This window comes from Glaesserella parasuis (assembly GCF_002015085.1).
In the GTDB taxonomy this organism is placed as follows: domain Bacteria; phylum Pseudomonadota; class Gammaproteobacteria; order Enterobacterales; family Pasteurellaceae; genus Glaesserella; species Glaesserella parasuis.
Genome location: NZ_MUXW01000005.1, coordinates 1 through 57,671, shown reverse-complemented (window position 1 = coordinate 57,671; position 57,671 = coordinate 1). Strand labels below are relative to the sequence as shown.

The 57,671-nt window shown below is 38.0% G+C and carries 49 protein-coding genes and 5 pseudogenes (1 of these 54 running past the window's edge); 30 read left to right on the top strand and 24 right to left on the bottom strand.

Annotated features, from left to right (window positions below; all coding sequences use genetic code 11):
• Positions 1-446, bottom strand: partial view of an acylneuraminate cytidylyltransferase family protein gene (locus tag B0183_RS02940; RefSeq protein ID WP_021111739.1) — the 5' portion only. The gene continues 232 nt to the left of window position 1, outside the view; only the first 446 of its 678 coding nucleotides appear in the window; it begins with the start codon at positions 444-446; its stop codon lies off the left edge, out of view.
• A 135-nt stretch (positions 447-581) separates the two neighbouring features.
• Between B0183_RS02940 and B0183_RS02935 the strand changes: the two genes are divergently transcribed.
• Positions 582-1,325, top strand: a complete 744-nt coding sequence (locus tag B0183_RS02935; RefSeq protein ID WP_078208302.1) for a YdcF family protein — start codon at positions 582-584, stop codon at positions 1,323-1,325.
• Between the two features lie 23 nt (positions 1,326-1,348).
• Here the strand turns inward: B0183_RS02935 and B0183_RS02930 are convergent, their stop codons facing one another.
• The 5 genes from B0183_RS02930 to B0183_RS02910 all read right to left on the bottom strand — a co-directional run bounded on the left by B0183_RS02930 (position 1,349) and on the right by B0183_RS02910 (position 4,878).
• A complete protein-coding gene (locus B0183_RS02930; RefSeq protein WP_035496305.1) occupies positions 1,349-2,056 on the bottom strand; it encodes a YwiC-like family protein in 708 nt (235 codons plus the stop codon).
• A gap of 72 nt (positions 2,057-2,128) precedes the next feature.
• Positions 2,129-3,241: an N-acetylmuramoyl-L-alanine amidase gene (locus B0183_RS02925; RefSeq protein WP_078208301.1), complete on the bottom strand. Its 1,113-nt coding sequence runs from the start codon at positions 3,239-3,241 to the stop codon at positions 2,129-2,131.
• 9 nt (positions 3,242-3,250) lie between these two features.
• Positions 3,251-3,742 carry a tRNA (adenosine(37)-N6)-threonylcarbamoyltransferase complex ATPase subunit type 1 TsaE gene (tsaE, locus tag B0183_RS02920; protein WP_021111735.1) on the bottom strand — a complete coding sequence of 164 codons (492 nt, stop codon included), beginning with the start codon at positions 3,740-3,742 and terminating at the stop codon, positions 3,251-3,253.
• A 5-nt stretch (positions 3,743-3,747) separates the two neighbouring features.
• Entirely contained in the window at positions 3,748-4,299 is a 552-nt protein-coding gene (gene orn, locus B0183_RS02915; protein WP_005710506.1) for an oligoribonuclease, read from the bottom strand.
• Between the two features lie 39 nt (positions 4,300-4,338).
• Positions 4,339-4,878 carry a KdsC family phosphatase gene (locus tag B0183_RS02910; RefSeq protein ID WP_005710504.1) on the bottom strand — a complete coding sequence of 180 codons (540 nt, stop codon included), beginning with the start codon at positions 4,876-4,878 and terminating at the stop codon, positions 4,339-4,341.
• 67 nt (positions 4,879-4,945) lie between these two features.
• Between B0183_RS02910 and B0183_RS02905 the strand changes: the two genes are divergently transcribed.
• The 6 genes from B0183_RS02905 (at position 4,946) to B0183_RS02880 (ending at position 11,527) form a co-directional block, all read left to right on the top strand.
• Complete coding sequence (locus B0183_RS02905) at positions 4,946-5,629, top strand: YggS family pyridoxal phosphate-dependent enzyme (protein WP_021111733.1); 684 nt, start codon at positions 4,946-4,948, stop codon at positions 5,627-5,629.
• A 66-nt stretch (positions 5,630-5,695) separates the two neighbouring features.
• Positions 5,696-8,305 carry an aminopeptidase N gene (gene pepN / locus B0183_RS02900; protein WP_071610802.1) on the top strand — a complete coding sequence of 870 codons (2,610 nt, stop codon included), beginning with the start codon at positions 5,696-5,698 and terminating at the stop codon, positions 8,303-8,305.
• Positions 8,305-8,721, top strand: a complete 417-nt coding sequence (locus B0183_RS02895) for a DUF805 domain-containing protein (RefSeq protein ID WP_021111731.1) — start codon at positions 8,305-8,307, stop codon at positions 8,719-8,721. Before pepN ends, B0183_RS02895 begins: the two co-directional genes overlap by 1 nt.
• A gap of 153 nt (positions 8,722-8,874) precedes the next feature.
• Positions 8,875-9,504 carry a ribosome biogenesis GTP-binding protein YihA/YsxC gene (yihA, locus tag B0183_RS02890; protein ID WP_016528300.1) on the top strand — a complete coding sequence of 210 codons (630 nt, stop codon included), beginning with the start codon at positions 8,875-8,877 and terminating at the stop codon, positions 9,502-9,504.
• A 3-nt stretch (positions 9,505-9,507) separates the two neighbouring features.
• On the top strand, positions 9,508-9,933 hold the full coding sequence (rraB, locus tag B0183_RS02885) for a ribonuclease E inhibitor RraB (RefSeq protein ID WP_021111730.1): 426 nt from the start codon (positions 9,508-9,510) through the stop codon (positions 9,931-9,933).
• Between the two features lie 67 nt (positions 9,934-10,000).
• Entirely contained in the window at positions 10,001-11,527 is a 1,527-nt protein-coding gene (locus B0183_RS02880; RefSeq protein WP_078208300.1) for a class I SAM-dependent methyltransferase, read from the top strand.
• A 26-nt stretch (positions 11,528-11,553) separates the two neighbouring features.
• On the opposite strand, the gene tusA is transcribed toward B0183_RS02880, so the two are convergent.
• Positions 11,554-11,796 (bottom strand): sulfurtransferase TusA, encoded by a 243-nt coding sequence (tusA, locus tag B0183_RS02875; protein ID WP_021117882.1) that lies wholly within the window; start codon positions 11,794-11,796, stop codon positions 11,554-11,556.
• 75 nt (positions 11,797-11,871) lie between these two features.
• Between tusA and pepQ the strand changes: the two genes are divergently transcribed.
• Positions 11,872-13,194 (top strand): Xaa-Pro dipeptidase, encoded by a 1,323-nt coding sequence (gene pepQ, locus B0183_RS02870; protein ID WP_078208299.1) that lies wholly within the window; start codon positions 11,872-11,874, stop codon positions 13,192-13,194.
• A 70-nt stretch (positions 13,195-13,264) separates the two neighbouring features.
• On the opposite strand, the gene B0183_RS02865 is transcribed toward pepQ, so the two are convergent.
• Positions 13,265-14,191 (bottom strand): LysR family transcriptional regulator, encoded by a 927-nt coding sequence (locus B0183_RS02865; protein ID WP_015940109.1) that lies wholly within the window; start codon positions 14,189-14,191, stop codon positions 13,265-13,267.
• Between the two features lie 188 nt (positions 14,192-14,379).
• Between B0183_RS02865 and B0183_RS02860 the strand changes: the two genes are divergently transcribed.
• The 3 genes from B0183_RS02860 (at position 14,380) to pfkA (ending at position 17,349) form a co-directional block, all read left to right on the top strand.
• Positions 14,380-15,069, top strand: a complete 690-nt coding sequence (locus B0183_RS02860) for a thermonuclease family protein (protein ID WP_021117880.1) — start codon at positions 14,380-14,382, stop codon at positions 15,067-15,069.
• Positions 15,066-16,262: an aminotransferase class V-fold PLP-dependent enzyme gene (locus tag B0183_RS02855; protein ID WP_078208298.1), complete on the top strand. Its 1,197-nt coding sequence runs from the start codon at positions 15,066-15,068 to the stop codon at positions 16,260-16,262. Before B0183_RS02860 ends, B0183_RS02855 begins: the two co-directional genes overlap by 4 nt.
• A 121-nt stretch (positions 16,263-16,383) precedes the next feature.
• Complete coding sequence (pfkA, locus tag B0183_RS02850) at positions 16,384-17,349, top strand: 6-phosphofructokinase (protein WP_010786020.1); 966 nt, start codon at positions 16,384-16,386, stop codon at positions 17,347-17,349.
• A 123-nt stretch (positions 17,350-17,472) separates the two neighbouring features.
• On the opposite strand, the gene uhpC is transcribed toward pfkA, so the two are convergent.
• The 5 genes from uhpC to sixA form a co-directional block, all read right to left on the bottom strand.
• Positions 17,473-18,735, bottom strand: coding sequence for an MFS transporter family glucose-6-phosphate receptor UhpC (uhpC, locus tag B0183_RS02845; RefSeq protein WP_021111724.1), 1,263 nt, complete (start codon positions 18,733-18,735; stop codon positions 17,473-17,475).
• Positions 18,736-18,740: 5 nt separating this feature from the next.
• Positions 18,741-20,234, bottom strand: a complete 1,494-nt coding sequence (gene uhpB / locus B0183_RS02840) for a signal transduction histidine-protein kinase/phosphatase UhpB (RefSeq protein WP_078208297.1) — start codon at positions 20,232-20,234, stop codon at positions 18,741-18,743.
• Entirely contained in the window at positions 20,231-20,836 is a 606-nt protein-coding gene (locus B0183_RS02835) for a response regulator (protein WP_078208296.1), read from the bottom strand. Before B0183_RS02835 ends, uhpB begins: the two co-directional genes overlap by 4 nt.
• Before the next feature lie 82 nt (positions 20,837-20,918).
• Positions 20,919-22,283, bottom strand: a complete 1,365-nt coding sequence (gene uhpT, locus B0183_RS02830; protein ID WP_021114564.1) for a hexose-6-phosphate:phosphate antiporter — start codon at positions 22,281-22,283, stop codon at positions 20,919-20,921.
• Between the two features lie 147 nt (positions 22,284-22,430).
• A complete protein-coding gene (gene sixA / locus B0183_RS02825; protein WP_038514462.1) occupies positions 22,431-22,922 on the bottom strand; it encodes a phosphohistidine phosphatase SixA in 492 nt (163 codons plus the stop codon).
• 127 nt (positions 22,923-23,049) lie between these two features.
• Here sixA and pyk point away from each other — a divergent pair, with 127 nt between their 5' ends.
• The gene (gene pyk, locus B0183_RS02820) at positions 23,050-24,489 is read left to right on the top strand and encodes a pyruvate kinase (RefSeq protein ID WP_021113250.1); all 1,440 of its coding nucleotides are present in this window, start codon (positions 23,050-23,052) and stop codon (positions 24,487-24,489) included.
• Positions 24,490-24,550: 61 nt separating this feature from the next.
• Here the strand turns inward: pyk and B0183_RS02815 are convergent, their stop codons facing one another.
• A complete protein-coding gene (locus tag B0183_RS02815; protein WP_078208295.1) occupies positions 24,551-27,472 on the bottom strand; it encodes a two-partner secretion domain-containing protein in 2,922 nt (973 codons plus the stop codon).
• A 15-nt stretch (positions 27,473-27,487) separates the two neighbouring features.
• Positions 27,488-29,182, bottom strand: coding sequence for a ShlB/FhaC/HecB family hemolysin secretion/activation protein (locus B0183_RS02810; RefSeq protein ID WP_078208294.1), 1,695 nt, complete (start codon positions 29,180-29,182; stop codon positions 27,488-27,490).
• Positions 29,183-29,330: 148 nt separating this feature from the next.
• On the opposite strand from B0183_RS02810, the gene B0183_RS02805 reads away from it, so the two are divergent.
• From B0183_RS02805 to B0183_RS02790, 4 genes are all read left to right on the top strand, one after another.
• On the top strand, positions 29,331-31,457 hold the full coding sequence (locus B0183_RS02805; RefSeq protein ID WP_078208293.1) for a TonB-dependent hemoglobin/transferrin/lactoferrin family receptor: 2,127 nt from the start codon (positions 29,331-29,333) through the stop codon (positions 31,455-31,457).
• An 89-nt stretch (positions 31,458-31,546) separates the two neighbouring features.
• Positions 31,547-33,508 (top strand): exodeoxyribonuclease V subunit alpha, encoded by a 1,962-nt coding sequence (recD, locus tag B0183_RS02800; RefSeq protein ID WP_078208325.1) that lies wholly within the window; start codon positions 31,547-31,549, stop codon positions 33,506-33,508.
• Positions 33,509-33,628: 120 nt separating this feature from the next.
• Positions 33,629-33,955, top strand: coding sequence for a Grx4 family monothiol glutaredoxin (gene grxD / locus B0183_RS02795; RefSeq protein ID WP_010786031.1), 327 nt, complete (start codon positions 33,629-33,631; stop codon positions 33,953-33,955).
• Between the two features lie 289 nt (positions 33,956-34,244).
• Positions 34,245-36,512 carry an NADP-dependent malic enzyme gene (locus B0183_RS02790; protein ID WP_010786032.1) on the top strand — a complete coding sequence of 756 codons (2,268 nt, stop codon included), beginning with the start codon at positions 34,245-34,247 and terminating at the stop codon, positions 36,510-36,512.
• A 79-nt stretch (positions 36,513-36,591) separates the two neighbouring features.
• On the opposite strand, the gene B0183_RS02785 is transcribed toward B0183_RS02790, so the two are convergent.
• A complete protein-coding gene (locus tag B0183_RS02785) occupies positions 36,592-36,774 on the bottom strand; it encodes a YnbE family lipoprotein (protein WP_035520889.1) in 183 nt (60 codons plus the stop codon).
• A gap of 36 nt (positions 36,775-36,810) precedes the next feature.
• A complete protein-coding gene (locus B0183_RS02780) occupies positions 36,811-37,200 on the bottom strand; it encodes a helix-turn-helix domain-containing protein (protein ID WP_021118680.1) in 390 nt (129 codons plus the stop codon).
• Positions 37,201-37,347: 147 nt separating this feature from the next.
• Here B0183_RS02780 and B0183_RS02775 point away from each other — a divergent pair, with 147 nt between their 5' ends.
• Entirely contained in the window at positions 37,348-38,505 is a 1,158-nt protein-coding gene (locus B0183_RS02775) for a factor H binding protein domain-containing protein (RefSeq protein WP_042905745.1), read from the top strand.
• A gap of 36 nt (positions 38,506-38,541) precedes the next feature.
• Here the strand turns inward: B0183_RS02775 and B0183_RS02770 are convergent, their stop codons facing one another.
• Positions 38,542-38,856: a helix-turn-helix domain-containing protein gene (locus B0183_RS02770; protein WP_026916793.1), complete on the bottom strand. Its 315-nt coding sequence runs from the start codon at positions 38,854-38,856 to the stop codon at positions 38,542-38,544.
• Entirely contained in the window at positions 38,804-39,040 is a 237-nt protein-coding gene (locus B0183_RS02765) for a type II toxin-antitoxin system RelE/ParE family toxin (protein WP_021119428.1), read from the bottom strand. The genes B0183_RS02770 and B0183_RS02765 overlap by 53 nt, the downstream gene beginning before the upstream one ends.
• A 70-nt stretch (positions 39,041-39,110) precedes the next feature.
• Here B0183_RS02765 and B0183_RS02760 point away from each other — a divergent pair, with 70 nt between their 5' ends.
• Complete coding sequence (locus tag B0183_RS02760; protein WP_043896754.1) at positions 39,111-40,511, top strand: surface lipoprotein assembly modifier; 1,401 nt, start codon at positions 39,111-39,113, stop codon at positions 40,509-40,511.
• Positions 40,512-40,561: 50 nt separating this feature from the next.
• On the opposite strand, the gene B0183_RS02755 is transcribed toward B0183_RS02760, so the two are convergent.
• On the bottom strand, positions 40,562-43,279 hold the full coding sequence (locus B0183_RS02755; protein ID WP_078208292.1) for a YdbH family protein: 2,718 nt from the start codon (positions 43,277-43,279) through the stop codon (positions 40,562-40,564).
• Positions 43,280-44,104, bottom strand: coding sequence for a hypothetical protein (locus B0183_RS02750; protein WP_021118675.1), 825 nt, complete (start codon positions 44,102-44,104; stop codon positions 43,280-43,282).
• Between the two features lie 80 nt (positions 44,105-44,184).
• On the opposite strand from B0183_RS02750, the pseudogene gloA reads away from it, so the two are divergent.
• Together gloA and rnt are read left to right on the top strand one after the other, a co-directional pair.
• A pseudogene (gene gloA / locus B0183_RS02745) lies at positions 44,185-44,589 on the top strand (lactoylglutathione lyase).
• The gene (gene rnt / locus B0183_RS02740) at positions 44,589-45,239 is read left to right on the top strand and encodes a ribonuclease T (protein ID WP_016528323.1); all 651 of its coding nucleotides are present in this window, start codon (positions 44,589-44,591) and stop codon (positions 45,237-45,239) included. The pseudogene gloA and the gene rnt overlap by 1 nt, the downstream one beginning before the upstream one ends.
• A gap of 59 nt (positions 45,240-45,298) precedes the next feature.
• Here rnt and tdeA read toward each other — a convergent pair whose 3' ends face one another.
• On the bottom strand, positions 45,299-46,687 hold the full coding sequence (gene tdeA / locus B0183_RS02735) for a toxin/drug exporter TdeA (RefSeq protein ID WP_078208291.1): 1,389 nt from the start codon (positions 46,685-46,687) through the stop codon (positions 45,299-45,301).
• A 186-nt stretch (positions 46,688-46,873) separates the two neighbouring features.
• Here tdeA and B0183_RS02730 point away from each other — a divergent pair, with 186 nt between their 5' ends.
• From B0183_RS02730 to B0183_RS02715, 4 genes and pseudogenes are all read left to right on the top strand, one after another.
• Positions 46,874-47,881, top strand: coding sequence for an iron ABC transporter substrate-binding protein (locus B0183_RS02730; RefSeq protein ID WP_078208290.1), 1,008 nt, complete (start codon positions 46,874-46,876; stop codon positions 47,879-47,881).
• A gap of 13 nt (positions 47,882-47,894) precedes the next feature.
• Positions 47,895-48,299: pseudogene (locus B0183_RS13160) on the top strand (iron chelate uptake ABC transporter family permease subunit); the annotation flags it as partial.
• Positions 48,294-49,051 (top strand): annotated as a pseudogene (locus tag B0183_RS12465) (ABC transporter ATP-binding protein). The pseudogenes B0183_RS13160 and B0183_RS12465, both read left to right, overlap by 6 nt.
• Position 49,052: 1 nt before the next feature.
• Positions 49,053-49,539 (top strand): annotated as a pseudogene (locus B0183_RS02715) (hypothetical protein).
• A 145-nt stretch (positions 49,540-49,684) separates the two neighbouring features.
• Here B0183_RS02715 and rffA read toward each other — a convergent pair.
• Both rffA and rffC read right to left on the bottom strand, forming a co-directional pair.
• Complete coding sequence (gene rffA / locus B0183_RS02710) at positions 49,685-50,824, bottom strand: dTDP-4-amino-4,6-dideoxygalactose transaminase (RefSeq protein ID WP_412459325.1); 1,140 nt, start codon at positions 50,822-50,824, stop codon at positions 49,685-49,687.
• Positions 50,821-51,492: a dTDP-4-amino-4,6-dideoxy-D-galactose acyltransferase gene (gene rffC / locus B0183_RS02705; RefSeq protein ID WP_005710432.1), complete on the bottom strand. Its 672-nt coding sequence runs from the start codon at positions 51,490-51,492 to the stop codon at positions 50,821-50,823. Before rffC ends, rffA begins: the two co-directional genes overlap by 4 nt.
• Positions 51,493-51,737: 245 nt before the next feature.
• Here rffC and hflK point away from each other — a divergent pair, with 245 nt between their 5' ends.
• The 6 genes and pseudogenes from hflK to B0183_RS02675 form a co-directional block, all read left to right on the top strand.
• Complete coding sequence (hflK, locus tag B0183_RS02700) at positions 51,738-52,952, top strand: FtsH protease activity modulator HflK (protein ID WP_021118670.1); 1,215 nt, start codon at positions 51,738-51,740, stop codon at positions 52,950-52,952.
• A gap of 2 nt (positions 52,953-52,954) precedes the next feature.
• Complete coding sequence (hflC, locus tag B0183_RS02695) at positions 52,955-53,842, top strand: protease modulator HflC (RefSeq protein ID WP_021111697.1); 888 nt, start codon at positions 52,955-52,957, stop codon at positions 53,840-53,842.
• Positions 53,843-54,125: 283 nt separating this feature from the next.
• Positions 54,126-55,424, top strand: coding sequence for an adenylosuccinate synthase (purA, locus tag B0183_RS02690; protein WP_021114545.1), 1,299 nt, complete (start codon positions 54,126-54,128; stop codon positions 55,422-55,424).
• Between the two features lie 164 nt (positions 55,425-55,588).
• Positions 55,589-56,806 (top strand): beta-ketoacyl-ACP synthase I, encoded by a 1,218-nt coding sequence (gene fabB, locus B0183_RS02685; protein ID WP_021114544.1) that lies wholly within the window; start codon positions 55,589-55,591, stop codon positions 56,804-56,806.
• 76 nt (positions 56,807-56,882) lie between these two features.
• Positions 56,883-57,257 (top strand): cytochrome b562, encoded by a 375-nt coding sequence (locus B0183_RS02680; RefSeq protein WP_021111694.1) that lies wholly within the window; start codon positions 56,883-56,885, stop codon positions 57,255-57,257.
• A gap of 120 nt (positions 57,258-57,377) precedes the next feature.
• Positions 57,378-57,671, top strand: a pseudogene (locus B0183_RS02675) (transposase); the annotation flags it as partial.

Sequence of the window (57,671 nt, the reverse complement as noted above, 5' to 3'; positions counted from 1 at the left end):
ATATCATCTCCATTTAAAACAAATGATTTATACGGGTGGTGTTCACATTCACAAGCGGATACCACAGACTTACTTTTTCCACCTAAAAAGATTTCCATCGCATTGCGAATATCTAACGCATTGCGGAGTGGGCTAGTTGGTTGGAACAGTGCTACAACGCCTTCACGGATATTTAAGGTTTCTAAACAGTGTACAACGGCATCAATCGTACGAGTATTACTCTGTGCAAGTTCTACAGGACGATGAACGGCAGTTGCGCCATATTTTTCACCTTCCTGTAAAATACGATCACCATCAGATGTCACAACGATTAAGTCAAACATTCCAGACTCTTTTGCTGCAAGAACTGCACGCCCTACGAGCGAAACTCCGCCAACTAATTGTAAGTTTTTATCTTTAATCCCTTTTGAGCCTGCTCTGGCTGGAATAATTGCAATTTTTTTCATAAATCTAACCGCTAGTAATATGGCTAATAAGAATCGCTATTCTAATTTTAAAGGGCGAGTGAAACAATAGACAAGGAAAAGGGAATAAGGAATAATAAATCTCTTTTACTTACTTGACAAAATTGCCTACTTATTATGTTTGCTATCACGAAATTTATTACTACTGTCATTCTTCCACCATTTAACATTCTGATTTTATGGTTGTTTTCCTTAATTTGTTTCCGTTTGAAATGGAAAAAATTAGGTTATCTCTCAACCTTTTTAGGCATAGCAATTCTCTATATTTTCAGTATTCCCTATACTTCACAAAAATTGCACGATTCTTTGGTAACTGAAGATAATCTGAGCATTGAAGATTATAAATCAGCTCAAGCTATCGTTTTACTTGGGGGTGGCTTACGCGATAGTAAAGAGCTATTTGGTAAATTAGCGATCAGCGAAATAGCATTAGAGCGGGTACGTTATGCAGCGTTTTTACAAAAAGAAACTGGTTTGCCTTTATTGATTACGGGAAGTAGCCCAAACGGGACTTCAGAAGCTGGCGTAATGAAAAAAGAGCTAGCACAATTTTTCCATATTCCAACACAATGGTTGGAAGAAAAAGCCAAAACGACGGCTGAAAATGCGAAGTTTTCTAAACCTATTTTAGAAAAAGAAGGTATTAATAAGATCGTGTTAGTGACAAATCAGTGGCATATGCAACGAGCAAGAATGTTATTTGAACGAGAAGGTTTTGAGATATTACCTGCAAGTGTTGGCGCGGGGAAAATGCCTGAAACCTATGGATTAAATGTATTTTACTTTATCCCACAATCAGGGGCATTACATAGCAATATGCACGCCCTGAAAGAATGGATTGGATATTGGAAAGAGAAATAACGGACATTATTAGGTTAATACATTTAGTAGATCAGCCCTAGTGTAAAAACAAATATCACTAAAAATTCAAATAGACCGACTTGTTTAATTTTCCAGTTTCTTTTTGGCACAATAACCGCTCTAATTAACCCAATGAAATAGGCAAAGCTAATGCCATAATCGCCTAAGGCGAGATAAACAAAGATAAATATACAATGAAGTCCTATACTGAACTTACAGTAAAGAGGATTTTTCCGCTCTCGAGCAACGCTTTTTACATAAATTGTTGTCCCAATAAAAAATAACGTAGGGTGGAGTAAAATCTCAAAATTATATTGGTTTGTTGCTAAATAGAAACTTGCCATTCCAATTATGCCGAAGGTTAAAATACCTGCAATATCATTGATTAAGTTTCGTTCATCTTTTTGTTTTGCATAGTAAATTTGGAACCCTGCAAGCGGCAGGATTGGGATTATAAATTGCAAAATAGAAAAATGACTTAAGAGTACGGGAAATATAAATATGCCGCTAAATACGGCATAAATAATCATCCAGCGTTTATATTTTTCATTTTGTTTTTTGCTAACGACGGAGAAAAAAGGATAGGAAAAGAGATAAGTAAAAAACCAGCTAAGCCCAAGCCAAAAATGATTCATTACAAAATGGCTAGCAGAAATACCATAAATAAATGGTACAAATGCCATCACTAACGCTCCGTACTGATTAGAAATAATCGGCTTTTCTTTAAATATCATGCTTATTTCTCTACTATTTTGTCTTGGTTCCCATATCCAGTTTTAAATTTGATACTCTACTATATTGATTTACTTTACTTGCAGCTTATTCCCTACAAAGATTTTATTTTGTTTTAAACCATTTAGCTGGCTCAATTTTTCAGGTGTTGTTTTATACATGCGAGCAATAGAATAAAGTGTTTCATCTTTCTGAACAACATGATATTTCGCATTGAAATCAACCGTTTTTTCTGACGCTTTAGACGATTGTTTTTGCTTAGTTTCCGTCGTTATTTTTGCTTTCTCTTTAGTTTTTTCCTTAGGCGAAGTCACCGCTGCTTTAGCTTTTTTATCTTCCTTAGAGCGATTTTCTACCTTTTTTTCAGCTTTCGATTTCTTGGTTAATTTTTCATCATTAACTGCTATTTGATTTTGCTGTTTTGGTAATCTATTTTTATATGCAATTAACCCTTGATAAATCGCCTTTGCAATCTGACGGCGATACGCTTTTGTGGCTAAACGTTGTTCTTCCGTTGCATTAGATAAAAAGCCCGTTTCCACTAGAATTGAAGGAATATCAGGGGAACGTAATACGCTAAGGCTGGCGTGTTGTGGCGAACTTTTTGCTAATTGCGTAACATTTCTCAGTTTGTCTAAGACTGTTTTACCTAACTCATAGCCTGAACGTTGTGCGTGAGAAAACTGCAGATCAAGCACTGTCTGGTTCAAGTAACGTTCATTATTATTTGCTAAAACCGAACCTGCCCCACCTAATAATTCCGATTGCTTTTCGTGATCTTCCAACCATTTTCCTAATTCATCATTTGCACGACGATTAGATAAAACCCAAACCGAAGCCCCTTTCAGATTATCTGAACTTGGTGAAGAATCAGCGTGGATTGACACTAGATAATGTGCCTTATTTTTACGAGCAATTTCAGTTCGATTAGGTAGTTGGATAAAATAGTCACCATTGCGTGTCATTACTGCCTTGAAATTAGGATCTGCATCTAACAACGCCTTTAATTCTCTAGCAATTGCTAAAGTCACCTCTTTTTCTTTGACCCCTAAATTTTTACCGATAGCCCCTGGATCTTTGCCCCCGTGTCCAGCATCAATGGCAATGGTTAATTTTGCTTGTGCGGAAAGAGCAAGAAATAAACTCATTACCGTAAAGCAAACATAATGTCGTAATTTCTGCATAGTATTACCCTAAGCGGTCTGATATTCTAAATAATTTTCCAAAATCTGTTTTGCTAAGTCGTTTTGAGGCATAAGAGCTAGATTTCGCCCTGTTTCTGCATAGTCAATTTGAATAATAAAGTCCGCAGATGGGATCATTCCTTCCCCTCGACTTGCCCATTCTAGTAAGCAAACCGTTTGTGGACGGAAGTAGTCCCTAATTCCCATAAATTCTAACTCTTCAGGATCACTCAAACGATATAAATCAAAATGATATAAAGCATAAGGGGGAAGCTGATACTCTTCCACTAAAGTATAAGTTGGACTTTTTACATTCCCATTATGCCCAAAAGCACGAACAATGCTCCGAGTGAGCGTCGTTTTTCCAGCCCCTAATTCTCCATTCAGATAAATCACAATCGCTTTTTCACTATGATTTTCTAAATAGCGTTGAAGTTGTTGGGCAAAACGCTGACCGAAATTGAGCATTTCTTCTTCAGTTGCAAAATAAAATGATTGCATTATTGTTAATCTAAATTAATAAAATGGTGACGATAAAACTTCAGTTCTTCGATAGACTCTTTAATATCATCTAAAGCTAAGTGGCTGTTTTTCTTACTAAATTGTTTAAGCATTTCAGGCTTCCAACGGCTCGCAAGCTCTTTTAATGTACTCACATCTAAATGGCGATAGTGGAAGTAGTCCGCCAAATCTGGCATATATTTATAAAGGAAACGCTTATCTTGTGCAATACTGTTACCACAAATCGGCGAAGCCCCTTTCGGCACCCATTTCTTCAGGAAATCTAATGTCTGTAATTCGGCAGCACGTTCAGTTAATTTACTCTGCTTCACACGCTCAACCAACCCATTTGCAGTATGGGTTTTCACACACCATTCGCTCATTTTATTTAATAATTCATCGGGTTGATGTACGGCAAGCACAGGGCCTTCAGCCAAAATATTCAGATCTTTATCGGTGATAATGGTAGCAATCTCAATAATTCGCTCTTTTTCAGGATCAAGCCCTGTCATTTCGAGATCGATCCAAATTAAATTTTGTTTGTCTTGTTGGCTCATCTTTTTCAATTAATTATCTAAAATTCCACAGGATATTATTTATTGTAGCATTTCATGCACCACTTTCATAAACCCATCAGCAGTAGCATAAACTTCTTCTTTGCCTTGAGCTTTTAAAATCATATCGGAAAGCTCACGGAATGCGGAATGTCCGCCTTTACGCGTTAAGACTAAATCTGCCTGATTTTTAACATAATCAAAAGCATCGCCCACGGCAACTGCTAATCCACAGACTTCAAATGCGGGTAAGTCCAGTGTATCGTCGCCTAAAAATGCAGTTTCTTCGGCTGAAACCCCCGCTTGTTGCATTAACTCAAAACAGGCATCACGCTTAGACATTTTGCCAAGTTGGAAAAGGGGAATGCCTAAATCTTTGATGCGACGGCGTAAAATCGGGGTGTCACCGCCCGATAGCACTGCAACTTGAATGCCGCAAGCAAGAAGCATTTTGATCCCTAAACCGTCTTTCACATTGAAGTATTTTAATGCTTCGCCATTTTCGGTGTAATAAAGGCTACCATCAGTGAGTACACCGTCCACATCGGTAATCACAAGTTTAATTTTTGTCAGTCTTTGCATAAGTATCCTTGATTTCAGTTAAGTGGAGTTTTATGATCTTGCCCATTATAGCCTTTTGGAGTAGCCAATGTCGATTTCTCAAAATTTAGCGACAATTTCTCAACAAATTCAACAATATTGTCAGCAAGCTAATCGCCCTGAACAGAGTGTTAAACTGCTTGCTGTGAGCAAAACTAAACCCATTTCAGCCATTGCCGAAGCCATTGAAGCAGGGCAACGTGCCTTTGGCGAAAATTATGTGCAAGAAGGTATTGAAAAAATTCAGCATTTTGCGGAGAACGACACATTAGAATGGCACTTTATCGGTTTATTACAATCGAATAAAACGCGTGTAGTGGCTGAGCATTTTGACTGGGTACAAACGATAGATAGGCTCAAAATTGCACAACGTTTAAGCGAGCAACGTCCTGAACACCTGCCTGCACTGAATGTTTTAATTCAAATTAATATCAGTGATGAAGCATCTAAATCGGGTATTTCTGCGAAAGAAATGCTAGAATTAGCCACTCAAATTAGCCAACTGCCACGTTTGAAATTGCGTGGTTTAATGGCAATTCCGAAGCCTGAAAGTGAGCCTGAACAACAGAAAATCGCCTTAGCTCAAATGAATGAACTGTTTCTTCAATTACAATCTCAATTTGAAGGGATTGATACGCTATCAATGGGAATGTCTGATGATATGCCAAGTGCAATTGAATGCGGTTCGACAATGGTGCGTATTGGTACGGCGATTTTTGGGGCAAGATCTTAAATTTGATTGCACTTAAAGACAAATATTCTTATCCTTTCCGCATTTGAAAGTTCTAAGGGAGAAGCTATGCGACCTAAAGCAAAATTTAGAAAAGATTACCGTCAGCCTGATTTTACTATTCATCAAATTTATCTTGATGTTCAGCTTGATCCTGAGCAGACGATTGTCACATCGACGTTGTCGGTCATGCGTAAGAATGCAGAAGCGACTACGTTACGTTTAGATGGGCATAGCTTTGAATTTTTATCGATTAAATTTAATGGCGAGCCATTCAAAGAATATCAAAAAGATGATGAGGCTTTGACTTTAAATTTAGCCGATTTCCCTGCGGATCAATTCGAGCTGGAAATTCAGACAAAACTCAATCCATCAACGAATACGTCACTACAAGGGTTATATCAATCAGGCGAAGGGATCTGCACGCAATGTGAAGCGGAAGGTTTCCGTCAGATTACTTATATGCTTGATCGCCCTGATGTGCTTGCAAAATATCGCACCAAAATCACCGCTTGTAAAAGTAAATATCCATACCTGCTTTCTAACGGCAACCGTATTGCTCAAGGGGAGCTGGACGATGGTCGTCACTGGGTGGAGTGGGAAGATCCGTTCTTTAAACCAAGCTATTTATTTGCCTTAGTCGCAGGGGATTTTGACCTGTTACAAGATAAGTTTATCACGATGAGCGGACGTGAAGTTGCCCTTGAAATCTATGTGGATAAAGGAAATCTTGACCGTGCCACTTGGGCGATGGAGAGTTTAAAACGTTCGATGAAATGGGACGAAGAGCGTTTTGGGCTGGAGTACGATTTAGACATTTATATGATCGTGGCGGTCGATTTCTTTAATATGGGGGCAATGGAAAATAAGGGGTTAAACATTTTTAACTCGAAATTTGTGCTAGCTAATCCGCAAACTGCAACGGACGATGATTATTTGAATGTTGAAGCGGTGATTGCTCACGAGTATTTCCATAACTGGACGGGCAACCGTATTACTTGCCGTGACTGGTTCCAACTCAGTTTAAAAGAAGGTTTGACCGTTTTCCGTGATCAAGAATTTACTTCAGATTTATGGTCAAGATCGGCAAAACGGATTGAAGATGTGCGATTGTTGCGTGCGGTGCAATTTGCCGAAGATGCAAGCCCGATGGCTCACCCTATTCGCCCTGAAAAAGTGATTGAAATGAATAATTTCTATACGGTTACCGTCTATGAAAAAGGGGCTGAAGTTATTCGTATGATCCACACCTTACTCGGCGAAGAGCGTTTCCAAAAAGGAATGAAACTCTATGTGGCAGAAAATGATGGCACGGCGGCAACCTGTGAAGATTTTGTGTCTGCAATGGAACGTGCTTCGGGAGTTGATTTAGATCTGTTCCGCCGTTGGTATAGTCAATCGGGTACGCCTGAATTAACGATTTCTGATGAGTATGATGAAAAACGTCATACTTACCGCTTGCACGTTTCTCAAAACACACCACCAACCTCTGATCAGCTAGAGAAAGTGAATTTACACATTCCGTTAAAAGTAGCGTTATATGGTCAAGATGGTAAGAAAATCAATTTACAACACGAATTATTAACTGTCAGTGATGTGTTAGATGTGGTCCACGAACATCAAACCTTTGAGTTCCACAATGTGCAACAACGTCCAGTGCCTGCCTTGTTATGTGATTTCTCAGCCCCTGTGCGTTTAGATTATGACTATTCAACAGAACAGCTTTTAACGCTCTTGAAGTTTGCTGAGAATGATTTCGTGCGTTGGGACGTGGCACAAATGTTGTTTAACAATGAGCTGCGTGAAAATCTAAGTCGCTACCAACAGGGCAAAGCAATGGCATTCTCACAAGGTTTGTTAGAAGCGCTCACCTTTGTGATCGATAATGCAAATAAAGATCCTGAACTTGCCGCTTTAACCTTAACCTTGCCAAAAGAAACGGAATTTGCTGAGTTGTTTAAAGTGATCGATCCTGCAGGTATTGCGGCTGTTCGTCAATTTATGCAACAAGCGATTGCTGAGGAATTAAAAGATCGTTTCTTAGTCGTTTACAACCAAAATAAATTAACGGAATATCGTGTGGTTGCTGATGATTTGGCAAAACGTGCATTACGCAATGTTTGCTTGTCTTACCTTGCCTTTACTGAAGTAGGGAATACCTTGGTGCACAAACATTATCATCAAGCAAATAATATGACGGACACTTTGGCAGCACTCACGGCTTCGACCAAAGCACAACTTGCTTGCAGAGATCAGCTTCTTGCCGATTTTGAACAAAAATGGCAACACGATGGCTTAGTGATGGATAAATGGTTTGCTTTACAGGCGACACGTCCTGATGAAAATGTGCTTGAAATTGTGCAAAATTTATTAACGCACCCAAGTTTTAACTTCAAAAATCCAAACCGTGTACGTTCATTAGTTGGGGCATTTGCAAGCCAAAACCCAAGTGCATTCCACGCTATTGACGGCTCTGGCTACCGTTTCTTAGTCGATATGTTGATTAAGATGAATGAAAGCAATCCGCAAGTGGCGGCACGCTTAATTGAGCCGTTAATTAAACTTTCTCGCTATGACACTCAACGTCAAACCCTGATGCGTCGCGGCTTAGAGCGTTTGAAAGGTTTAGATAATCTTGCGCGTGATTTGTTTGAAAAAATTGAAAAGGCATTGCAGTAATGATCTGGCATAAAGCATTATTTTCTTTTCACGGAAGGTTAAACCGCAAAGGCTTTTGGATCGGCTTTGGGATTAATTTTGCATTTTTGTTTATTTTTGCAAATTTTATCTTAAATCCGACCGCTTTCAGTTGGATTAGCGTTCTACCCTTGACCCTTTCACTTTACAGTTTATCTGCAGTGATCGTTAAACGCCTACACGACCGTAATCGTTCGGCGAAAGCCTTGTTTATGGTTGCGGTGCCGATATTGTGTTATCTCAGTTCATTGGGAGCTCAAGGAACAATGGCATTTGTGCTAGGCATTATGATGCCGATGTTTATCGGAACGATTTTAGTGATGGAATGGGGTGTTTTTGCAGGAAGTCCTGAAGCTAATCAATATGGTGAGAAAGGATTGAGTGTGAGATTTAAATAATTGTAGGGTGGGTCTTGACCCACCATTTCGTTGTAATCTCTTGAATTTATTGGTGGGTTAAAACCCACCCTACAAAACTGTTTTTTAAATCTCCCCCAGCCCCTCTTTTTCAAAGAGGGGAGTTTACAAATTTTAATAACAAACAAATACAAAATGACCGAAATAAAACTTAACTACCACAAAACCCATTTTTTAACCTCTGCACCTGATATTCACCATTTACCAGAAGACAGTGGCGTGGAAATTGCCTTTGCAGGGCGTTCAAATGCAGGGAAATCGACGGCATTAAATGCCTTAACTAATCAAAAAAACTTGGCTCGTACCTCTAAAACCCCAGGGCGTACGCAGTTAATTAACTTATTTGAAGTAGAACCAAATTGTAAATTAGTCGATTTACCAGGCTATGGTTATGCGGCGGTGCCTGAGCAGATGAAACTTCAGTGGCAACGTTCTTTAGGTGAATACTTGCAGAAACGTGAATGTTTACGGGGCGTAGTGATTTTAATGGATATTCGTCACCCGTTGAAAGATCTCGATCAGCAGATGATCGAGTGGGCGGTATCTGCGGAGTTGCCTGTATTATTGCTACTTACCAAAGCGGATAAACTTAGCCAAAGTGCGAGAAGCAAAACCGTCAAAATGGTGCGGGAAGCGATTTTACCGTTTCAAGGCGATGTGCAAGTCGAAGCCTATTCTGCATTAAATCGTATTGGTATTGATAAACTTGCGACTAAATTAGATAGCTGGTTCGCCGAAATTTTTACTCAAACCCAAGAGGGATAACTTATGTATAACTTAACCGAATTACGCCAAGAAACCGATGAAATCATCAACTCTTTATTAGCCGATGGAAGCGATCCTGAAGCCCTTTATATTATCGAACACCACATTGCTCATCACGATTTCGATAAACTCGAAAAGTTAGTGGTAGATGCTTATAAGTTGGGTTATGAGATTTCTGAAGCAGAAGAAGTGGAAGAAGAGAATGGCGATCTCGTGTTTGTGTGCGATATTGTTAGCGAAATTAAACTAGATGCGGAACTTATTACCGCTCAACAAAAAGAGCTACTGCCGTTAATCGAAAAATCGGGTGCGGTTTATGAAGGCTGGGGAACTTATTTTGAAGATCCGAACAGTGATGAAGATGAATATGGTGATGACGGCGAATTTTTTGATGACGAAGATGATGATTTTGATGATGAAAGACGTTAAAGAAAATGTTTGTTTGGTAAATATTAGAAAAAGAATTTAATTTTTATTGAAAAATAGAGGAAATTTTATGAAAAACTGGTCAGAAGGCTATATTAATGATGTAAATTATACTGTGGGTTACTATGATTCTTTAAACCCTAATCAAATGACTATCCCTTTTTTAATGTCAAATTTACAACCACCTAAGGTGATAAATGCCTGTGAATTAGGTTTTGGATTTGGGGTGTCAATCAATGTTCATGCTGCGGCAAGTTCAACAAAATGGTACGGCACGGATTTTAATCCTTCACATGCGTTGTTTGCACAACAAATCTCAAATCAAGTAAATCCGAATAAGTTGGTTGTTTCGGACGAGGCTTTTGCTGAGTTTTGTGAGCGTCCAGACTTACCTGATTTTGATTTTATTGCTTTACACGGTATTTGGTCTTGGATTTCGCCACAAAATAGACAAATCATTGTTGATTTTATTCAACGTAAATTAAAAGTGGGTGGTGTGGTTTATATTAGTTACAACACATTACCTGGTTGGGCATCAAAATCCCCAATTAGATATTTATTAAATCACTCTTATACTAATTTATCTTCTAGTCAAAATAAGCAAGATGCTATTAAGTTATCTTTAGAAAATGTAAAGGCATTATTATCTGTAAGTGATGCTTTAATTGAAAAATCCCCTAAATTATTATCTGAATTAGAACACATAGAAAAACAGAATATAAATTATCTCGTTCACGAATATTTAAATAAAGATTGGCAGCCGATGTACTTTTCTGAAGTTGAGGATGCTCTTAAACAAGCAAAACTAACCTATGCTTGTTCCACATCTTATCTAGATGATTTTGATGATGTGCTATTTAATGATAAACAACTAGAATTTATGGCTCAAATTAAAGACCCATCATTAAAACAGACTGCAAAAGATTTTATTTTAAATAAGCAATTTCGTCGTGATTATTGGATTAAGGGGCAATTACCACTCACTGAACATCAGGTAGAAAAAGAGTGGCGGAAATTAAATATACTACTCATCAAACAAGTTAAAAATATTTCAAAGGAACTTGTGAAATACCAACGTGCCGAAATTAAAGAAGAGTATTTGCAACCTATTATTGAGAAATTATCGGATTATAAAGTTCACTCTTTAGATAGTTTATGTAATGATTTAAAAGAGATTATTCAACCTGTCGTTTTATTTAAAGTTATTGCATTATTAGCCAGCCGTAATGATATTGTGGTTGTTCAACCTGATGATGTAATCAAGGCTGTGAAAGCAGATTGTGATAAATTTAATCAAATGGTTATTGATAATCTATTTTCGTTGAATGCAGTGAATATACTTGCAAGCCCAGTGACTGGTGGCGGAATAAAAATGAATAATATTGAAATTATATTTATTTCTGCTTATAAACAAAAAATTCCAGAGAAAAAATGGGAAGAATATGCTTATTCTATTTTGAAATTACATAATCAGATGCTGCTTAAAGACAATCAAGCACTTAAAGAGGAAGATGAAACTTTAGAAGAATTATCTCGCTTAAAGCAAGAATTTCTTAAAGAAAGTCTAGACGTTGCTAAGATTTTGAAATTGGTATAACTTTGGACTACCTCAGAAAAAAGGGCTTATTCAAGCCCCTTTTTCACCCAATATTGATACGGCTTAGTGTCCGTTTGACTTTTTAATAGCTGATGATCCATAAATTGACAAAAACTCGGAATATCACGAGTAGTTGCAGGGTCGTCAGCAATAATTAGCAACACTTCACCGTCTGCCATATTGCGAATGGTTTTACGAGTAAGCATTACGGGTTCAGGGCAACGTAGCCCTAGGGTATCTAAAGTGTGGTTAATGGTTAGTTCGGTCATATTTATTATCTTATCTATGTAAAAATTTACTCTCTCCCGTTTACGGGAGAGAGGATGATTATATAAAGGATCTTTATGCAACATATCTTTTCACAACATATCGCACGCATTCAACAAATTGTACAGCACGCCTTAGAGCTGGCGCGTCTTGACGGGCTTTGGATTTATGCAGGGCAGGCAAAATACCATTTTTTAGACGACCAAACATCGCCATTTAAAATCAATCCGCATTTTAATTATATTTTCCCTGATCCTACCGCAGAACAAAGTTGGCTTTTTTTAGACGGTAAAAATAAACCGAAACTCTATTTTTATGCACCGCAAGATTATTGGCATTGTACGCCAAATCCACCGACATCGGCATTTTTTGCTGATGAGTTTGAATGGCAAATGCTCACGGATAGCCAACAAATTCAACAATATATCCTTAATCCGACCCATTGTGCCTTTATTGGTGAACAAACGGAGCTTGCCAAATCGCTAGGTTTTGAGCATATCAATCCACAGAAAATGCTAAATGTACTGCATTTTGAGCGTTCGATCAAAAGCGAATTTGAAATTGAGTGCATATATCAAGCTCAACTCACAGCTTTAACAGGACATCACGCGGCAAAAGAGGCTTTTTTTGCAGGTAAAAGTGAGTTTGAAATTAATCTAGCCTATCTTCAAGTGACCAAGCAATCGGATAACAATGTGCCTTATGGCAATATTGTTGCCATTAATCAGCATAGTGCGATTTTACATTACACAAAATTGGATTTCACGCCACCTTGCGAACGCCACAGTTTTTTACTTGACGCTGGCACAAGCTATCTTGGTTATGCCTCCGATCTTACTCGAACTTATGCTTTTGAGCCACAAAGTGAATTTGCCACAATGGTTGCTCAAATGGAACAGTTTAAACTGGATACGATTGCTGATATGCAAGTGGGGATTAATTATCTAAGTTACCATACCCAAATGCACCGTTGGATCTCGCAAATGCTTCATCAGTTTGAGTTTGTGAAATTACCTGCCGATCAAATTTTTGAAGAGGGTATTAGCCGTACTTTCTTTCCACACGGTTTAGGGCATCAGCTTGGCTTGCAAGTCCACGATGTTGCAGGTTTCCAACAAAACCATCGTGGCACTCGCAAAGCTCCGCCTGAGATTTATCCAAGTTTGCGCTGCACTCGTGATTTAGCCGAAGGTATGGTTCTCACCATTGAGCCTGGGTTCTATTTTATTGAGATGTTGCTAAATCAATGGAAAAACCACCCGCTTGCACCTTTCTTTAACTGGCAGAAAATCGACGAATTTAAACGCTACGGCGGTATTCGGACAGAAGATAACATTGTGATGAGAGCGACGGGTGCAGAAAACTTAACGGCAAAAGCTGAAAGTATCAGTAGCAGATAAGTAATTATTACAGATCCCATTTAGCTTAAAATATCTAAATGGGAAATTGGTGTACTCATAAATAATATTTCTAATCTAAAGAAAATAGATCTAATAATGTGGCAAAGCTTTGCGATTTCACTATATTGTGAAACTCTTCAATGTAAACTTTATCTAGATCTGTTTCCCTGATTGCTGCGTATAAATTGCTATATAAGCCATTAGAAGTGATTTTTCTTGCAACAACATAGCCTTTTTCTAAATATGGTTTTACAGCCCAATAAGGTAAGGCTGCAATACCTCTTTTACTGGCAACAAGCTGAATGATTGCGATAGTTAATTCACTAGTGCGTCTTGTTGGGTTTATTCCTACTGGTTGTAAGATTTTTTTCAATAAATCTAACATATTGTCGGGAACAGGATAATGAATTAGTGTTTCGTGACGAAAATCTTCAGCTTCCCAAATTTCTTTTTGAGCCAAAGGGTGATCTTTGGCACAAATAGCAACCATTTCATAAGAAAACAAAGGTTTATAAATAATACCAATGGACTCTTCTATTTCTGATACAACAGCCCAGTCTGCTCGGTGAGCAAGCAATAGACCAACAGTATCAGTATGAAAACCAGACACAATATCTAATTCTATTCCCCCCCAATTTTGTCTAAAAATATCCATTGCTGGCATTAACCAATCAAAACAAGTGTGGCATTCAACAGCAATCCGTAATTCTCCAACTTCTCCTTGTTTAATTCGGGTTATATCTGATTCAGCTTCTATTATTTTAGGTAAAATTTCATAAGCGAGCTGTACTAAACGTTCTCCAGCTGGAGTAAAATGGATTGGCTGAGTTTTACGTTCAAATAGAGTTAGATCATATTGATCTTCTAACAATTTAATTTGATGAGATAATGCTGATTGTGTTAAATGAATACATTTGGCGGCAGCTGAAACACTGCCGCTTTCTTTTAAAGCAATAATAGTTCGTAAATGACGAAGCTCTAAGAAAATTGGTTTCATTAGTCTGAATTTTGAATGTAACAACTACAATTGACCTAGAATAGCATGTATTTACTATATTAGAAAATCGTTTTCCTAATCAGCATTACTTTATTTTTTATTAGCATGCTGGGTTAAATACATAGTTTCTATTATCTATATCATTTTATAAATGGCAAATAGCCTTCTATTTAAATATTACTTAAAATATGAAAAAAACTATTTACTACCATAAATTAGCAATATTACTTTCTCTATTTTTTTCAAATGAACCGATTGTTGCTAAACATATAGCACAGAAAATATGCATAGTTGTAGGTATTTATGATGGCGATACTTTAACCTGCTTGCACAAGCGGACACAACTTAAAGTACGCCTGCAATATATTGATGCCCCAGAATTTGCCCAGCCTTTTGGTAATAAGGCGAAGCAATCGTTAGCTCAACTGGCATTTAAAAAAGAGGTTGAACTTGAGATTACGGGGTATGATAAATATCAACGGCTGTTGGCAGTGGTTTATGATCAGACGGGTGAAAATCTTAACTTAATTCAGGTGCAACGAGGAATGGCGTGGGCGTATCGCCAAACGCAACCGATGTATCTGCAAGCTCAGCAACTTGCTCAACAGCAAAGAATAGGTTTATGGCAAGATAAAAATCCGATCAATCCTGCGGACTGGCGTGCAAGTAAGCGGTCAGATGAACATTCATTTTGGCAAGGTTTTTCGCCTAAGGCACCGCTTGTCACTATAGATTGTAATGTGAGGAAAAGTTGTAACGATCTTCCCGATTATGACACGGCGAAACGCTACTTTAAACAATGCCGTTGGCGAGAGCTAGACGGCAATAATGATGGTATCCCTTGTAATAAACTTTATAGAAAGGCTCAGCGACAATGATTAATCACACTTTTCGTTCCTATTTCCCTTTTTTTCAAGATAATCCCGATGCGGTATATTTAGACACTGCCGCAACGACACTCAAACCGAAAGTGTTGATAGACGCAACGCTCAATTTTTATCGTTCATCTGGTTCAGTTCACCGTAGTCAATATGATTTTCCTCAAACGCAACGTTATGAATTAGCAAGGGATTTAGTGGCAAAACGTTTCAATGTTGCAACACGAGATGCGGTTATCTGGACAAGTGGCACAACCCATTCACTTAATTTGGTCGCAAATGGTTTAGCTGACAGTATTGAAGCTAGTGATGAAATTGTGATTTCTGTGGCAGAACATCACGCTAATTTTATTCCGTGGCAACAACTTGCTGAGCGTAAACAAGCGAGGTTGATTGTGCTGCCACTTAATAGCAACTACCAGATTGCCCCTGAAATGCTACAAACAGCCTTATCAGAACGCACTAAAATCGTTGCGTTTAATTTGGTGTCAAATGTAACAGGGGTTAGGCAGCCTGCAGAGCAATTGATACCGCTTATTCGTCAGCAATGTTCAGCCAAAATTGTGCTTGATGTTGCACAAGCGGTCTGTTGTGAACAAATTGATGTACAAGCACTTGATGCCGATTTCTATGCGTTCTCTGCACATAAGATGTACGGACCAACTGGGGTTGGCGTATTAGCAGGGAAATTGAGTAGCCTTGAGCAACTCCGCCCTCTTTTATTTGGCGGAAAAATGTTACAAGAGATTACTGAGCAAAAGCTCACGATGGCAACATTGCCTTATCGTTTAGAAGCAGGTACACCAAATATCGCAGGAATTATCGCTTTTGGTGAGGTGCTGGAGTGGTTGGAAAAATGGGATTTTTCAGCTTTAAACTCACCGCTTTATCAGCTTGCGAAAGAAGCTCGCCAGCGGTTAGCGACTTATCCCAATATCCGTATTTTAGCGGAAGGGTGTTTAAGCCCAACGATTAGCTTTGTCTTTCATCATCAACATCACGCAGATATTGCGGCGATTTTAGCCGAGCAGCAGATCGCTTTGCGTAGTGGCGAACATTGCGCCAAACCCTACTTACGTTATTTAGCGCAAAATGGCACCTTGAGAATATCTCTTGCTCATTACAATGTTCAATCGGATCTTGACCGCTTTTTTACCGCATTAGATTTTGCTCTCGACATTTTAGAAAATTAATCTCAACTTAGATCAAAAAATCGTAAATTTCCCGATTTTCTGCTAGAACGAAAGGGCGTTATAGGGTAATCTTTGCAAGTTTTTTGATTTATTTTTTAAAATTAAATTTATAGGTATTGATATGGTAAAAAAAATTGCAGTATTAACCAGTGGCGGCGATGCGCCTGGTATGAATGCAGCGATCCGTGGTGTTGTGCGTGCGGGTTTAAGTGAAGGTTTAGAAGTGTATGGTATTCAAGACGGTTATTACGGTTTATATCACGACCGTGTTATCAAACTTGAACGCCGTTCAGTGTCTGAAGTGATCAACCGTGGCGGTACATTCTTAGGTTCTGCACGTTTCCCTGAATTTAAAAATCCAGAAGTGCGTGCAAAATGTGTAGAAACCTTGAAAAAATATGAAATTGATGCGTTAGTAGTTATCGGCGGTGACGGCTCTTATATGGGGGCAAAACTATTGACCGAAGAACACGGCATTGCGTGTATCGGTCTACCTGGCACTATTGATAATGACGTTGCAGGCACGGATTACACTATCGGTTTCCAAACAGCACTTGAAACCGCATTAGAAGCAATTGACCGCTTGCGTGATACTTCAACTTCTCACCAACGCATTTCTATCGTTGAAATTATGGGGCGCCACTGTGGTGATTTAACCTTAAGTGCGGCATTAGCAGGCGGTTGTGAATACATTATCATTCCAGAAAAAGGTTTTGATAAAGAGTCACTAATACGCAACATCGAAGATGGTTTCAATAAAGGAAAACGTCACGCAATTATTGCGATTACAGAATTAATGACAGATGTACACCAATTAGCGAGAGAGATTGAAGAACGCTTTGGCCACGAAACCCGTGCTGCTGTGTTAGGCCATACCCAACGTGGTGGTGCGCCTTGTGCATTTGACCGTATTTTAGCTTCTCGTATGGGCGTTTATGCAGTAGAACTCTTGATGCAAGGCTACGGTGGTCGTTGTGTGGGTATTCAAAATGAAAAATTAGTTCACCACGATATTATTGATGCAATCACTAATATGCGTCGTCCGTTTAAAGAAGAAATCTTTAATACCTCTAGAAAATTATTCTAATAAAAAGTGGCGCTAAGCCACTTTTTTATTATCCGTATCTTTAACCAAATCACTGAATGAGTCGGTGTTCTATTCGGCTTTATCCCAAAATACTAATTGCTTTATTTACTCATAGGTAATTTGTCAATTTTGTGCTTTAAGGAAAGGCAATAGCAATAATGCGATGCCAGAGGCTGCACAAGCAATCACGACAAAAAATCCGGACCAGTGGTATGATTCCATCACTAATGCTAAAGGATAACCAGCTATAGCAGCACCTAAATATGCAAATAATCCCACAAATCCTGTTGCTGAAGCTGGAGTTTTTTTATGGGAGCATTCAGCAGCTGCCATACCAATAAGCATTTGAGGACCAAATACGAAAAAACCTACTGAAAAGAAAATTCCTGCTTGTAATATGAAATTTTCTTTTGGCATAAGCCACATTGCAATAATGGAGAAAAAAATACCAATAGCAAATAACAATGCCATTGGACCACGATTGCTAGCGAATAATTTATCTGATCCCCAACCAGCAACTAGAGATCCTATAAATCCTCCTACTTCAAAGAGTGAAAGTGCGCTATTAGCAGAAACAAGATCATAGTGATATTTTTCAGTTAAATAGATATTTCCCCAATCGTTAATGGCAGTTCTAACCACATAAACAAGAGCATAACTTAATGCTAATAGCCAAATGTATTTATTAAAAAAAACATATTGATGTAAGATCTTATTCCATGTGAGATATTTACCTTCTTTCTCTTGAGCAAGCTCTAAGTTATCATTGCGCCATTTTCCTATGCTAGGTAATCCCATGGTTTCTGGAGTATTCTGTAATCGAAAAAATAGGAATATACTGATTAATATTGCTAAGCCTCCAGCGGCGATAAATCCATATCTCCAACTATAATGTAAGGTGAGATAACCAATAATTAATGGGATCATCGCTCCACCAACATTGTGTGCAGTATTCCAAATAGACCACCATAAGCCTCTTTCATTTCTTGAATACCAAGTTGTTAGTAACTTAGAACAAGAGGGCCATCCCCATCCTTGAAACCAAGCATTAATAACCCACAATATAGTAAACATGAGAACAGAGCTAGATAGGCCAAATAATATATTTGTGATTCCTGTAAGAAATAATCCATAAGCCATAAAATGTTTAGGATTTTCTTTATCTAGGTAAACACCTGAAATAAATTTTGAAATACCATAGGTTATGTAGAATAATGTTGAGATTATCCCTATATTATTTTTATCAATGCCTAAATCAGTAATTAGAGTAGGAACGACATAATTAAAGCTTTTCCGAGTCAAATAGAAGCCGGCATAACCAATATACATTCCTATCATAATATGTAGTCGCCAGTAGTGATAAATTTTATGACTTTGATTTTCCATTATTTTTATACGTAAGGTAAATTAACTATAAGTGTTGTTCCATGTTGAATTGGATTTTTTTCAATAGGAATAGAGATAATTTCAAATGTACCACATAAAATATTCACTCTCTCTTGCATTCCACGAATTCCAAATCCTGTTAATATCTGATATGTATCAAATCCAACCCCGTTATCTGTAATAATAATATGTATATTATTTTTTATTTCAATTTCTATTTTTACCTTATTTGCTTTAGCATATTTTATAATGTTATTCAAACTTTCTTGACATAATCTATATATAGTAATTTCCAGAATATGTTCTAATTTTAAATTTTGATCATTTTTCCATATTAATTCAGTATCAATTTGATTATCTTGAAAATTTAGTTCAATAAATAGATTCTCAATAGCTTGGGGTAAATCTAAATCATCAAGTAGACGAGGTCGAATTCGATTTAGTAGTACTTTTGTTGTATCATAAATATTAAGAGATAATTGCTCTATTGTGGTTGATATTTTTTCATAATTAGGTGCAATCCTTTTTAAAATGTTTGCTTGAGTTCTAATGGCTGTAATATTTTGCCCGACCTCATCGTGTAATTCTCTAGAGATTTCTTGACGAATAGTTTCTTCAGTATTAATCAGCTGCCGAGTTAGTAATCTATTTTTATTTAATTCTATTGATAAACTCTGGTTCAAGTTACGCTGATCTTGAATCGCAAGCCCTAGAAATATTCCTGTGATAGTTTGGGTTGAAATAGATAGTAATAAATCAGCTATAGTGAGATTAGAAAAACTATGTGTAGTACCAATAAGTGCTATACTATTAAGAAGGACTCCTAAAAATGCACCTTGCCAACCATACTGAAAAGCTAATAATATAATAGGGATTGCAAGGTAGAATAAAGCAAACCTATAGAAGGTATCTGGCAATTTCATTTGAATATAGATATTTAAAACAAATAGTAAAATATAAATAAAAATGTGCTTTATTCTTAAAGTTACCGACTTCTTTATTAGAGAAGAAGTAAGAGGAAGCCATTCAGTCTTAAATAAAAACTCATTGATTAAATAGCAAGCAGGAACAATCAATACCCCACCAGTAAAACTTACAAGAAATGTGAAGTAAAATTCTGATGAGGAAATGGCTACAGCATTGATCATACTAATTGAAACTATAGTGCTAAGTTGAATTGATAATTTTTTCCATTGATTTCCACTATAGTATAAATATGATAAGTAAATAATTGGGATACTACATATACTTAAAATAAAAATAGAATATTGATATATTTCTGGAAATAAATAGTTTAATAAAATCAATATACTAATTTCAGAACAATATACAATAGGCCAGAATTTAGGTTGAATATGCAATATAATACCACTACGTAAGGCAAACGGCAAAAATAGACAGGCCAAAACAATATCTGAAAGTAAATAATCTGAGATTATCCATAAGCAGAAATAAGAACAAATTATCAAAAACCAAGAGTATAATATAGTAAATATCATTTTAGTTGTGAATTTAATAAATTCGCTAATTCAACATTATTTTTGACATTGAGTTTATTTATTGCATTAGATCTATGAACATGTACTGTCTTAAAACTCAAATTAAGTTTTTCGCCTATTTCCTTTGGTTCAAAACCTAAGATTAATAACTCACAAATTTCCCTTTCTCTTTTTGTTAATTGCCCTACCAGATTAGACTGTTTAGATGAAACTAATTTTGTGGTTAGTTCTGGCATTAGATATACACCTCCTGAGCATACTGTTTTAACCGCTTGAATTAACTCACCAGGATTACATCGTTTGCTTAAATACCCTTTTGCTCCTAATTCTAACGCTTTTTTTATAATTAAATCTGAGTCATTTACACTTAGCATAATACAGTGGATACCTGACGGTATATCTTTTAATAAATCTAAGCCACTTTCATCTGGCATTGAAATATCAATAATACATACATGAGGTTTTAAATAAGGTAAATGTTGACGAGCTTCTTTAGCAGAAGAAAATTCTCCAATAACAGTAACGTCACTCTCTAAAGAAAGGAGTTGAGAAAAACCAGAGCGTACAATGACATGATCATCAATAAGAACAACATGAATCATAAAATCCTTCCAATTAATAATAGCGTATTTCTATAAAAAATACGGTGGAAAAGTCCACCGTATTCTTGTTACTCAGCATATTCTATCTTTTACGAATTTTTTTCTCTTCTGCGATTGCAACGAAGGCTAACAATCCAATACAAGTAATTGCTGATGCATGAAGTGCTGCAAAAGTACCACTCCATCCGGTTAGACCAAAAATTGGAGTACCGTCAGCAATCATTCCTAATCCTAGTTTTGCAAAACTATCTCCAATTAAGTAAGCAAAGGTACCTTTCACACCATCAGCAACAGCAATTGCTTTTTTAGGGACAAACCCAACAGCAGCCACGCCAATCAGTAATTGAGGACCAAATACTAAAAAGCCTAAAGCAAACAATGCCGTTAAATACATAAATTCATTAGTTGCAAACTGATAGAACTCAAGAGTAAAAACAATCAGACCTAGGGCAATACAAGCGGTTAAGGCACGACGACCATTTGCTAAATCAGATAAATATCCCCATAAGAATGTACCCACTAATGCCCCGACTTCAAATAGAGCAAAACCGGAAATAGCAGCATCTTTTGAAAATCCTAATTCTTGATAGGCATATACTGGGGACCACTGATCAATACCAATACGAACAATATATAGAAAAATGTTAGCAAAGCATAGTAGCCAAATAACTTTATTTCTTAATACATATTGAACAAATATCTGCCATTTGGTCAGTTGATTTTCTTCAGTATTACGATCTTCCTCACTAATTTCCTCCCCAAATAATTCTTCCGCTTTACCTAAACCATATGCCTCAGGAGAATCAGAACCATAGCGTAATCCTATAAATCCAATAATTAATGCAATAATTGATGGAAATACAAACATTCCAATGACATGTCCATTAAAGAAGACATTAGCTCCGAATAATGCAACTCCAGCAGCTGCCGCACCACCTACATTGTGTGATAAATTCCAGAAACCCAAAAATGTTCCTCGTTTCTTTCTAGGCGTCCATTTAGTAATTGTGGAGTAGCTAGATGATCCCCCTGTACTTTGGAAAAAGCCACTAAGTGCATAGAATGAAATCATTAAGAACAGTGCAATGCTCCCTCCTCCCATACTAGCACTAAAGCCAAGCATACAGATAGCTGAAAGAATAAGCATAAATGGTACAAATTGTTTTGTATTTTTACCATCAGCATAATAAGAGACTACGGTTTTCCCAATACCATAAGTAATTGAAAAACCTAAGCCAATAAGTCCTAAATCTGTTTTAGTTAAACCGTAAGTTTCGATCATATCATTTTGTGCGATGTTGAAATTCTTACGAATCAAGTACATTGCCATATAACCGATAAATACAACTAAATAAGATTGCATAAAAGGTTTGAACCACATTTTCCGTCTTTCTTCTAGGGATAGATCTAAGACTGGGCGTCTAACTTCAGCTAAAAATGAAAACATAATTTCCTCTGATATTTTTAAAAAGATGTTTAAATTTTAAGAAAATTATTTCATTGCTCCTTGAGAGAATCCCCTAAATAGAATAAGAAAATTTCCTAGTTTAGATACCGTTAACTGTATTTTGTGACTAAGATCACATTTTAGGGTTTATTGTGAATTTCTAGGAACAATAACGGACAGATGGTTTTTCCCTTCAACCTTGGATATTTCTGCTATAACCGCAGGAGAAAAATGTACTCTCTGCTGTGTTAGTTGATAGACTAAGTCAAAGACAAGGGGCAAGTGAGAGATAATCAGCACATGCTTCGCTCCCTCTTCTCGTAGAAATGCAAGATAATCAATCACTGTGTCGGGATTTCCGTCAGGGGTAATCTCTTCCCATGTTTCCGCAAGATTTGCAAAACTTTGCATAGTGTTGACCGCTTGCATACCTTGTTCTACGGCTTGTGCCGTTTGCTGTGTGCGAAGGTAGGGGCTAATGATCACTTTATCTAATTTAATTTGTTGATTTTCAAGCCTTTTTGCAAGCCATTGCCCTTGTTGATATGCCATCAATTTACCCTGTTCAGTTAAGTTTCTCTGTGCATCAGTTGGGGCATTGAAACCTGCTTTGCCGTGTCGCATGATCCAAATATTCATCGGTTTATCCTCTTCGTGGTTTAAACAGAACACTTTTAGGCGTATAATGCACGGCGTTTTTTGTTGTTGCAAGCAACAGATAAAAGATTTCTATTTTTCACAATTTAAACAATGGAGTAATTGAATAATGTCTCGTAAACTCAGAAGAACCAAAATCGTTTGTACAATGGGTCCAGCTACAGATCGTGGCAATACGTTAGAAAAAATCATTGCTGCTGGTGCAAATATGGTTCGTATGAACTTTTCTCACGGTGTGCCTGAAGATCATATCTCTCGTGCAGAAAAAGTGCGTGAAATTGCAAAACGTTTAGGCAAACACGTTGCGATTTTAGGTGACTTACAAGGCCCTAAAATCCGTGTTTCTACCTTCAAAGAAGGCAAAATTTTCTTAAACATCGGTGATAAATTTACCTTAGATGCAGAATTACCAAAAGGCGAAGGTCATCAAGAAGCGGTTGGTTTAGACTATAAAAACCTACCAAACGATGTCGTTCCAGGCGATATTCTTTTATTAGATGATGGTAACGTTCAATTAAAAGTGCTTTCTATTGACGGCGCTAAAGTATTTACTGAAGTTATCGTGGGCGGTCCATTATCAAACAACAAAGGTATCAACAAATTAGGTGGCGGTTTATCTGCTCCAGCATTAACGGACAAAGATAAAGAAGATATTAAACTTGCAGCGAAAATTGGCGTGGATTACCTAGCGGTATCTTTCCCACAATCAAGTGCAGATTTAAACTATGCTCGTCAATTAGCAAAAGAAGCGGGATTAGACACTAAAATTGTCGCTAAAGTAGAACGTGCTGAAACCGTTGCAACTGAAGAAGCAATGAACGACATCATTTTAGGTGCAGACGTTATTATGGTGGCTCGTGGTGACTTAGGTGTTGAAATCGGTGACGCAGCATTAGTTGGCGTTCAGAAAAAACTTATCCGTCGTTCACGCAAATTGAACCGTGTTGTAATTACCGCAACGCAAATGATGGAATCAATGATCAAAAAACCAATGCCAACCCGTGCAGAAGTTATGGACGTAGCAAACGCAGTATTAGATGGCACTGACGCGGTAATGCTTTCAGGTGAAACGGCAAACGGCGACTACCCAGTTGAAACAGTAAAATCAATGGCGGAAGTCTGTTTAGGTGCTGAAACAATGCCAAGCATCAATGTTTCACGTCACCGTATGGAAGGTAAATTTGAAAATGTAGATGAAGCTGTGGCAATGTCTGCAATGTACACTGCAAACCACTTAGAAGGCGTTTCTGCAATTATCGCATTAACCAACTCAGGTGAAACCGCAAAATTAATGAGCCGTATCAGCTCAGGCTTACCAATCTATGCCCTTTCTCGTAACGAACAAGCGTTAAATCGTTGTGCGTTATACCGTGGTGTAACCCCAGTTCATTACGATCAAGACAGCCGTACTATTGAAGGTGCGAAAAAAGCAATCGCTCTACTGAAAGAACAAGGCTACTTAATGACCGGAGATTTAGTGCTACTAACTCATGGTGATGAGTTAAAAGAAGGTGGTACAAATACTTGCCGCATCTTACGCGTAGAATAATCTACTAAGTCGATAAAAATCCACGCAAATGCGTGGATTTTTTTATTCTCTCAAATTTAATCTAACGAATTTCGCCTACTGAGACTTTGGCATCGGTATGTTTATTGCCAATAATTCGATCTTCACATTTATTGTTTTCATCACAAATAGAGACAACAACACTCTTCTCATCTTCTAGTGCTTCAGATTGTAGAGATTTAACTCCCGACTTATTATTTTCAACTAAATTACTCTGTTCGCGAGATAGATAAGTTGGCTTGAGTCCGTTAAGTTTATCTAATATCGTATTTAATTGACGCTCATTAAGTCTTTTGATATTCCCATCTCCAGCCAACTCATCATCACCATAGTTTGTTTCTCTCGGTTGCTCATAAAATGTAAAATCAGTATTTTTTAGCACGATAGGCATATCTTTATGGCTGTAATAGGCTTTAGCGCCATTTGGAGCTAGTGCGATAACCGTTGCATTCTCAATCGTTGTCTTTGTAGCATCACCTAGTGCTAAAGCAAAGTTAGCTGCATTCGCATCATTATCAGCAGAGCCTGTAATACCAATTTCAGGTGCAGGTTTAGGTCCAGTATTTAACAAAGTAATCGTTAAATCATTTTTTGATTTTTCACCGCGTAATGTTGCATTTTTATCTGTCATCAACGTATAACCTTGATGGCTTTTCAGGTTAATCGAACTGCTATTTCGCCCTTCTAAATCCCCAACAACATACATTGTTGCCGCTTTCATTTTTGAACTCGGTGAAACATTCAGTTTTTCAGCCCCCTGAATATTTAATGATGTGTGATCTAAAATCGTTTTATCTGCACTTAACCCAATTTTATGGATACGATCGTAATCAGATTCAAAAGACATATTTCGATCAAAAGTAACATTAAATTGGCTGTCGGTTAAATTAATATTTTTTGCCATAAGATTAATAAAACCATCATTCGTTTTTATATTACTATTACGAATATTAATTGTCGTTTCTAAATGGCTTTTAGGTGTTTTAATAACTTCTTGTTTAATTTTGTCATAACTATTATTTGTAGCTGTCCACCAATCAAATGCATATAGGAACTCATTATTAATCCATTGACGTAAATTATTATTGAACTTCCATCGTCTTTGAGTATGATTTCTTTCTGTACGCAACGCTCTATCTTTGGTATTGAAAATCGCATAGTCATAGCTTGGTTTTTCTTTATTATAGGAATATCCCCCATAAATATAGAAATTACCTCTTCCTATATGAGTAAGACGATCAATATCAACATTATTAAAGCCACCAACAATGACAAAATCATCAACTTTATCAAGCTGCAAATTACTAATATTTACGCTAAAAGGCGATCTTTGAGTATCTTCTAAACAATAGGCAAGATTAATACAAGTTCTAGAATCTTCTAAATTTCTTCTTAAACCATTTCTGCCCAATACAATAGCGCCATTATTGAAATTAAATTTACTATCTATAATCTGAATATCTGAAATGCCTTTATCCGCAAAATTTTTATCCATTAAATCTGTCGCAATAAATAAACGCCCATTTTTAGTATCTATATTTGCTTTATTAAAACGAATATAGCTAGGATTAGTATAATTTAATTGTGTATTTAATAATAAAACTGAATCAGTATCTTTATATGAATCTATATTTATATCACCTGAAATATCAAAATTATGTGCATTTAGATTTACTTCTCCTGAAATACCAAGTAAAGAACCTAAAAAATTACTGCTTACAAAAGAATTCTCACCTACTTTTTTATTTCCAATATCAAGATTATCGGCTAATTTCAGATTAACTTTTGTCTTTAATTTTTTAGAACCATCATCATAATAGTTTTTATCTTCTCGAATTAAATCGCCACTCAGATTAACTTTTTTTATAGCTGGTTCAAAATAACTACTAGTTGAAAAATCAATGCTATCTTTAACAGTAAGTTTTGCGCCTTTTTCAGCATTTAAGTTAATTTCATTCTTTTTCGCTTTTATTTCTAAACTTTCAGCTTGAATATCACTATTTTTTCCAAATTGGATATCATCAGAAAATAAGGTTATTTTTCCAGAGCGAGACATTACAACATTATCAGCCTGTAATAATCCATCATTATTAACAAGGTTATTAATTAACTCACTTTTTCCCTTAGCAGTTAGCTCAATATAACCATCTTCAGTAATAATAGAACCTGAATTTTTCACAATACTATTTACTGTATTTTCTTCAAGATCTAAATCAATAGATGTTGTATCTAATTCTAAGCTAAATTTTCCGCCAGCCCCCAACACTACTTGTCCGGGGCTTTCAATGGTTTCATCACGTTCAAAATCAATCCACTTAAATCCCCAAGGATTATTTTCACGACAATCACTTGCTTCTCCCCAAATACTATTACAATAGCGACCTTTAACTTTTTTCTCTTGTTTAAAGTATTTAGCTTCAATTATTCCCTTATTTTCAACATCATTTCCAAGTAAAGCGACAAACGCATTTTCGCCATTTGCAACAATTTTACCCTCATTAATAATTTTTCCTTCAGCGGTTTTATGATTTTGGCGTGGAGTAAAGTTGAAATTATTACTATTGCTAATTTTTTCAAGATCTTTAGTTGTAGCAAGTAAGCTACCCACATTCACTTGAGCATCTTTCGTAATAATAATTCCGTTAGGATTAGCAAGAAACACACGACCATTTGCTTGCAATTTACCTTGTATTTGACTTGCATTTCCGCCCATAACACGATTATAAGCAATAGCGGTTGAATCAGGCTGTTTAAATTCAACACTATTTTGTTTTCCAATATCAAAACTTTCCCACTCAATACTCACTCTGGGTGATTCTTGAGTAATTGTCATTGTCTTATTTAAGGTGTTAATTTGTGCATTGCCGTCTGTAATTTTATGATTTTGAGGTAAATCTGCAGCATAAATATTTGCTGTACTAAGTGCCGTTGAAATAGCTATGGAAAGTAAAGTTTGTTTACGCATTTATGTTCTCCTTAATTAAAATGTTTTAATTGCAGATAACCAAAATTGATTTTTATCTACATTGTTATATTTTTTACCAATAGGTTTTGAATAAGCTAAATTGATAGAATAATGATTAGGTTCAATTAAATTCAAACCAACTCCGATGCTTTTTAAACGGACTTTATTCTCAACAGACTCTGATAATTTCTCGGTATTTTTATATTGTTTTCCAAAACCCTCATCATAAAAGAGTGAGCTTACTAACATACTTTTTGAGAAAACAGGTAAGTAATGTTTTAGTTCCGCTTGGATAATATGCCCCTCATCAACAGAAACAGTGCCTGCTTGATATCCTTTTACTCCTGATAATCCACCTAATAGGAATTTATTGCCACTATCTAGATTTTTATCGGTTAATTGCCCACTAACAGCCAACGTAATACTGAAGGATTTAGGTAAAAATTGTTCGTGAGATAGTGAATAATTAAATGTCGTAAATGTACGTTTAGGTTGGTAATTCTCTGATAAATAGTGTTTTTTCTCATTCGTTGAATGGCTTTCTTTCCCAAAAATAGTATTGAAAGAAAAATAGGTAACGCCTTCTTTTATACTATTCCAAGAACCACCCAGTCCTATGCTAGTCGTATTTACTTTCCGTTTTTGTTGTAAATCAACAGATTTTTGTTCATCTGATAATTTCTGATGATTAAATGCTAATTTGCTATCTAATCTTAAACTTGCAGTTCTAATAGTAGGGTGAGTAATATAACCACCTAAATTATAAGTACTTCCTTGAGCATTAAGGTCTTTAAAATTCGCACCTAATTTATATTTTAAATAGTTTGAATTTACGCCAACTCTTGTGCCATATCCATCAATAATAAAAGAATAATCTGCTCTTAGGTTATACAAATCGAAGGTATTAGAAGCAAGTACATCAAAATGTAATTCATCGCCAAGCCCAACTAGGTTATAAATTTTATTTCCTAATGTTGTTCTATATTTTCCAGTATTATTATTTCCTTGATTATCAATGGAAATATATCCATTCCAACGTTTATTATCTTTAAGATTAACCGTAAGATCTGTTTTACCCGTATTTTGTCCTGCTTTCAAAGATAATGCTGAGGTAATTCCTTTAATGTCATTGAGTAATAGAGCCAACTTTTCTAGCTCATTCTTAACCAAATATGAATGACTTTTTACAGTGGTATTCACCATCCGCATAACCAAATCTTCTTTTAAACGGCTTCCATTTCTAACTACCACCTGATCAAGCGCTCCCTTTATCACGAAAATTTGCAATTCACCATTATTAATTTCTTGTGGTGGAATAAAAGCTTTAGCGACAAGATAATTATTATCACGATAATAGTTAGTAATTTGTTGAGCTAACCGATTTAAGTCATCTAAGGTAATTTCTTGATGAAGATAAGGCGAGGTGATAGATGTCAGATTATCTTTAATTTCATTTCCGTCCAACTCAAGCAATTTCACTGAATCTAAACGGAATTTAAGACTTTCTTTGTTGGCTGGAAGATTCTCTTCTCGTGTTGGTGTTTTGAACAGCTCACCAGAGGGTTTTACTTTTGCTGCTTGCATCTGGCGTGTCTGTTCCAACTGCTTGTTCAATGTTCCTGAATCTAGCATTGGATTTGCATAAGTAAATCCAGCAACACACGAAAGAATGATTCCAGTAATTACATTTTTTCTATGAAAATGTTTCATTTTGATAGGTCTCCTTTATTAACAATCTGTTAAAACTCTTTTTATCGTTTATTTTTAATCAAATGATAAGAATTATCAATATCATTATTGATAATTTACAATATCTTTTGTAGGATATTTATTATTCAAACTAAAAGGAGCAATTAAAATGAGACTATCAAAAATTTATACAGCCCTCTTTCTCTCTTTGCCTACTTTATCCCTTGCAGATAACAATGTTTCAGCTGAACTCGCTGAAATCTCTGTTATTGCAAGTAGAGACGCATTTCACTGGACAAATCACACAAGTCAGAAAGCGACCTTAAACAAAAATCAATTATTAACCCAACAACCAATAAGTACGGCAGATGCACTTAAACAGATTACAAACGTGGACATTGCTGGCGGCTCAAGAGGAATAGCGCAAAAGCCTATTATTCGAGGCTTAAGTGGCAATCGTGTTGTTCAGGTGATTGATGGGGTTCGCCAAAATTTTGACTTATCTCACCGAGGTTCATATTTTTTACCTATGGCACTAACTCAAGAAATAGAAGTGATCAAAGGCCCTACAAGTACTTTATGGGGAAGTGGTGCATTAGGAGGAATTGTTGCGATCAGAACACCAAATGCACTTGATTTATTAAAAGATAATCAACAAATTGGAGCAAAAATTCATCAAGGATATCAATCTGCCAATTCTCTCTCTGAAACAGATGTCAGTGTCTTTGCTGCAAATGAGAAGTTTGATGGACTAGTGAGTGGCTTTTATAACCACGCTGATGATTTGCGTTTAGCAGACAGTAAAAAATTAGTAGACAGTCGCTATACTCAAAAAGGCGGACTTTTTAAATTTGGTTGGCAAATTAATGATGAAAATCGCCTTGAGCTTTCTCATCGTTTAAGTCATTTTGAACAAATTGCCCCAACTAACAATGAAGTTGCTGAAGAATTTACCGACCAAGATGTGATACAACTTATTGGAAACTGGCACCGAAATAATCTAAATGCTGCTCCTACCGAGATGTCTGCTTTCTATGAAGGACTCACATCAGTACTTGGAAGTGTAAGTTATCGAGCTAAACAAAAAATCACAGACCAAAGTAGCGCACTACACTACTACTTTAACCCTAAAGATAATGATTATATCAATAGCCAATTGACACTATATCGTAACAGCACAAAAGAAAAAGAACAGCGTATTGCAAGCGGTTTGCAAGATCAAACAAAACTCAGCTCTGTGGGTTTAAGCATACGCAATTCGACGGATCTAAATTGGTTAGCCCTAAACTATGGTGTAGATTTTATTTCAGACCGAGTAGTAACGCAGCGTGAGAAAAATGCCACAACACCATTCCGCCCGAATAATTATGATGCTAAATCTAAAAACAATGCATTTTATCTTTTAACACATATTCCATTATGGAATGAACGCATTATTGTTTCGCCAAGCGTTCGTTATGATCATTTTAAAACGCAAAGCGACGAAGCCAAATATAGTGCAAGTCGTTGGTCTCCATCAATCGCAGCGACTTGGAAAGCAACGGATTGGCTAGATCTAAGTGCTCGTTATAATGAAGCTTTCCGTACGCCATCAATGCAAGAACGTTTTGTTAGCGGCTCTCACTTTGGTACAAATTTAATGGGACGCTCATTTAATAATACCTTTGTAAGTAATCCAAACTTGCGCCCAGAAACCGCGAAAAATAAAGAAATTGCGGCGAAAGTTCATTTTGATAATCTCTTTGTGCATCAAGATAAATTCATATTCAATGCGACTTATTTCCAAAATGATGTCAAAGATTTTATTCATCTTGATATTTTCCGAGCTTCACAAAGAGATATGATTCCATCTCTCTCGCAGTATCGAAATGTAGAAAATGCTCGCTTAACAGGGTATGAACTAGAATTCGCTTACCAGCAAGAACGTTTAGCATTGGGATTGAATTATGCTCAAACAAAAGGCAAAAATCGCCAGACACAGGAAGCCTTATCCAATATTCCAGCGAATAAATTAGGCTTTACTATTGATTACGCGATAGTGCCTCAAACATTTATGGTTGGAGCGAATATCACTCACTATGCAAGTCAGAAACGAGTGCCTAAAACACACGCAATGACTTATCCAAGTTATACTCTCACAGATTTAAAAGCAAGTTACACCCCTTCTGGCGAATGGCGTAATTTACGTTTGGATATGATGATCGAGAATGTCTTTGATAAAAAATTCCAACCTGCATTTAGCTTAATGGAAGGGGCTGGGCGCAATATTAAATTGAACGCTTCTTATCAGTTCTGATTTTTAACAAATATTGTCTTAAAAAATCCACGCAAATGCGTGGATTTTTTTATATACTGCTTCCATCAATTCCTATCAAAATTTTGCTTATGTTATCCCTACTTTATGCCTTAAAAACGGAGAATGTGATTTCTGAATTAAACTATCAATTTGCAAAGATGATTGATCAGAAACAGCAGGATTATAACTATACAGCTCAACAGCAGAATTTAGCTATCTTTCTGAGTGCATTAGTTTCTTTTAATGTGATGCAAGGACATAGTTGTGTTCGTTTAAATTCTGATTTAACAACCAATCCTTTTGGCTTGCAAAAAAAGAATTTCAGCAGTGATTTTCATACGGAGATTTTGCAAAAAATTGAGGGAATTTCACCGCTTAAGTGGCAGTCGTTGCTACATAACCATATTGCTTTTAGCCAAGATCCTACACAGGTTGCCCCTTTATTATTTCAACAGGGGCGGCTGTATTTTTATCGCTATTGGCAGGCAGAGTATCGTATAGCACACTATTTACAACACGCGGTAAGTTTGGATTTAAAAAAAGCAGATATCGATCTTCATCGTCAAATTCTACAACGCTTTTTTCCAAAACAAGCTGACACGGATTGGCAAAAAGTTGCTGTTGCAACGGCATTAACTAAACGCTTCTGTCTGATTTCAGGCGGTCCAGGTACAGGCAAAACCCGAACAGTTGCCATTTTACTTGCAGCATTACAGCTTAAACAGTTAAAACAGAACCAACCGCTTTTTAAGATTGCCCTTGCTGCTCCGACAGGAAAAGCTGCCGCTCGTTTAAAAGAAGCTATTTCAAATAATCTCGCTAGCCTTGATATTCCTGACAGTTTGAAAGCAGAAGTACCAACCAGAGCCTCAACAATCCATTCGTTAATCGGCATTAATCCCCATAGTGATCTACCTCGTCATCACGCTCAAAATCCACTGCATTTAGATCTGTTAGTCGTGGACGAAGCGTCAATGATCGATCTCTTCATACTGGAAAAACTGTTGAATGCCTTAAAACCAGATACCCGTTTGATTATGCTTGGGGATAAAGATCAACTTGCTTCTGTAGAAGCTGGAAATTTAATGGGGGAGTTGGGTAGTTTGATCAGATTTGGTTATAGCAATGAGCATAGTGACTATCTAACTGAGGTAACAGAACATCAAATTTATCCTACAGTGGAAAATGTCCCCGCAATTTGTAATTCATTATGTCATCTTCGTCGAAGTTTTCGTTTTGACGAAAATTCAGGGATTGGGCAGTTAGCTAAACAAGTGAACACCCAACAAGCGGTGAAATCGTGGCAGATTTTAACGAATAGAGCTTATGATGATTTAACATTAGCGTGTTACCCTAAAGTCACGGATTTTCCTGAAAAATCACAATGGATACAACACTGTGTAAATAGCGTGGTAGAAAAAGCGGTGGAGTTATATTCCGATTACTTGAACAAAGTGAAAGCTCGAGTACTTTCCCCAGAAGCCGTGTCTATCGGTGAGATATTTAAAGCATTCCAACAAGTACGCTTTTTGTCAGCCTTACGCGTCAGTGAATTGGGCGTAGAACGATTAAATCAAACCATTGCAGAAGCCTTATTACAAGCACGTTTATTACATTTTAAACATAGCCGAGACAGCTACATTGGCAAGCCAATTTTGATTACCGAAAATGCCCCTCAACTTCATATCTTTAGTGGTGATATTGGCTTAATTCTTCCAGATGAAGCAGGAAGATTGAGAGTATATTTTGAAACAGAACAAAATGGAAAACATTTAGACATTTCCCTTAGTCGTTTGCCAAGTTATGAACCCGCCTATGTAATGACCGTGCATAAATCACAAGGTTCTGAATTTGATCATACTTTATTGGTAATGCCACTTTCTCATTCGCCAGTATTAACAAAAGAACTGATTTATACGGCGATTACCCGTGCTAAAAAACAGTTTACCTTGTTTAGTGAAGAAAAAATTTGGAAACAAGCAGTAAAAGCAGAAATTCAACGACAAAGTGGATTAAAAGAACAAATATTGGCAGATATTTTAATGAAATGATTTGGAATAAGTGGACTATAATCCACAGAAATACTTTAGAAGATGTTAATGGCAAATTGCAGAAAATTCTGTTTCACATTAGAATAGGGTACATATTCTTATTGATCAATGAGGAAAAACATGGAAACTATAGAAAAAATCCAAAAACAAATCAGCGAGAATCCCATTCTTCTTTATATGAAAGGCTCTCCTAAATTCCCATCCTGTGGCTTTTCTGCTCGTGCTTCAGAAGCTATTGTAAATTGCCAAGTTCCATTTGGGTATGTTGATGTTTTATCGAATCCAGATATTCGAGCTGAATTACCAAAATACGCAAATTGGCCAACATTTCCTCAATTATGGGTAGATGGAGAATTAATTGGTGGTTGTGATATTGTTCTCGAAATGTTCCAAAAAGGTGAATTGCAGACCTTGTTGAAAGATACTGCAAAAAAATATTCTCTATAGCGTCTAACAATCACATTATTTTGCAGAGCTTGTTGTATAAAACAGCTCTGCCCTCAATTAACTTCTTGATTTTCTTTCAATTACTGATCATAGTATCGCTCTATAATACTTATTTCAAATAATACTTAATTTTGGCATCATGATTAAACGTCTCATTTAATTAGAGATTATTCCTTTCTATACTTTTTAATTATTTGTTAAAAAATTAGAGCTATATCACAATATTCCTCCCAAAATTTAGGTAGAATACTGATGATTTCATTTATTCAATTGTATAAAGGACACAACTATGGATGACAAATCTCAATTACGCCAAGCAGCACTTGATTTCCACGAATTTCCTATCCCTGGTAAAATTGAAGTTACCCCGACTAAATCCCTCGCAACGCAACGTGATCTTGCATTAGCTTATTCGCCAGGGGTTGCTGAGCCGTGTTTAGAAATTGAAAAAGACCCAGCGGCTGCCTATCGTTATACTTCAAAAGGTAACTTAGTTGCCGTGATTTCAAACGGAACTGCCGTGTTAGGTTTAGGCAATATCGGTGCATTAGCAGGTAAGCCTGTGATGGAAGGGAAGGGCGTTCTGTTTAAGAAATTTGCAGGAATTGATGTATTTGACATCGAAATTAATGAGAAAGATCCTGAAAAATTAGTTGAAATTATCGCTTCTCTTGAACCTACCTTTGGTGGTATCAATCTTGAAGATATTAAAGCACCAGAATGTTTTTATATCGAACAAAAATTGCGTGAACGATTGAACATTCCTGTATTCCACGATGATCAGCACGGTACTGCAATTATCAGTGCGGCAGCAGTGATTAATGCGTTGCGTATTGTGGATAAAAAAATTGAAGAGGTGCGTTTAGTTGCATCAGGTGCAGGGGCGGCTTCTATTGCTTGCTTGAACTTGCTTGTATCCTTAGGTATGAAGCGTGAAAATATCGTTGTCTGCGACTCAAAAGGGGTGATCTATAAAGATCGTGACGATCGTATGGACGACACCAAGAAACATTATGCGATTGATGATAATGGCTGGCGGACATTAGGCGATGCGATGCCAAATGCAGATATTTTCTTAGGCTGTTCTGCAGCGGGTGCTTTAACGCAGGATATGGTTAGAACAATGGCGGCTCACCCGATTATCTTAGCATTAGCTAATCCAAATCCAGAAATTACACCGCCGGAAGCGAAAGCTGCTCGTCCAGATGCGATTGTTTGTACAGGTCGTTCAGACTATCCAAACCAAGTTAATAACGTACTTTGTTTCCCATTCATTTTCCGTGGTGCTTTAGACGTAGGGGCAACAACGATCAATGAAGAGATGAAACGTGCGGCGGTTTATGCGATTGCTGATTTAGCCCTTGCAGAGCAAAATGAGGTGGTCACTTCTGCCTATGGTGGAGAGGGGACAACCTTTGGTGCGGATTATATTATCCCACGTCCATTTGACCCTCGTTTAATTGTACGCATTGCCCCAGCAGTTGCAAAAGCAGCGATGGAATCAGGTGTTGCTACTCGCCCGATTACGGATTGGGAAGCCTACCACGAGAAATTAACTCAGTTTGTCTATAAAACCAACCTCTTTATGAAGCCGATTTTCAGCCAAGCAAAAGCAGAGAAAAAACGTATCGTGCTTGCAGAAGGGGAAGAGGACAAAGTATTACACGCGACACAAGAAGTGGTTTCTATGGGCTTGGCATATCCAGTCTTAATTGGACGTACGGAAATTATTAAAGCCAAAATCAAAAAATTGGGGCTACATATCGTTGCAGGGCAAGATTTTGATGTTATTGATAATGAACATAACAGCCAACACGATGAGTTATGGAAACGTTATTACAGCATAATGAAACGCAAAGGGATTACCGAAGCGATAGCTAAACGTGTTGTAACCTCAAATACAACAGTCATTGCTTCATTGCTCGTTGAAATGGGTTATGCTGATGGATTAGTGTGTGGCTTGTTTGGCACATATAGTCGCCATTTAGAAGCTATTCGTGACATTATTGGTGTAAAAGAAAGCGTAAAAGTACCCGCTGCATTAAACAGTTTGGTTTTACCGACAGGAAACGTTTTTATTACTGATACCTATGTTAATGCAGATCCAACGGCGGAAGAACTCGCTGAAATTACCTTAATGGCAGCAAGAGAAATTCGTCGTTTTGGTATTGAGCCTGCGGTGGCACTACTTTCACACTCTAATTTTGGTTCATCAAATATGCTAGGCGCACCAAAAATGCGTAAAGTGTTAGAGATTGTGAGAGAGCGTGATCCTGCGTTAATGATTGATGGTGAAATGCACGGTGATTTAGCCTTATCGGAAAAATTACGCCGTGATTATATGCCAGATAGCCCATTAAAAGGTTCGGCAAATTTACTTATAATGCCAAATATGGAGGCTGCTCGTATCAGCTATAACCTATTAAGAGCGACGACAACAGCAATTACCGTAGGACCTATCCTATTAGGTATGAATAAATCAGCACATATTCTTAACCCAGTGTCTTCTGTTCGCCGTATCATTAATATGGTGGCGTTCGCGGCAGTGAAGGCTTAGTAAAAATGAAATGAGCGTGATTTTTCACGCTCATTTACTTCTTATTCCTCAAGTATTTTTCTAAAATTGTTTTTGATAATTACGGCTGCCTTGTTTTTATAATCGCTTTGGATTCTTTATCCATGGTAACTTCAATTTTATGATCTACAACCACATTCATATTAATCGTAATACCTTCAGGTGGTGTTTCAAGTTGCACTTTGGGAGTGCAAGCGGTCAAATTTAAGCAAAAAATTGTAAAAAGTGAGTATATAGCTTTCATTCTTAGAAGGGATTTGATTTATTAGGTTTATCTTATTTAATCATCTTTTTTCTTTAACAATGAAATAATCTCTTTCAAAGCAATGATTTCTTCATTTTTCTGAGCCAACATCTCGTCTTTATGGGCAATAGTGAGTTTTAGTTTTTCAATTTCGGCAGTGAGATTTTCAGGATTTCCATAATAGTTAGTATTATTAGCGTGTTCATTCATTAAAAAGAGAACGCCTTTTCCCTCACAATTCATCAACTCCAACACATCAATATTAAAAATTTGAGCGATTTGTTCGAGTTTATGCAAATTGAGCTTAGTTTCACCACGTTCAATTTTAGCGTAACCGTTGGTGGACATATTCATTTTTTCAGCCATTTCTTCCTGTGACCACTGGTTCATTTCACGCACCATACGGATTTTCTCATTTACACTCACAAATCATTCCTCTCTTTCTTTTTCCACCCACAAATTGAGTGGATTTTCCACACAGTTTGTTGTTAGCAGAATGTAAAGCCTGCTTTTAGAATAGTTCGTATTTTACACATATTTTCATTAAATAACACATTAAAATAAGGACTTTCTATGCGTTTGTCAGTTAAAACAGCAGCAATGGCGATTTTAGTTTCATTAGGTGTAACAGCTTGTAGCTCAGGCGGTGGTGGCGGTGGCTCATCTGCACCGGCTAATAACCCCGAACAAGCAAAGCAAATTGAAGCCTTGAAAAAACAGGTGGAAGCAGAGCAACAAGCGGTTAAATCTGCGCAGGATAATGCAAACCAAGCTTCTGAAAAAGTAAAAGCAAGTGAAGCAGCTAAAGCAAAGGCGGAGGCTGAATTGGCAAAAGCACTGCAAGCTTTAAAAGATGCTGAAAATGCAACTGCAGAAGAAAAAGCGAAAGCTCAATCGGCTGCAGATAAAGCGGCTAAAGATTTAGCTGAAGCTCAAGACAAAATTGCGTCATTGGAAGAAGAATTAGCTCCTATAAGAGCCGAAGCAGAAAGAAAACGCTTAGAAGCGGAAGAAGAAGCTAAAAAATGGGCATTTTTAACCCAAAGTGGAGAATGGCGACATATAGCAAGAGGTGATGGTTTAAAAGGATATGCCGAACATGCTTATATTGATGGAAAAGCATGGTATCTTGACCCAATCGGGGCATCTGAGAGCTTAGTTTTACAAAATGGGATTGATTTTAATAAAAATACAATATCCAATAATGTTCAGATTTTACCTGTATATGCAAGCCGCCAATCAATTTCTGGCGAAAAACAGACATTCCAAGTTGCTAATGTTCATTTTATTAACCAAGAATACTCTACTTATTTAAATTGGTCTTATTCCGATAATATAAATGATGATGATCTGAGAAGATCAGCAGGTTATGTCGCTTTGCCGACATCTCAAAATTCAGAATATATTAAAACCCCTGTAATCGCAACTTATCAAGGTAAAGCATTAGGAATAGAAAACTATAATATAGATACAAAAAATGTATATGAAGGAGAATTTTCTTTAATTGCAGATTTTAAAAATGAAAGTGTCAAAGGGAATATAGCCAATCTAAATGGTAAAAATTATGTCTTGGAAAAGGGAAATATAAATATTTCAGATCAAGGAAATCTTATTTTCTCTGGAAAAGTAGATAATAACCTAGATTATAAAGGTGTTTTTTCTGGACCTAATGCAGAAGAAGTCGTTGGAACCGCTGGGACAGATATTAGCTTTGGTGGCAAACGCCAATAATCAATCGTAAGGGCGGGGATCATCCCCACCTAAAATCTAAGCTATTGCAGAAATGCCTTTATGTTGTACTAAAGAAAGCAGTTTCAGTGCAGCACCACTTGGTTTTTTTACACCTCGTTCCCATTCGGAAACAAGATTGCTACTTACATTTAAGTAGTGAGCAAAAACAGCTTGAGAAAAATTTTCTTTCTCTCTGATTTCTCGGATCTCGTTGGGAGCGAGCGTTTTGACTGGCGTTAAACAACGTTTATCAAAACTCCGCATTGTTGTTTTATCAACCAAACCAACGTCGTGTAAATCACTCATCAATTCGTGGATCGCCGCATTTGCTGGGCTGTTGTATTGGCTCATTGGATACCTCTATAAATGCTTTGCCATCAAGGGATTTGGGTAAACGCTGTTTGATAACGCCAGAACCTAAATCGGCATCAATCAGACCATTTTCAATGTCGTTAATGGCATTTCTTAACGTATCGTTTGAAATACGTTCTTTACGGGCAAATTTATCAAAATGTTTAGATTTAAAAATTCTCATTAAATTTATACCGCTATCATCTTTAGCGTGATAGTAAAAAATAAACAGAAAAAGTCAATAAATCTATCTTATGAAAAAACTCCTACCCCTTACCCTTTTTATCCCCCTAGTAGCAAACGCTACTCCCGAATTGGAAATCAAATCCGCCGAGCCAACATTACCAGTACAAGCGGTTATTTTTTCAGAAAAATCGGCAAATAATGGGGAAATCACTTTAACCCAAGAGCTGATCAGTAAGCCCGAACTTACTCGTCAAATGTTAAATCGGGCGATTGATAGCCGACAATTTCATTTATTGCCTGAGCTGGTTCGGATTTATCAACAAACGCCCAATCCCGATTTGATACTGATCGATTATGCTAACGGCATTATTTTGGCAAGTCAGGGGGACTATAAAACAGCAATCGATCTCTATCGTGGCATTATTGCGAAGCACCCTAATTTTCAGCCTGTGCGTTTTCGTTTAGCACAAATGTTGTTTGAAGATCGGCAAAACGAAGCCTCACTTGCACAATTTCGTAAGCTACAAGCGGACGGATTGCCTCCACAAATTGCAAATGGGGTGGAACAATATATTGCTGCCATTCAGAAACGTTCAGACTGGTCATTCGATTTTGGTGTGAATTATTTGCACGAAAGCAATGTTAATAATGCCTCAAGCTCGCCTTATGTTCGAGTGGGGAATGTGCCGTTTAAGAAAACGGAAGAATCATTACCGCAATCAGCAAATGGGTTGAGCTACCATCTGAATTTGGCTAAGAATTGGAATGTTAGCGGATCCCATTATCTACATTTTGAGAACCAATTTAGTGGAAAATCCTATTGGGATAATCATCAATTTGACGATCAGCAAAACCGTTCAAGTCTTGGCTATCAATATCAAAATGCTCAAAGTCGTCTTGCTTTTTTGCCTTATTATGAAATGCGTTGGTATGGTAATCATCGCTATAATCACGGCTATGGCGTTCGGGGAGAAGTAGAGCATTGGCTTACATCACAATGGCAGCTTTCTACGGCTGGCGAAATGGGCAAGCTCAAACATCGGGGCGAAAATCAGCTTGCAGATAGCACAACATTATTTGGTTCTGCTACGCTACTCTATGCCTTTGATGCGAAAAGTTATCTCTATGGTGGTGTAGATTTGTTGCGAGATCGGACGTTAGAACGTTCTTTAGCCTCAAAACGTTATACAGGGCGAATTGGTTGGGGGCAAGAATGGTGGGGCGGAATTTCCAGCCGTATTCAGCTCAGTTATGGCAAACGTGAATTTGACCAAGCTCACCGCATTTTTAATCAGATACGCAAAGATAGAGAGTTAGGTTTGAATGTTACACTTTGGCATCGTAACCTGCATTTTTGGGGAATTACACCGAAAATCAGCTATCAATATCAGCGAGTGAACTCAAATTTAGTGGATCTTTATTCGTATAAACGAAATCGAGTTTATTTGAGTTTTGAGAAAAGTTTCTAGTAAATAAGTGGCTTAGATAATTCTGAGCCTTTAGCATGTACTGAGTGCGGTTATTGTTTATCTAATTGTTTATAGATTGAGTGCTCAATATTCTGCTCAAACTGAGAACCGTAGTTAATCAATTTCCACAGGTCGAACATATTCTCTTTATGGTTATAATTCAAATTGACTTTCGCTTGTTTATGCTCAGTCAATCTAGAATGGATTTTAGCTGATAAATCCATATCGCCTTTACTGTCTAAATTCACCGTTGCGGTGAAATCGTCAATCTCACTTTTATTGACCATATAAGCCAAAATCTGTTCCGTATAGCCCCCTTGTTTAATCGCTTCAAGCAATTCAGGGGTAAATTTTAGGTAAGATCTATCCGCTTGTGTCAATGTTCCATTGCAGATGTAGCAAGGTTTACCCGACAGCCAAAACGGAAAGATACCGTTGAATTTGCCAGTTAAATCCAGTTGGTGATACTGTGCCAATTCTAAAATGCGTTCAAAACGAATATCAAACAGCTTTAAATAAGCGATTTTCGTTTGTGGCAGGGCAAAGTGTTCGATATTTAAACGTCCATCAAGCAAATTTAAACTTAACTCTCGTAAAAACAGAGGCTTACGTTTAGTGTAAGGTAAGTGTCCTTGAATTTTTACTTTGACATTGGTTATCGGAATACCCATATTCACTTCATCAATATTCACATCAAGGGCTTTTTTCACACCAATATCTACTTCGCCCTGTTTGTATTGATAAGGGAGTGAGAAATCAATGCCCTTGATCTCACCGTTTGGTAGAGAAACCGCACCGTTGCGAATAGCAAAATGCCCGCCAGCCATCAGCCCACGAGCTGCATTCGCACTAAATGACGTTTCACCTTTGATGGTACCGTTTGTGATGACCCATTGGTTTCTAAAAGGAAAAAGGCTTTGGAATACATTTGCAGGTTGCTCTGACCAATATAGCTTACCGATTAAATCACTGGCATTATTGGTTAATTTTCGGCGAGCAAAGAGTTTAATCGGTCCTAATTGATTAGCGGTAACATCACCCCTAAAGTTAAGATTTTCCACTTCGCCGTAAAAATTTAAGTGTGCCGTTGGCTTTTCTAAAGTGCCACCATAGGCAAAATTAATCTGCGGAGAAAAGAGTTTTATTCCCCCAGTGAGATGAAATTTATCGTAATCAAAGTTAATCGGCTCATTCAAAACCAGCTCTGTTTTGGGAATGGATACCCCATTTTTACCAATCTGTTCCAGACTACCTTTAAATTCAGATAGTTGCACCAAATCTTTATGCCACACACCACGCCCAGACACCGCAAGCGGTCGGTTTAAGGCTTTTATTTGCGAACTGCCCCAAAAACGCCAATTCCATTGATCTTTCACCGCTTTTTTATCGGTTGGATCTTGGAAAAAGTGTAATGATCCCGCTTTGAAATTGTTGGCATAACCGTCCAACCGCATTTCAATATTTTTAAAGTCAGGGCTTTCTCCACGGAAAATCGCTTGCAATCGACCATGAATGCCCTGCTTATCTACCCGTACGCCAGCAAGGGGAAAACGCAAATCGTTGATGGTAAGAAAGCGTTCAGTCCCAGTTAGACGTAACAAAGCACCTTGCAAAAAGCGTAAGGTGAGATCATCAAATTTTCCCCTTACATCTAAAGGAATAGTGCTATATAAAATATGCTCACCTTGTTTGATATTACCTGTAATTTGTAGTGGCAAAATCAAACTGTCTTGCTGAATTTCCCCTTGTGGACTACTGATCACAACATTGCCTTTCCCTTTGGCATTTTGAGTAAGTAAGCTGATACGCACCGCCGTTTTTATCGGATAAAGCTCATCTAAGGAAAAACGGTTAGGACTAATCGTAGTTGTCAGATATGCATTGAGCGGAAAATCATTTGAGAGTTGCCAATCAATTTTCCCTTTTTCAATCGTCAGGCTTTGCGTATCAAAATGAAACGGCAAGTTGAACTGATTTTCAGGTGTTATGGCGGAATTTAACTGCCAATTTCCGTGAAGTTGTTGATTTTGTTTATACCAGTTGAGCGTTGAATGTCCTTGTTGCAAACTTGGTTCCGCAATCAAGGCTTCAGGCAAATGCCACTGATAATCCAAGCTAAGTTGCTCGGGCAATGCTAGAAAATGTTCATCTAACTGAGCAGAAAGTGTTACGTGATGTTGCTCATCATTATTTGGTTGATAGCTAAGTTGTGTGGTGAGTTGCTGATTTGCAAAATTTGCGTCAAATGTGACCGCTTGTTGCTTAATGTAAGCGGTCAGTTTTTGCTGAAAAAATGCAAATTTAATTTCACTTGGTGATTGCAGTAATCCCTTCAAACGTTCGTGCATTTCGTTGGGAAGATTTTTCCACGCCAAAGATTTGATTTCTATGTTACCTTCTGGCAGTAACGCAAGGATCGTTTTAATGGTTTCTGTGGGATCGGTTTGGCTTTTTTCCGATTTAGGAAAAAGAGATACGCAGGCGTAATCAACAGTCGCTTGATTAAGACGAATAGATTGTTCATCAAGCCATTGCACCGAAAGGCTCTCTGCCGAAATAATCGGACAATGTTGATAGTAAATAGTAAATTGTGGCAGGATTGCTTTTTCTAAATGTGGCTCAATACCATAGGGTGTTTCTATTTTCCAGCCCGTTGGCAATACAAGATTAATCGCAGAAGCTAATTGAGAGCCTGAAAGCAACGATGCACCGCCAGCCATTAAAATGGCAAGTACCGCACCGATAATCAATAGGCTTCTGCGTAACATTTAGAGAATATTTGTTAATGGATAAAGCATTGCAAGGAAGGTAGCGACCGTCCAAGCGGTTGGATTTTTGATGTTTTTTCCCTGTTTGCCGAGTAGCAACCAAGCTAACATCATCAAAATCACAAACTGAACCCCAAAGAAGATAAAGTAAGGATAAATCACCATCTCAGGCATAATCGCAAGTTGTTGATATAACACGAAAATCACCCAAACATAGTTGATGATTAATACCATAAGTGCTAACAATACCAACAGTTTTAAAAAGCCTTCCAAACGGCTTTTCGCTAGCATTAAATACCAACCGCTTAATAAAATACCGAGTAAAATCTGGGCAAAATTATTGGCTCTAATCCAGTTAAACAGCGACGGTACTTCATACCAATAAATCAGCAAATATTGCAGCATACCAATGGCGGTGATGCCTAAGCCACAATAAATTACCGTACGATAAATCTCTTTATCTTTAGGTAATTTCCAATAGATAAACGGCAGAATAACAGAAGCAAATCCAGCGACTAATGCAGGCGAATGCTTCGGGGTAAAGACAAGAGAATAGAGAAAATTACCCACCGCAAAGACCAAGAACCAAGGCAGAATAGCCGTTAAACGCCCTTTTTGCCCTGGGCAAATTTGCCCTTTCCACAGCACCACGAAGCTAATCAAACAAACGCTAAAAAAGGTGAGCAGATAAGGCGAAACAAAGATTGCATTTTGTGGTGCAAAATAGTGATTGAGTGACATTTCAATCAATAACATCGTCACCAACGGCAAAATAGCGTGCGTGGCGATTTCTAATTTAGAAGGTGTATCGTGATCGTGAGCCATAGTTTCAATTCAAAAATGATTTTAGGGCGAGATTATGCCATAATATTGGCACTTTTTTCTATTTTTAAGAGGATTTTACGATGCGAATTTTACATACAATGTTGCGAGTAGGAAACCTAGAACGTTCTATCAAATTTTACACAGAAGTGCTTGGTATGCGTTTATTACGCACCAGCGAGAATGAGCAATAAAAATATACCCTTGCATTTTTAGGCTATGCAGATGAAAGCGAAAGTGCCGTGCTTGAGCTGACGTATAACTGGGGAGTTGAGAGCTATGAATTAGGCACTGCCTACGGACACATCGCTATCGGTGTAGATGATATTTACGCAACGGTTGAAGCGGTTCGTCAAGCAGGTGGAAAGGTCACTCGTGAGGCTGGTCCTGTGTTAGGTGGTAGAACCGTGATTGCGTTTGTAGAAGATCCTGACGGTTACAAAATCGAATTTATCGCCAACAAAGATGCACAAAAGGCGTTAGGTTAATGGCTGAAACAGAAGCAACCAATTACAATCTATTGAAAAATCGCTTTCGTGGCTATCTTCCTGTTGTGGTTGATGTCGAAACGGGGGGATTAAATGCTCAAACGGACGCATTGTTAGAAATTGCGGCGATTACGCTAAAAATGGACGACGATGGCTATTTGCATTTAGATGAAAAATTTCATCGCCACGTTAAACCTTTTGAAAATGCCAATATCAATCCAGAGGCATTAAAAGTAAATGGAATTGATGTAGATAATGCAGAGCGTGGTGCTGTGCCAGAAGATGTTGCCATTACCGAGATGTTTAAAATGGTACGCAAAGCGGTAAAAGACAACGGCTGCCAACGTGCTGTGATTGTGGCACACAATGCGACTTTTGATCAGGCATTTCTACAAGCGGCGGTAAAACGCATTAATGCCAAACGAGATCCGTTCCACCCTTTTGCAATGTTTGATACTGCAACCTTGGCTGGTTTTATGTATGGACAAACGGTCTTAGTCAAAGCCTGCCAAATGGCACAAATTCCTTTTGACGGCAAACAAGCCCATTCTGCCTTGTACGATACGGAACGCACTGCAGAGCTGTTTTGTGCAATGGTGAATAAGTTGAAGGATTTGGGTGGGTTTCCCGATTTAAAGGCTAGAATGTAGTAAAAGGTGAGAAATTAGAGGCGCAGCTTAATTTCTCACTGCTATTATACTTAAATATACTATTTGCGATATTTCCCAGCCATTGCCTGATAAATGGCATTCTCATTTTTGAGCAGGGTGTATTTATTTTCAAGCAATGAAAGTTCTGAGCTACGTTCGGTGTTCATTGCACTTAGCCATTCACGCAATTCAGAGATACCTTGATCGTAGCGGTTTTTATAATATCCGCTGATTTTTCTATCGTACTCATATTTTTTCTGTAAATTCGCATAGCCACTTTTTGACAGTTGGTAAGTGGAATAGTAGGTGTCGATTTCATTTAATGCGGTTGTTACTGTCTGTTCATAGTTCAATTTAGCCAGCTTATAACCCTCTTCTGAAATCTTAATGTTATTTTGTACTCTGTTCCAATCTAAGAACGGCAAATCAAAAGACACCACGCCACCAGCAACAAGGTTATCTGACGTATTGTTAAACTTCGTTGAACTTCCTGTTAGGCTTCCCCCTAATGTGACTGTCGGGAACCAGCTATTTTCAGTTGCGGTGAGGTTTTTAAATGCCCCTTGTAAACGTTTTAGGCTTGCCAGTACATCTGGACGATTAGCAATGGTTGAAACAGGAACATTCACATCAACATCTTGTAATTTAACCTTAAGAATACTTGGATAATTGACTACAAGCGGTTCGTTTGGTTTTAAATTTAGCAAATTACGCAAAACTTGTTCACTTGATTTTTGAGCTGATTGTAAGTTGATTAAGGCATTTTGTGCAGAAAGCACCGCTTGCATTGATTGATCTACGCTAAGTTGGTCGATTAATCCCTGTTTGAATTTGTTGCTTAAAATGTGGTTGATCTGCTCATAGCTTTTCACGCTCTGCTGCGTAATGCGGATCGCATCTTGATAATAGGCAAGATTGTAATAGCTACTTACAACGGCATTAATTAGGGATAATCTCGCCGCTTGTAAATCTTCTTGGGTTGCTTTATGTTCCCACTCTGCCGCACTTGCGGTATCTCTTAAACGCCCCCATAAATCAAGGGTATAACTTAGGTTCAAGCCAATTTGATGACCAATACTTGATGTTCCTGTCGAGTTTAGGTTACTGCTAGATCCAACCCCTTTGGAAGCAGAAGATTTTTCCGAAGCGGTGAAAGTCGGAACTAAATTTGCACCCACTAAGTTTGCGTTATATAAGGCTTTATTCACAGAAATAGCTGTTTTTGCCAAATTGATATTATTGGCAAGTGCCGTTTCAACTAAGCGGTTAAGCTGAGTATCATTATAGCCTAACCACCATTGCTCATTGATTTGATATTGTTTGGTAATATCTTGATATTGTTGATAATCTTGCTGTGCTTTTTGTAGAGAGCCATCGTTGCTCATATTGGTACAAGCTGAAAGTACCAGTGCAGAAAGTAATGTAAAAGTAAGTTTTGACACTTTCATTAAAAATTCCTTGATTAAAAAATAATGGGGCGTATTTTAAAGAAAACGCCCCATTTCGACTAGCTCTAAACTGAACGATCATTCATTTTTTGCAAAAATTTACATAATGTATTGACTTGTTGATCAATCTCCATCGTTATATAATTTTAAATATAATGATTTTATCTTAATCACAGGTGCTAGATTATGAAAAAATTTCTTTCTGCATTCGTTTTGTTGGCGTTTGTGACAAGTGGTGTGTCTGCCAATGAGCAGCCGATCAGTACCCATTTGGGCGATTTACCCAAAGCTGAGCGTGTACAAAAAATTATCAGTGCAGGTAATCCAAGTGATGTTGTGTTACTTGCTGTTGCCCCTGAAAAATTAGCCGGGTTTGCCAGCTTCAAAATGCAATCGACATCAGGCAAATTATTCCCTGAAACGTTACAGAAATTAGAAACGCTAGGGAGAGTTTCGGGCAAAAATAGTAGTTTATCGCCTGAAAAAATCGTAGCGTTATCCCCTGACTTGATTGTCGATGTGGGTAATGTGTCACCAAACTATCTTGATCAAGCAAAGAAAACTCAAGCTCATACTCAAGTGTCTTATGTTTTATTGGACGGTAAACTTGAACGTACCCCGGAATTGTTGCGTGAATTAGATAAAATTGTGGGGCAGACGAAACAGGCTGAAACCTTGGCAAAATATGCGGAAGAAACCTTAAAACAAGCGGTTGGTTCTGCGAAAAATGTTGCAAAAACCGCTTATCTTGCACGAGGTGCCGACGGCTTGGAAACAGGCTTTAAAGGTTCAATCCATACGGAGGCGATGGAACTGGTCGGGTTGAAAAATGTGGTGGAAGGGGAACATAAAGGTTTGGCGAAAGTGTCAATGGAACAGCTTTTGCAATGGAACCCTGACATCATTTTTACGCAATTTCCTGAATTTTATCAAATGATTTGGGAAGCACCGCAATGGCAAGCACTAGATGCGGTGAAAAATAAGCAAGTCTATTTAATCCCACATCAACCTTTTGGTTGGTTAGACTCGCCACCAAGTTTAAATCGTTTGTTAGGTATGAAATGGCTACAACACCATTTGTCAGGCGGTGAACCGAAGGTATTTATTCCTGAGTTAAATACCTTTTACAAGTTGTTTTATCATATTGATTTAACTGACGCACAGGCTAACGAATTATTACCGAAAGGTAGATAAATGTTCGGTTGAGATGATCTCCAAACGGTCGCTACTGATATTGAGTTTGCTCTTATTACTGGCTATTTTGCTTTCGCTTAATCTCGGAAAGTATCCGATTTCGCCGACAGCACTGTGGCAAGCGGTCGTTTGTGCTTTCTCTGTTGAATGCGAAACCAACCAAGTTCAAACGGTGTTATGGCATATTCGAGTGCCACGGATTATTGTTGCTTGCTTAGTCGGAGCTGCACTAGCTTGTGCAGGGGCAACCTATCAGGGGATGTTTAAAAACCCGTTGGTTTCCCCCGATATTCTAGGCGTATCTGTAGGGGCTGGTTTTGGGGCTTCGTTGGCGATTTTTTGCAATTTGCCGATGTGGTATGTGCAACTTTTTGCATTTGTCGGCGGTATTAGTGCGGTATTGTTGGTAACTGTGATACTGGAAACGAAAAACCTAACGATTGGCTATGCCAGTCAGCCTTTGATCTCAGGGATCGATTTTCGTCTGGGAACAAATGACATCTGCTGTGTGTTAGGGGCAAATGGGGCAGGGAAAGTACCTTTTTACGCACGTTATTGGGTACTCAAGCAAAATTGCACGGGGAAATTTTCTTTGCAAACCAACCGCTTGTTACCTATTCACCACAACAGTTAGCCCAACAAATTGCCTATGTGCCGCAAGCGCATCAAAGTTTATTTCCCTTTACAGTTGAAGAGATGGTTTTAATGGGGCGTTCGGCTTATCTAAAATGGTATCAAAGCCCTAGCCATAAAGATAAACAACTTACTTTTAACGCATTGGAACAGCTAAATATTGTACATTTAGCTCAACGTTACTATCCACAATTAAGCGGTAGTGAGAAACAGTTAGTTTTGATAGCCAGAGCCATTGCACAGCAAGCCAAGATGTTGATTATGGACGAACCAACTTCAAGCCTTGATTTCGGTAATCAAATTCGTCTGCTGAACCAAATTAAACGACTACATCAACAAAATATGACGTTACTGATCACTACACATCACCCACAGCACGCCGATTACCTTGCAGATAGCGTTGTGATTTTAGATAAACAACATCAGCCAGCCTTTCAACAAGGGAAAAAAGCCGCTATGCTCACTCTTCATCAACTAGCCAAAACCTATCGTATAGATACGGCAAGTTTGGCTCAACATTTACCTTTTAAGGAATAACATGAATTCATTCTACGACATTGATTTTGCTCAACTTTATAAACAACATCTGATTGCATGTCGTTATCATGATGTTACCGCTGAGAAATGGGATAAGAAAGCGGTTAGATTTGCCGAAACTTTGTTGAAAAAGAGAACAGTTATACCCGTCAATTTCTAGATAAAATGAAGATTGAACCGACAGATAGTGTATTGGATATTGGCTCAGGACCGGGAACGCTTGCCATTCTCCTAGCCCGTTTATGCAAACAAGTTTACGCCTTTTATATCTATCTGTTAAACCGTCTTTATCAGCGTGGTATTCAGGCAGAACTGACTTTTTACAGGGAGAAACAGGGGGCTTGCAAGGGGAAACATACCAAGATCTGCAAAATGCCGTGGAGTTTTCGCTAGGGACATTAACCGAACTAGAACGACAAAAATTACAGGCTTTCTATCAGCAAAAACAGCAATCTCAACAAAAAATCAGCCACGATCAAGCCCGTTGAGCGTTTATTTCGTGGCAGGTGTAGAATATCGACAAATATAAGCGGTGTGATTTTGCAGAATTTTCTATATAACCTAATTGCGATGGTATAAAGAAAAAGTCTTCACCCTAGCTCAAATCCTGAGACATTCCTTTAAGAGAATATATCAGGCTTTCCAAAACAATATTGCCCTAATTACATGTTCAATACTTTCATTTTGCATATTAAAAAACAGTGGCAATCTCACTAACCGCTCGCTCTCTTTAGTCGTCCATTTGTCTTCTCCACAAAATCGGCCAAACTGCTGCCCTGCAGGGCTTGAATATAATGGCACATAATGGAAGACCGTCAAAATTCCTTTTGATTTCATTGCATTAACAAAATCCGTTCGCACCTTGAGATTTTGCCATTTTATATAAAACAGATGGGCATTTGCTTGGCACTCTTGGGGAATGTAGGGCAATTCCACAATCCCTTTCTCTGCCAAAGGCTGTAATGCGTCAAAATAACATTGCCAAATCATCTGCCGTTTTTGTTGGATTTGTTCTAACCCTTGTAACTGAGCATAAAGGTAAGCCGCTTGTATTTCTGACATTAAAAAACTTGAGCCGAGATCTCGCCAACTATACTTATCTACTTCGCCACGAAAAAATTGCTGACGATCTGTGCCTTTTTCTCGAATAATTTCAGCACGAGCGGTCAGTTCAGGCTGATTAATGACAATCGCCCCACCTTCTCCCCCTGCGGTGATATTTTTCGTTTCGTGGAAACTGTAACAGCCAATATGCCCAATCGTGCCAAGTGCTTTCCCTTTATAAAACGCATTAATCCCTTGAGCCGCATCTTCTACCACCCATAAGCGATATTTCTGTGCCAATGCCATAATGCTATCCATTTCACACGCCACACCCGCATAATGTACAGGGACAATTACCTTCGTTTTGGGGGTAATCGCTTGTTCTATCAAGGCTTCATCGATATTCATCGTATCCGGTCGAACATCTACAAACACGATTTTCGCCCCACGCAGTGCAAAGGCATTTGCCGTAGAAACAAAGGTATAGCTTGGCATAATCACTTCATCACCCGATTGAATATCAAGTAAAATCGCTGCCATTTCTAGCGCCGCCGTACAAGAAGGTGTCAGTAACACTTTATGTGCGTGAAACCGTTGTTCAAGCCATTGCTCACATAGACGGGTAAAGTGACCATCTCCAGATAGCTTATCTGAACAGATCGCTTGCTGGATATAATTTAGCTCTGTACCTAATACAGGCGGTTGGTTAAAAGGAATGTTTTGCATCATCGATAAAACCAATAATAAGTGCCGCTGATTTTTCCGTTTAAGCGTTGATAAAGCCGAATTGCAGCTAAATTGCTCAGCTGGGTGGTAATCACCATTTTCGTCGCTTGCTGACGTTTCGCCCAAGCGATCGCATTCATTAATAAGCGATAGCTAACCCCCTGCTTCCGCCATTTTTCTGCGACCGCCAACAAGCCAATATGTGCCGTAGTCTCTTTTACTCGAAGGGTAATCATCCCTTGTATTTCACCGCTTGTGGCTTCACTGAGTAAACAAATATCGTCAAATTCTCCCTTAACTGCATTTTTAATCCATTGCCAATAAAATCGACGATTTTCTAACAATGAAAACCAAGGCGAACGAAAACGCGTTTGTGAAAACAAATGCGAAAAGGGTTCAAGTTGAACCAAATCCTGTTCCGTTGCCACACGACAAGCGGTCAGTTCAGGTGAAAAATGTGCAAGATCATATTCAAAAACAATCTCACCTTCTACAAACTGAAAATCTTGCTGCTGCACCCAAGCTATTTCCGTTATTGCCCAGCTTGGCAATTTTGTTTGAATGAGAGAGAAATCAGCGAGAACTAAATCCGAGTTGCTCCCTTTACTAATAAGATCCAGATCAGCGATATTTCGACCAAAAAAATTAGAAAGCCAAAGGTGCTTATACATTTTTCCTCTCTTATTCATTAATTATCTTTCACATATTTAAACTAGGCTGATTTTAGTCATGTTTTTTCATTATATTGAATAGGAGCAAACATATATCCGATATTTTTTATTGTACGTTATATATTGCTAAGTGACGATAAAATAATTTACACATTCAATCTAGCCAAAAGTTTTGTAAATAGGTACAATCAAACGCTTGCATTTTATTAACATTTGCGAAGAAAAATTTAACTTTGGAGAACGTTATGTCGTGGAACGAATCAGGCAATCAGCAAGATCCTTGGGGTAAACCAGGGCAAAAAAAGCCTGAACAAAAACAACCATCGGGTCAAGAAAAAGAGCCGAATAAGCAATCAAATGAACAGCAACCACCTGATTTAGAGGAAGTTTTTAATAGCTTATTGAGAAAAATGGGTGGCGGTAAAGGCAATGGTTCAAACCAAAATAACCGTCCAGCTGTTTCTGCAGGAAAATTTTTACCTGTATTACTCGGCTTAGGCTTAGTTGTATGGGGAGCTTCAGGGTTTTATACCGTCCAAGAGGCAGAACGTGGTGTAGTTACTCGTTTCGGTAAATTACACGAAATTGTTTTACCTGGTCTAAACTGGAAACCAACTTTTATTGATAATGTAACGCCAGTGAATATTGAACGTGTGTTAGAACTGAGAACTAACGGCTCTATGCTTACCCAAGATGAAAATATGGTGTTGGTAGAAATGACCGTTCAATACCGTATTGAAGATCCAGCGAAATATCTCTTTAGCGTGACCAAACCTGATGATAGCTTGAAACAAGCGACTGACAGTGCATTGCGTTATGTGATCGGACATATGACAATGGACGATATTTTAACCACAGGGCGTGCGATTGTGCGTGAAAAAACGTGGAATGCCTTGCGTGATATTATCAAAAATTATGATATGGGATTATTGATCACCGATGTGAACTTCCAATATGCTCGTCCGCCTGAAGAAGTGAAAGCGGCATTTGATGATGCCATTAAAGCACAAGAAGATGAGCAGCGTTTAATTCGTGAAGCCGAAGCCTACGCAAGAGGGCAAGAGCCAATTGCTCGTGGTCAAGCACAACGTATTTTAGAGCAAGCAAATGCCTACAAAGAGCAAGTTGTGTTAAATGCTCGAGGTGAAGTACAACGCTTTACTCAATTATTGCCTGAATATAAAGCCGCACCAGAAGTCACTCGTGACCGCTTGTATATTCAAACAATGGAAAAAGTGATGAAAAATACACCGAAGTTAATGGTAGATAGCTCAAACGGCAATAATCTAACGGTGTTACCTATTGATAGATTGATGGCTAAATCAACGACAAATGAAGCGGTAAAAACACCATCATCACAACCTGTTATTCAACAACAGCCGCAACTTGCTCAACCTGTTAGCCCTGCTCAATTACCTGCAGTGGAACAGAATGAGCCTGTGCGTAAAGGGAGATTTTAAGAATGCGTAAGTTACTTTTACCTGTTTTAGCTGTTGTGACATTTATCCTTTTCCAATCGGTTATCGTAGTAAAAGAAGGTCAGCGTGGCATTATGTTACGTTTTAACAAAGTACATCGTGATGCCGATAATAAAGTGATTGTTTATAAACCAGGTTTACACTTTAAAGTGCCTGTTATCGATCAGCTAAAAACCTTAGATGCTCGTATTCAAACCCTTGATGGACAAGAGGATCGCTTTGTCACAGTCGAGAAAAAAGACTTGCTAGTGGACTCTTATGTGAAATGGAAAATCAGCGATTTTGGTCAATTTTATACTTCAACTGGTGGCGATACACAAAAAGCTTCAACCTTATTACAACGTAAAGTCAATGACCGTTTACGTTCTGAAATCGGTTCTCGTACCATTAAAGACATCGTTTCAGGTTCTCGTGGTGAACTGATGGCAGGAGCGCAAAAAGCCTTGAATGATGGCGAAGATGGTGCAGAACGATTAGGGATTGAAGTAGTTGATGTGCGTGTAAAACAGATCAACTTACCAAATGAAGTATCAGCCTCTATTTATCAACGTATGCAAGCTGAACGTGCCGCCGTTGCTCGTGAACACCGTTCACAAGGTGAAGAAAAAGCAGAATTTATTCGTGCTGATGTTGATAAAAAAGTGGTACTCATCTTAGCCAATGCAAATAAAACCGCTGAAGAACTAAAAGGTCAAGGTGATGCAGAAGCTGCTAAAATCTATGCTGAAGCATTTAAACAAGAACCTGAATTTTACAGTTTTGTGCGTAGTTTAAAGGCTTACGAAGAAAGTTTTGCTGCAGGCTCAAACAATATGATGTTGCTTAAACCAGACAGCGAATTTTTCCGCTTTATGAAAGCACCTACAAAATAGTTATATCAAAAGACCCGATAAAGCGGGTCTTTTTTATCTTTAAAATAGAAAGCTACAACGAGGTTGTAAAATTTTAGGTTGTTATATAACAGTTTATATTAGCCAAAATGTAGGGACACACTGAGTGTGTCCGCTCATAAAAGATCATGTTGAGGACACACTGAGTGTGTCCCTACAGTATGCCTGAAAGATTGAGGTTTAGCGTAACTGTAACAACCAAAAAAATCTAACCGCTTGTATGCTTTTGACATTCACTAAACCTAACTAAAAGAGGCAATTTATTATGGGTAAAAGTGTTGCAATCCTTGGAGCTCAATGGGGCGATGAAGGTAAAGGCAAAATCGTAGATTTATTAACGGATCGTGTGAAATATGTGGTTCGTTACCAAGGTGGACATAATGCAGGTCACACCTTAATTATCAACGGCGAAAAAACCGTACTTCGCCTTATTCCATCAGGTATTTTGCGTGAAAACGTGACCTGCTTAATCGGCAACGGTGTAGTCCTTTCTCCTGCGGCATTAATGCAAGAAATGGGCGAATTAGAGTCCCGTGGTATTAATGTGCGTGACCGTTTAAAAATCTCTGAGGCTTGCCCATTAATTCTGCCATATCACGTTGCAATGGATCACGCTCGTGAAGCGGCGTTAGGTAAAAACAAAATCGGCACAACAGGTCGCGGTATCGGTCCAGCTTACGAAGATAAAGTCTCTCGTCGTGGTCTGCGTGTCAGCGATCTATTCAACCGTGAAGCCTTTGCAGAAAAATTAAAAACTATTTTGGAATATTACAACTTCCAACTAGTTCACTACTACAAAGTTGAGCCTGTAGATTACCAAAAAACCTTAGATGACCTTTTTGCGGTGGCAGACATCATCACAGGTATGGTTGCAGATATTACAACCCTATTACACAAAGCACGAGCCAATGGCGACAATATCCTGTTTGAAGGTGCGCAAGGCACAATGTTAGACATTGACCACGGTACTTATCCATTTGTAACCAGTTCAAATACGACTGCTGGTGGTGTTGCAACGGGTTCTGGCTTCGGACCTCGCAATTTAGATTATGTATTAGGCATCATCAAAGCCTACTGTACTCGTGTGGGTTCAGGTCCGTTCACTACTGAACTTTTTGATGAAGTCGGTGCAGAAATTGCTCGTAAAGGTAACGAATTTGGTGCAGTCACAGGTCGCCCACGTCGTTGCGGTTGGTTCGATGCCGTTGCCGTTCGCCGTGCAATTCAAATTAACTCAATCTCAGGCTTCTGTATGACCAAATTAGACGTGCTTGATGGCTTTGAGGAATTAAAAATCTGTGTCGCATACAAATTACCAAATGGCGAAATCGTAGAATACTCACCGCTTGCGGCGGCAGACTGGGAAGGGGTTGAACCGATTTATGAAACCTTACCAGGTTGGAAAGAGAATACTTTCCGTGTAACTAAATTAGAAGATTTACCGCAAAATGCGATCAACTACATCAAACGCATTGAAGAAGTGTTAGGTGTACCAGTCGATATTCTTTCAACAGGCCCAGACCGTGTTGAAACAATGATTTTGCGTGATCCGTTTGCAGAGTAATTAGATTTTAACGATAACAATCTCCTAGTTTGTAGAAATTAGGGGATTTTTTGTATAAAACAGCTCGGATCTGACCGCTAGTTTACATTTATGTTGCGAACTTAGTGACAAAGTAGTGTAAAATAGCCAAGTTTTCGTGATTTATTATTCATAGAGGAAAAAGAATGAAAAGAGTCGTCATCACAGGTATCGGCATTATTTCGAGTATCGGTAATAACAAAGAAGAAGTATTAGCTTCATTAAAAGAAGGTAAATCAGGCATTGAATTTGTACCTAAATTTGCTGAAGTGGGTATGCGTAGCCAAGTTGCTGGAACAATTAAATTAAACCCTGCGGAATTAATTGACCGTAAAATTTATCGCTTTATGGGCGATGCAGCTGCTTATGCTTACCTTTCAATGAAAGAAGCAATTGAAGATGCTGGTTTAACCGAAGAGCAGGTATCTAATGATCGTACAGGTTTAATTATCGGTGCTGGTACAGGCTCTGCACATAGTCAATTAGTGGCTTGTGATGCAGTGCGTAGTCCTCGTGGTGTAAAAGCAATTGGCCCTTATGCCGTAACTAAAACAATGGCTTCAAGTGTATCTGCTTGCTTAGCAACCCCTTATAAAATTCGTGGTGTAAGCTACTCTATCAGCTCTGCTTGTGCAACCTCAGCACACTGTATCGGTCACGCAATGGAGTTAATCCAATTAGGCAAACAAGACGTGGTTTTCGCTGGCGGTGCAGAAGAGTTATCTTGGGAATGTGCAACGGAATTTGATGCAATGGGTGCAGTTTCAACCAAATACAACGAAACCCCAACTAAAGCTTCTCGTGCTTACGATGCCAACCGTGACGGCTTCGTCATCGCAGGTGGTGGTGCTGTTGTTGTGGTTGAAGAGCTTGAACACGCCCTTGCTCGTGGTGCAAAAATTTATGCGGAAATCGTAGGCTATGGTGCAACATCAGACGGTTACGATATGGTTGCCCCAAGTGGTGAAGGTGCGGAACGTTGTATGAAACAAGCGATGGCAACAGTTAAAGGCGAAATCGAATACATCAACGTACACGGTACATCAACACCAGTGGGTGATGTGAAAGAATTAGGCGCAATCAAAAATGTCTTTGGCGATAAAACCCCAGCGATTTCATCAACTAAATCAATGACCGGTCACTCATTAGGTGCAGCAGGTGCTCACGAAGCGATCTACTCGCTATTAATGTTAGATAACGATTTCATTGCACCAAGTATCAACATTGAAGAACCTGATGAACAAGCACAAGGTGTGAATATCGTAACAGAATGCCAAGACAAAGCGTTAACAACCGTAATGTCTAACAGTTTCGGCTTCGGCGGTACAAACGCTTGCTTAGTCTTCCAAAAATATCAAGGCTAGTCTTGCTTAATTTATGAAATCTGATATAAGGGCGTGGGAATTTTCCCACGTCTTTTTTATTTATTTGGAGTGAATAATGTTAAAGTTTAAACATTTATTATCTATTTTAGTATTAGCAATTTCGGCAAATGTAGTGGCAAGTGGTGTATCAATGGAAATGTTCCAAATGAAACGCCAAATTAACCTATTAACAAATGCCCAAACAGCTGAAGAATTTACGCAAAATGCAGATAAATTTATCGAAGTGTCTAAAAAAGCCCAAGCAACTATGCCAAACAGCTTAGATGGCGATCAAGAAAAATTCAAAGGCTATCAACAAGGTATGCAAGAAGTCATCGATGTTGTTGCTCAAGCAAAAAACTTAGCAAGTCAAGGTAATTTAACGGAAGCAAAAACAGTTATTGCGCGTTTAGATAGCTTAAGAAAACTGTATCATTCGGCATATAAATAAACGGACGAAAATGGTGTAATAGACAAATTTGTTGCAAAAAAGCAGCTTAAAAAAGTCTCTCCCACAATTTGTGTAAATACCTGTTTCTGAGATAATACATTCAGACACAGGTATTTTATTATGAACGAAAAACAACTTCACGCCTTGGCAGCGGAATTTGCCAAAAACCTAAAAACACCAGAAGACCTCAATCAATTTTCACGGATGCTCAAGAAAATCACCGTCGAGGCTGCGTTAAATGGTGAACTGACCGACCATCTTGGTTATGAAAAACATTAGTCTAGAAAAGGTAAAAATGCACGTAACGGTTACACATCTAAGACCGTCATTTGTGATGAAGGTGAGATAGAAATTGAGACGCCTCGTGACCGTGACGGCACCTTTGAACCGCAACTTATCAAGAAAAACCAAACC

Excerpts from the sequence above, each read along its gene's own strand:
- rffA (WP_412459325.1), bottom strand. The coding sequence starts at position 50,824 with ATGATGCAAAACATTCCTTTTAACCAACCGCCTGTATTAGGTACAGAG.
- B0183_RS02815 (WP_078208295.1), bottom strand. The coding sequence starts at position 27,472 with ATGCGTAAACAAACTTTACTTTCCATAGCTATTTCAACGGCACTTAGT.
- B0183_RS02895 (WP_021111731.1), top strand. The coding sequence starts at position 8,305 with ATGATCTGGCATAAAGCATTATTTTCTTTTCACGGAAGGTTAAACCGC.
- B0183_RS02805 (WP_078208293.1), top strand. The coding sequence starts at position 29,331 with ATGAGACTATCAAAAATTTATACAGCCCTCTTTCTCTCTTTGCCTACT.
- sixA (WP_038514462.1), bottom strand. The coding sequence starts at position 22,922 with ATGAATATTTGGATCATGCGACACGGCAAAGCAGGTTTCAATGCCCCA.
- tdeA (WP_078208291.1), bottom strand. The coding sequence starts at position 46,687 with ATGAAAGTGTCAAAACTTACTTTTACATTACTTTCTGCACTGGTACTT.
- B0183_RS02880 (WP_078208300.1), top strand. The coding sequence starts at position 10,001 with ATGAAAAACTGGTCAGAAGGCTATATTAATGATGTAAATTATACTGTG.
- grxD (WP_010786031.1), top strand. The coding sequence starts at position 33,629 with ATGGAAACTATAGAAAAAATCCAAAAACAAATCAGCGAGAATCCCATT.
- B0183_RS02775 (WP_042905745.1), top strand. The coding sequence starts at position 37,348 with ATGCGTTTGTCAGTTAAAACAGCAGCAATGGCGATTTTAGTTTCATTA.
- B0183_RS02935 (WP_078208302.1), top strand. The coding sequence starts at position 582 with ATGTTTGCTATCACGAAATTTATTACTACTGTCATTCTTCCACCATTT.
- B0183_RS02785 (WP_035520889.1), bottom strand. The coding sequence starts at position 36,774 with ATGAAAGCTATATACTCACTTTTTACAATTTTTTGCTTAAATTTGACC.
- orn (WP_005710506.1), bottom strand. The coding sequence starts at position 4,299 with ATGAGCCAACAAGACAAACAAAATTTAATTTGGATCGATCTCGAAATG.
- B0183_RS02730 (WP_078208290.1), top strand. The coding sequence starts at position 46,874 with ATGAAAAAATTTCTTTCTGCATTCGTTTTGTTGGCGTTTGTGACAAGT.
- tusA (WP_021117882.1), bottom strand. The coding sequence starts at position 11,796 with ATGACCGAACTAACCATTAACCACACTTTAGATACCCTAGGGCTACGT.
- recD (WP_078208325.1), top strand. The coding sequence starts at position 31,547 with ATGTTATCCCTACTTTATGCCTTAAAAACGGAGAATGTGATTTCTGAA.
- B0183_RS02765 (WP_021119428.1), bottom strand. The coding sequence starts at position 39,040 with ATGAGAATTTTTAAATCTAAACATTTTGATAAATTTGCCCGTAAAGAA.
- B0183_RS02860 (WP_021117880.1), top strand. The coding sequence starts at position 14,380 with ATGAAAAAAACTATTTACTACCATAAATTAGCAATATTACTTTCTCTA.
- uhpB (WP_078208297.1), bottom strand. The coding sequence starts at position 20,234 with ATGATATTTACTATATTATACTCTTGGTTTTTGATAATTTGTTCTTAT.
- B0183_RS02750 (WP_021118675.1), bottom strand. The coding sequence starts at position 44,104 with ATGGCTCACGATCACGATACACCTTCTAAATTAGAAATCGCCACGCAC.
- hflC (WP_021111697.1), top strand. The coding sequence starts at position 52,955 with ATGCGTAAGTTACTTTTACCTGTTTTAGCTGTTGTGACATTTATCCTT.
- B0183_RS02755 (WP_078208292.1), bottom strand. The coding sequence starts at position 43,279 with ATGTTACGCAGAAGCCTATTGATTATCGGTGCGGTACTTGCCATTTTA.
- B0183_RS02865 (WP_015940109.1), bottom strand. The coding sequence starts at position 14,191 with ATGAAACCAATTTTCTTAGAGCTTCGTCATTTACGAACTATTATTGCT.
- yihA (WP_016528300.1), top strand. The coding sequence starts at position 8,875 with ATGACCGAAATAAAACTTAACTACCACAAAACCCATTTTTTAACCTCT.
- uhpC (WP_021111724.1), bottom strand. The coding sequence starts at position 18,735 with ATGGAAAATCAAAGTCATAAAATTTATCACTACTGGCGACTACATATT.
- B0183_RS02760 (WP_043896754.1), top strand. The coding sequence starts at position 39,111 with ATGAAAAAACTCCTACCCCTTACCCTTTTTATCCCCCTAGTAGCAAAC.
- purA (WP_021114545.1), top strand. The coding sequence starts at position 54,126 with ATGGGTAAAAGTGTTGCAATCCTTGGAGCTCAATGGGGCGATGAAGGT.
- fabB (WP_021114544.1), top strand. The coding sequence starts at position 55,589 with ATGAAAAGAGTCGTCATCACAGGTATCGGCATTATTTCGAGTATCGGT.
- B0183_RS02910 (WP_005710504.1), bottom strand. The coding sequence starts at position 4,878 with ATGCAAAGACTGACAAAAATTAAACTTGTGATTACCGATGTGGACGGT.
- rraB (WP_021111730.1), top strand. The coding sequence starts at position 9,508 with ATGTATAACTTAACCGAATTACGCCAAGAAACCGATGAAATCATCAAC.
- pepQ (WP_078208299.1), top strand. The coding sequence starts at position 11,872 with ATGCAACATATCTTTTCACAACATATCGCACGCATTCAACAAATTGTA.
- B0183_RS02790 (WP_010786032.1), top strand. The coding sequence starts at position 34,245 with ATGGATGACAAATCTCAATTACGCCAAGCAGCACTTGATTTCCACGAA.
- pyk (WP_021113250.1), top strand. The coding sequence starts at position 23,050 with ATGTCTCGTAAACTCAGAAGAACCAAAATCGTTTGTACAATGGGTCCA.
- rnt (WP_016528323.1), top strand. The coding sequence starts at position 44,589 with ATGGCTGAAACAGAAGCAACCAATTACAATCTATTGAAAAATCGCTTT.
- pepN (WP_071610802.1), top strand. The coding sequence starts at position 5,696 with ATGCGACCTAAAGCAAAATTTAGAAAAGATTACCGTCAGCCTGATTTT.
- tsaE (WP_021111735.1), bottom strand. The coding sequence starts at position 3,742 with ATGCAATCATTTTATTTTGCAACTGAAGAAGAAATGCTCAATTTCGGT.
- uhpT (WP_021114564.1), bottom strand. The coding sequence starts at position 22,283 with ATGTTTTCATTTTTAGCTGAAGTTAGACGCCCAGTCTTAGATCTATCC.
- rffC (WP_005710432.1), bottom strand. The coding sequence starts at position 51,492 with ATGTATAAGCACCTTTGGCTTTCTAATTTTTTTGGTCGAAATATCGCT.
- B0183_RS02925 (WP_078208301.1), bottom strand. The coding sequence starts at position 3,241 with ATGCAGAAATTACGACATTATGTTTGCTTTACGGTAATGAGTTTATTT.
- B0183_RS02835 (WP_078208296.1), bottom strand. The coding sequence starts at position 20,836 with ATGATTCATGTTGTTCTTATTGATGATCATGTCATTGTACGCTCTGGT.
- B0183_RS02680 (WP_021111694.1), top strand. The coding sequence starts at position 56,883 with ATGTTAAAGTTTAAACATTTATTATCTATTTTAGTATTAGCAATTTCG.
- B0183_RS02855 (WP_078208298.1), top strand. The coding sequence starts at position 15,066 with ATGATTAATCACACTTTTCGTTCCTATTTCCCTTTTTTTCAAGATAAT.
- pfkA (WP_010786020.1), top strand. The coding sequence starts at position 16,384 with ATGGTAAAAAAAATTGCAGTATTAACCAGTGGCGGCGATGCGCCTGGT.
- B0183_RS02905 (WP_021111733.1), top strand. The coding sequence starts at position 4,946 with ATGTCGATTTCTCAAAATTTAGCGACAATTTCTCAACAAATTCAACAA.
- B0183_RS02810 (WP_078208294.1), bottom strand. The coding sequence starts at position 29,182 with ATGAAACATTTTCATAGAAAAAATGTAATTACTGGAATCATTCTTTCG.
- hflK (WP_021118670.1), top strand. The coding sequence starts at position 51,738 with ATGTCGTGGAACGAATCAGGCAATCAGCAAGATCCTTGGGGTAAACCA.
- B0183_RS02770 (WP_026916793.1), bottom strand. The coding sequence starts at position 38,856 with ATGAGCCAATACAACAGCCCAGCAAATGCGGCGATCCACGAATTGATG.